This is a genomic window from Microbacterium sp. SMR1 (assembly GCF_003289625.1).
Taxonomy (GTDB): Bacteria; Actinomycetota; Actinomycetes; order Actinomycetales; family Microbacteriaceae; genus Microbacterium; species Microbacterium plantarum.
On sequence record NZ_QMBN01000001.1, the window covers coordinates 453534 to 510538 of the forward strand.

A 57005-nucleotide genomic window follows, 5' to 3' on the forward strand; every position below is an offset into this window, starting at 1 on the left:
ACGGCGAGCGCCACGACGAGGAGCCAGAGCACAATGGTCCGGCCCCGGGAGGCGCGGGCGAGCCGGCCGGCCGCGACGTCGAACACGCCGGCCTTCGCCGCCAGCTCCGCCACGATCGTGACGGCGACCACGAAGGCGAGGATCGGCGCGACCCGCTCGACGATCCCGACGAGCTCGCTCGGGGGCAGGATGCCGCTGACGACCGCGCCCGCCGCCACGAGCAGCAGTGCGGCTCCGGCGATGGCGAGCTTCACGGCATCCATCATGGGCCCTCGGGGCCCGCTCTGAAGTCGCCGACGCTCACGAGTAGGATCGACGCATGGAACGACGCCGGATCGGAGCCCGTGTGCTCACCCGCTTCGTCGCCGCCGGCCGAACGCTCTCGGCCTGAGCGGGCGGGACGCGGCGAGCGTCCGAAGCTGAGTAGCCTTGATCCGAGCCACCCATCTGGAGATGTTCCCTTGACTGACGTCGTTTCCCCGTCGGACGTGTCGTACCCCGCCGACGGCTTCGCCCTCTTCCCCGACCGCTCCGTCGTCGCTCTGCGCGTCAACGGCGATCTGAAGGACCTCGCGACGGTCGTCGCCGAGACGGATGCCGTCGAGCCGGTGACCGTATCGAGCCCCGACGGTCTCGCGATCCTCCGCCACTCGACGGCGCACGTGCTGGCCCAGGCCGTGCAGCGCATCCGGCCGCAGTCGAACCTCGGGATCGGACCGCCCATCGAGGACGGCTTTTACTACGACTTCGGCGTCGATGAGCCCTTCACTCCGGAGGACCTCAAGTCGATCAAGAAGGAGATGGAGCGCATCGCCCGCGAGAACCAGCGGTTCGTCCGCCGGGTCGTCACCGCTGACGAGGCGCGCGCCGAGCTCGCCGACGAGCCCTTCAAGCTCGAGCTCGTCGACCTCGCCGGCGGCCCCGGGTCGGGCGCTGATGCCGCCGAGGGCGCGTCGGCCGAGATCGGCGCCGGTGAGCTGACGATCTACGACAACGTCACCCGCGACGGGGAGACCGCCTGGAAGGACCTCTGCCGCGGACCGCACGTGCCCGGCACCCGTATGGTCGGCAACGGCTGGGATCTGACCCGGGTGGCGGCCGCCTACTGGCGCGGCAGCGAGAAGAACCCGCAGCTGCAGCGCATCTACGGCACCGCGTGGCCGTCGAAGGACGAACTGCGCGCGTACCAGGAGCGCCTGGCCGAGGCGGCCCGCCGCGATCACCGCAAGCTCGGCGTCGAGCTCGACCTGTTCTCGTTCCCCGACGAGATCGGCCCCGGCCTGTCCGTGTTCCACCCCAAGGGCGGCATCATCCGCTACGAGATCGAGCGCTACATGCGCGAGCAGCTGCTCGCGAACGACTACGAGGTCGTGAACACGCCGCACATCACCAAGGGCGATCTGTTCATGACGAGCGGCCACCTGCAGTGGTATGCCGACGGCATGTACCCGCCCATGAAGCTCGATGAGACCGTCGACGCCGAGGGCAACGTGACGCGGCAGGGGCAGGAGTACTACCTCAAGCCGATGAATTGCCCGTTCCACAACCTGATCTTCCGCTCGCGCGGACGCAGCTACCGCGAGCTGCCGCTGCGGCTCAGCGAGTTCGGTTCGGTCTACCGCTACGAGAAGAGCGGCACGCTGTCCGGGCTCACCCGCGTGCGCGGCATGACCCAGGACGACACTCACATCTACGTCACCCCCGACCAGGTCGAGGACGAGCTCGTGCGGAGCCTCGAGTTCGTGCTGCAGACTCTGCGCGACTACGGACTCAACGACTTCTACCTCGAGCTGTCGACGAAGGAGGAGGGCAACCCGAAGTTCATCGGCGACGACTCCCTCTGGCAGCATGCGACCGAGACGCTCCGGCGTGTCGCCGAGGGGTCGGGTCTCGAGCTCGTTCCGGATCCCGGCGGCGCGGCGTTCTACGGCCCGAAGATCTCGGTGCAGGCCCGCGATGCGATCGGCCGCACCTGGCAGATGTCGACCATCCAGCTCGATTTCAATCAGCCCGAGCGTTTCGAACTCGAGTACACCGGCCCTGACGGCGAGAAGCACCGCCCGGTGATGATCCACCGTGCTCTGTTCGGGTCGATCGAACGCTTCTTCGCGATCCTGCTCGAGCACTACGCGGGTGCCTTCCCGGTCTGGCTCGCGCCCGTGCAGGTCGTCGGCATCCCCGTCGCCGACGACTACGCGCCGTACCTGCAGGAGATCGTCTCGCGTCTGCGCAAGGCCGGCGTCCGTGCCGAGCTCGACCGCTCGGATGACCGGATGCAGAAGAAGATCCGCACCCACACCACGCAGAAGGTTCCGCTGCAGCTCATCGCGGGCGAACAGGACCGCGCCGGAGGCACGGTCTCGTTCCGCTTCCGCGACGGATCGCAGACCAACGGCGTCGCCGTGGACGAAGCCGTCGAGCGCATCCTGGCGGCCATCGCGAACCGCACGCTCGTCGACACGGCGGAGCACCTGGACGCTGCGGGACAGCTCGCGTGACGGGCTCGTCGGACACCCCGCGCCCTGTCGAGGACGCCGCGCGCCTGGCCGGGGTGCCCGACGAGTTCCAGCGGCTGTGGACACCGCACCGGATGGCGTACATCCAGGCCGGTCCCGAGCCGCTGCGCGACGAGTGCCCTTTCTGCGCGGCGCCCGGCAAGTCGGATGCCGACGGCCTCATCGTCGCGCGGGGGCGCACCGCCTACGTGCTGCTGAACCTCTTCCCGTACAACTCGGGTCACCTGCTGGTGTGCCCGTACCGGCACATCCCGACGTACGACCTCGCGACCGCTGAGGAGGTGGCCGAGATCGGTGCGCTGACGCAGACGGCCATGCGCGTGCTGCGGGAGGTGTCGCGGTGCGACGGTTTCAACCTCGGGATGAATCAGGGCGCGGTCGCGGGCGCCGGCGTCGACGGGCACCTGCACCAGCACGTCGTGCCCCGGTGGGCGACCGACGCGAACTTCTTCCCGATCATCGCGAAGACGAAGGCACTCCCGCAGCTGCTCGGCGAGGTCCGCGAAGCGGTCGCGGGCGCCTGGCCGACCGACTGACCACTCCTTCCTCGTGCTCGACCCCGAGCGCAAGCCCCGCCGCGGGGCGCTGCGGGGACGATAACCTGAGCGCTCACTGAGGAGGCGCCATGTCGATCACCGCCCGTCCCCGTACCGCGACCCTCGCCGCACTGGCCGTCCTGGGCGTGGTCGCCCTGGCGGGGTGCACGCCCGCGAGTGATGCGGGCTCTTCGGAGGGGACTCCGACTCCGGCTCCGACGGCGTCCGCGCAGGAGGAGAGCTCGGCTGCGACCCCCGACGCAGGCGACGCTCTCGCCGAGCGCGACGCCTTCATCGCGGAGCAGCAGCAGCCGGTGGGACAGCCCACGCTCACCGCGAAGACGCCCGCGCAGCAGGAGCTCGTCGCCCAACAGCGCGCGCACCTCGAGGCGAACGGCGGACAGTGGTCCGAGCAGGCCGAGACCGTGACGCTCGCCCTTGCCCTGGACGCGTGCGAGACCTCCATCCTCAACGGGCACGAGGTCGACCAGAACGTGTTCCAGATGCACGTCACGTCGTCGCCGCTCATCCAGAGCCTCGCCGTCGACGACGCGTCGCGCGAGGGCGCCGTGAGCATCATGGTCTTCGGCACGCGGTTCCTCTGCCCGGACGACGCTCCGCAGTGGGAGCAGGCGTGGACGGAGTCCGGCGGACAGCAGTGACGCCGGTCAGCGCACCCGCTCGACCGTGAACTGCATCCGCGGGTGCGCGTAGGCCTCCTGGCTCTCGACGAGCTGGAGTTCGCGCTCGCCCGACTCGTGCGTACGCGTGAGCAGGTCGAACACGCTCGAGGTCGTGCGCGCCAGCGCCTCGGCTGCGGAGCCGGTGCTGCGGTAGTGAGCGGTGAACAGGGCCGCCGTCACATCGCCGGATCCGTTCGCCTTCATGGGAATGTGGGGCGTGCGGACGATCCAAGCCCCGGCGTCGTCCGCGGCGAGCATCTCGATCGTGCCTTCGGGCCGGTCCGGTCGCTCGACGCTCGTCACGAGCACGGTGCGCGGACCCATCGCGCGGGCGGCGTCGACGGAGGCGAGAGTCGAGTCGAGATCGGTCGGCTCGGTCTCGGTCAGGAAGCCGAGCTCGAACTGGTTCGGGGTGATGATGTCTGCGGCCGGCACGACGCGCTCGCGGAGCAGGATCGGGATCGCGGGCGCCACGAAGCACCCGGACTTCGCGTTGCCCATGACGGGGTCGCACGCGTAGACGGCATCCGGGTTCGCGGCCTTGACACGCGCGACGGTGTCGAGGATGACGTCGGCGATGCCCTCGCCCCCCTGGTAGCCCGACAGGACGACGTCGATCTGCGGGAAGGCGCCGCGATCCTCGACACCCGCGATGACGGCGCGGACGTCGTCCGGGCTGATCATCGGGCCACCCCAGGCGCCGTACCCGGTGTGGTTGGAGAAGTTCACCGTGTAGACCGGCATGACCTCCACGCCGATGCGCTGCAGCGGGAACACCGCGGCGGAGTTGCCGACGTGTCCGTATGCGACGGCCGACTGGATCGAGAGCACCTTCATGGGGTCATGCCTTTCGAGAGGGGAGGGCGGATGCGACGAGGTCGCGCGTGAGCAGTGCGGCGTCGGCGTCGTTCAGGTCGTGCACGGTCAGCCGCAGGTGGCGCGAGGGTGCGTCGTCGGCCAGCCGGAATTCGTCGCCGGTGCGCGCGAGCCAGCCCCGGCGCATCAGGGCGTCGGCGACGGAGCGGGCGGTGCCGGGTACCTCGATCCAGAGACTGAGTCCGTCACCGGCTGCGCAGGGGAGGCCCGCGCGCGTCAGCTCGGCTGCGAAGGCGCTGTTGCGGTCGGCGTAGTGAGCCCGAGCGGCGGCGATCGTGCCGGCGGCGGTGTCGTCCGAGACGAGAGCGTGGGTCAGTCGCTGCAGCAGGTGGCTGACCCACGTGGTGCCCGAGCCGAGGCGCAGGGCCAGGCGTTCCGCGGTCGTGGGGTCGGATGCCGTGACCGCGAGGCACATGTCCGGTCCGAGGAACTTCGACACCGAGCGCACCCGTGCCCAGCGTTCGTGCTGGTCGCCGATGACTGAGCGGTACGGCTGGGTCGACAGGAGGGAGAAGTGGTCGTCCTCGATGACGAGGACGAACGGATGATCGGCCAGTACCGCGCGCAGGGCTGCCGCGCGCTCGGCCGACAGGCTCGCACCGGTGGGATTCTGCGCTCGCGGGGTGATGACGACGGCGCGGGCGCCCGCATCCAGGGCTGCTCGCAGCCCATCGACCGTCATGCCCTCGCTGTCGACGGGCACCGGGATCGCGCGGTAGCCGGCGAGGCGCACCGTGTGGATGCTCGCGAGGAAGCACGGGTCTTCGAGGGCAACTGCGTCGTCGCGGGTGAGAGCCTGCGCCAGGAGGCGCTCGACGGCGTCGACGGCGCCACCGGTGACGGTGAGGTGGATGTCGGCATCCGCTGCCGTGTCAGCGGCGAACCAGTTCCTGGCCCAGGCTGCGAGACCGGCGTCGATGACCGGTTCGCCGTACAGGACGGGGCGTCCGGCGACTCGGCCGAGCACGTCGCGCGGATCGGGGATGAGAGCAGGATCCGGATTCCCCGACCCGACGTCGCGCAGCACCGTGTCGGCGGCCACGCCCTCGGCGGCGACGGGGGAGACCTCGGCGATACGCGTTCCGCCGCGGCCGCGGGCCACGACGACGCCGGCCTGCGCGAGGAGCCGGTAGGCGGCGACCACGGTGTTCCGGTTGACGCCGAGCTGCTCCGCCAGGGCGCGCACCGGCGGCAGAGCGTCGTCCGCGCGCAGGGAGCCTCGCTCGAGCAGCATCCGGACGCTGTCGGCGATCTCACCCGCCGTGTGTCCGGTGATCGTGTCACGGGAAGTCATCGGGACGATCTTATGTCGGATGCCATGCTACTTTTTGGCCTAGGCCGAACTGCATCCCGAGAAACGGCCGGATCGGAGCCCATCGTGTCGAACGACCAGACCGTCACCGGATCATCACGCGTCAAGCGCGGCCTCGCAGAGATGCTGAAGGGCGGCGTCATCATGGACGTCGTCACCGCCGATCAAGCACGGATCGCGGAGGATGCCGGCGCCGTGGCCGTCATGGCACTCGAGCGCGTCCCCGCCGACATACGCGCCCAGGGCGGGGTGGCGCGCATGAGCGACCCCGACCTGATCGACGAGATCATCGCGTCGGTATCGATCCCCGTGATGGCGAAGGCCCGCATCGGGCACTTCGTGGAAGCGCGCGTGCTCCAGGAACTCGGTGTGGACTACATCGACGAGTCCGAAGTGCTGTCGCCGGCCGACTACACGCACCACATCGACAAGTGGGGCTTCACCGTCCCGTTCGTGTGCGGTGCCACCAACCTCGGCGAGGCTCTGCGCCGCATCACGGAGGGGGCCGCGATGATCCGGTCCAAGGGCGAGGCCGGCACGGGCGACGTCTCGGAGGCGACGCGCCACATCCGCACGATCACCGCCGAGATCCGTGCTCTGCAGGCGAAGAGCCCCGACGAGCTGTACGTCGCGGCGAAGGAGCTCCAGGCGCCGTACGACCTCGTCGCCGAGGTCGCGGCCACCGGCACCCTGCCCGTCGTGCTCTTCACCGCGGGCGGTGTCGCCACCCCTGCCGACGCTGCGATGATGATGCAGCTCGGCGCGGACGGCGTCTTCGTGGGTTCCGGCATCTTCAAGTCGGGCGACCCCGCGCGCCGTGCCGCGGCCATCGTGAAGGCGACGACCTTCCACGATGACGCCGCCGTCGTCGCCGAGGCCTCGCGCGGACTCGGCGAGGCGATGGTCGGCATCAACGTCTCCGATCTGCCTGCTCCGCACCGTCTCGCCGATCGCGGCTGGTGAGTCGGTGAACGAAGGGATGCCGCCGCGCGTCGGAGTCCTCGCCCTGCAGGGAGACGTCCGCGAACACCTGCGCGTGCTCATGGAGCTCGGCGCGACGGCATCCCTCGTCCGTCGTCCCGGCGACCTGGCGGCGGTGGACGGTCTCGTCCTCCCCGGCGGGGAGTCGAGCGTCATCGACAAGCTGGCACGCGCGTTCGGGATGCAGCAGCCCATCCGCGACGCGATCACGGCGGGCAAGCCGGTCTACGGCACCTGCGCCGGGCTCATCCTGCTCGCCGACCGCGTCGACGGGGCGATCGCGGGTCAGGAGACCTTCGGCGGGCTCGATGTGACCGTGCGGCGGAACGCCTTCGGCGGACAGACCGACTCGTTCGAGACGGCGCTCGCCGTCGCGGGCTGGGACGCGCCCGTCCACGCGGCGTTCATCCGAGCGCCCCTCGTCACCGAGCTCGGGCCGCAGGTGCGGTCGCTCGCGACCCTGCCGGATGGCGGGGTCGTCGCGGTCGAGCAGGGTCGTCTGCTCGCGACGGCCTTCCACCCGGAGGTCTCGGGCGAGCGCCGCTTCCATGAGAGGTTCCTCGCGCACGTCCGCGAGGCGCGCGCATCCGCCCGGTAAGATCGAGCGCATGTCCGGTCACTCCAAATGGGCCACGACCAAGCACAAGAAAGCCGTCGTCGACGCGCGCCGTGCCAAGTCGTGGGCCAAGCTCATCAAGAACATCGAGGTTGCTGCGAAGCTCGGCGGCCCCGATCTGCAGGGCAACCCCACGCTCTTCGACGCCGTCCTGAAGGCCAAGAAGACCTCGGTCCCGAAAGACAACATCGACCGCGCGATCAAGCGTGGCGCCGGTATCGGCGGCGAGGCCGTCGAGTACTCCTCGATCATGTACGAGGGCTACGGACCGAACGGCGTCGCGTTCCTCATCGAGTGTCTGACCGACAACAAGAACCGCGCCGCGGCCGAGGTCCGCACCGCTCTCAGTCGTAACGGCGGAACGCTGGCCGACCCGGGCAGCGTCGCTTACAACTTCAGCCGCAAGGGCGTCATCGTCGTCCCGTCCGAGGGCACGACCGAAGACGACGTCATGCTCGCCGTCCTCGAGGCGGGGGCGGAAGAGGTCGAGCCGCACGGCGACGGCTTCGGCGTCATCACCGAGGCCTCCGACCTCGTGTCGGTGCGCAGCGCCCTGCAGGACGCCGGCATCGAGTACGACTCCGCCGACGTCGAGTTCGTCCCCTCGCTCAAGGTGGAGGTCGACGCCGACACCGCCCGCAAGGTGTTCCGTCTCATCGACGCCCTCGAGGACAGCGACGACGTGCAGAACGTCTACACGAACTTCGACCTCACCCCCGAGGTGCAGGCCGAGCTCGAGAGCGACGACGAGTAACAGTCCGGGCATCACTCGCAGTTCCCGGCATCCAGCGCAGCTCATTCTGCGTCGGATGTCGGGAACTGCGCGTTTCGCGGGTTGTCGCCGCTCCGCTCGGCTGCGGCAGACGTACCGTGGGGGAGTGACCTCTCTGCGCGTGCTCGGTGTCGATCCCGGGCTCACCCGATGCGGAGTCGGCGTCGTCGACGTCGCCCGCGATCGATCCGCCGCCCTCGTGCATGTCGGGGTCGTCCGATCCGACGTCGAGCTGCCGATCGAGCGGCGGCTCGCGACGATCGCAGCGGGCCTGCGTGCGGTCATCGCAGAGCACCAGCCTCACGTCGTCGCCGTCGAGCGGGTCTTCGCTCAGCACAACCGGAGCACCGTCATGGGGACGGCGCAGGCGAGCGGCATCGCGCTGCTCGTCGCCGCGGAGAGCGGCCTCGATGCCGCGACCCACACGCCCTCCGAGGTCAAGGCGGCGATCACCGGCTACGGCTCGGCGGAGAAGCTGCAGGTGCAGACGATGGTCGCCCGCGTGCTGCGCCTGGACTCGCTGCCCCAGCCCGCGGATGCCGCTGATGCGCTGGCCCTCGCGATCTGCCATGCGTGGCGACGCGGCGTCGGCGGCCCGGCGTCGTCGTCCGGCACAGCGGCGCTCACTCCGGCGCAGCGGGCGTGGGCGGACGCCGAGCGTCTGGCCCGGCGCTGACGCTCCCACCCGGTGGTGAGCGACGCGTGTCGCTCGAACATAGCTGCGAAGCGGCGCCTAGGCTCGGATCATGATCTCCTCCCTGCGCGGCAGCGTGCTGCACCTCGAGTCCGACAGCGTCGTCATCGACGTCGGCGGGGTCGGGTTCTCGGTCGCCGTGACCCCCGACATCCCGCGCTCGTTCCACGTCGGCGATGAGATCGTGCTGCACACGAACCTCGTCGTCCGCGAGGACGCGCTCTCGCTGTTCGGTTTCGAGACGCGCGAGCAGCTCGGAGTCTTCCTGCTGCTCATCGGCGTGACCGGTGTCGGACCGAAGTCGGCTCTCGGCGTGCTGTCGGCACTGAGCGTCGCTCAGATCGCCGAGGCGGTCACCGCCGAAGACGACGCCCCGTTCCGACGGGTGTCGGGCATCGGGCCCAAGACCGCGAAGCTCATCGTGGTACAGCTGGCGGGCAAGCTGCAGGCGGTGCCGTCTGCTCAGCCGGCGTCCGCTCCCTCGGGGGGAGGGACGCTCGTGGGTCAGGTCGTCGCAGCGCTCGTGGCTCTGGGGTGGAGCGAACGCGTGGCCGCGGATGCCGTCGCGCAGGTCACGGCGGATGCTGCGGCCCCCGCGACCGTGCCTGCTCTGCTGAAGCTCGCGCTCGCGCAGCTCGGGCCGGCGCGACCGGAGCAGACCGGTGTCTGACGCGCACGAGCTCGCCGCCGACGAGACCGAACTGGCCGTCGAGGGGGCACTACGGCCGACCTCGCTCGCGGAGTTCGTCGGACAGCAGAAGGTGCGCGGGCAGCTCGAGCTGCTTCTGCAGGCGGCCGCGATGCAGGACCGTCCAGCCGACCACATCCTGCTGTCGGGACCTCCCGGTCTCGGGAAGACGACGCTCGCGATGATCGTCGCCCACGAGAGCGGCCGGCCGCTGCGGATGTCGAGCGGCCCGGCGATCCAGCACGCGGGCGATCTCGCGGCGCTGCTGTCGAGCCTCGTGCCCGGCGAGGTGCTCTTCATCGACGAGATCCACCGTATGGCGCGCTCGGCGGAGGAGATGCTGTACCTCGCGATGGAGGACTTCCGCATCGACATCATGGTCGGCAAGGGTGCCGGTGCCACCAGCATCCCTCTCGAGCTGGCCCCGTTCACCCTGGTCGGCGCAACGACCCGGTCGGGCCTCCTGCCCAACCCGCTTCGCGACCGGTTCGGGTTCACCGCGCACATGGAGTACTACGAGCCGGAGGAGCTCGAACGCGTGATCCAGCGGTCCGCGAGCGTCCTCGCCGTCGACGTCCCGGCCGTCGCACGGGCCGAGATCGCGCGCCGCTCCCGCGGCACACCGCGCATCGCGAACCGCCTGCTGCGCCGCGTCCGAGACTTCGTCGTGGTGCACGGTGACACGGCGGCGGGTGCGACGGAGGCGGATGTCGCGGCCGCGCTCGAGCTGTACGACGTCGACGCTATCGGCCTCGATCGGCTCGACCGTGCCGTGCTCGACGCACTCGTGCGCCGATTCGGCGGTGGGCCCGTCGGGCTCAACACCCTCGCGGTCACGGTCGGGGAGGAAGCGGAGACGATCGAGTCGGTCGTCGAGCCGTACCTCGTCCGCATCGGGTTCGTGGGCCGGTCGCCGCGCGGCCGCGTCGCGATGCCCTCGGCCTACCGCCACCTGGGCGTTCCCCGCGCCGACGGGGCGCTCGAGATCGATGACCTATAATCGCTGAAGGCTTCTCGCCGACGAATCCCGAGGGTGCGCATTCTTCGCGTGCCTACCCGTGAAAGGTGCTCCCACCTCCATGCTCTTCTTCGCCACCACCCCGGCCGACGCCCCTCCCGCGAATCCGGCGGTGCAGTTCTTCGCCGAGTACGGTCTGCTGATCATCCTCGCGCTGCTCATCGTCTTCATGTTCTGGAGCCAGCGCCGTCGCGCGCAGCGGATGAAGGCGGAGCAGGCGGAGAAGTCCCGTCAGCTGCTTCCCGGAGCGAAGGTGCTGCTGCAGGGCGGCTTCTACGGCACGATCGTCGAGTACGACGGCGAGGACCTCTCGAAGTCGGCTCGCGTCGAGCTCGCGCCCGGCGTCGAGGTCGAGGTGCACAGCCAGGCGATCCTGCGTGTGGTCGACCCCGCAGAGGGAACGCTCACCGAGGACGAGTACATCGAGGCTGAGGAGCACCACGACGAGTACGTCGCCGATGTCGAGCAGGGTCTGATCACCTCGGTCAGCGACGACGCCGCGCGTGATCGCGCCGACGCCGCTTCCGAGGGCGCGGCCGACCGCGACGACAAGCCCCGCGCCTGACCCGCCGCTGACCCGGCGCTCGCTCGACGAAAGCTGACCTCCCCGTGGCGACTTCCACACCTGTGCGCCGTGCCTGGCGCGCGCTGACCGGACTCGTGGTCCTGACGGCGCTCCTGTTCGGTATCAACGCGCTCGGCGTCTATGTGTTCAAGGCGAGTTCGTGGGCTCCGGAGCTCGCACTCGACCTCCAGGGCGGGACGCAGATCATCCTCGAGGCGCAGTCCGACGGGGCGGCGCCCTCGAGCGAGCAGATGCAGCAGGCGGCGTCCATCATCCGACAGCGCGTCGACGCATCCGGCCTGGTCGAGGCCGACATCGCCACGCAGGCCGGCAACCAGATCGTCGTTCAGCTTCCGGGCGAGGTCGATGACGAGACCCGTGAGCGTATCGACGCCTCGGCCCAGCTGCAGTTGCGCGCGGTGCTCTACACCGGCTCACCCGCCACCAGCTTCGTCGGCGACGACGGCAACGAGACGCCGTACCCGACTCCCGATCCCAACCTCCCGGCGACCCCGTCGACGACGCCGTCCAATGGCAGCGACCCGGCGTGGATCACCGAGGCGCTGCAGGCTCAGTTCCTCGCCTACGACTGCGCGAATCCGGCGAACGACCCCGCGGACGCACCGGCCGATCAGCCGCTCGTCACCTGCGACCGCACCGGGACCGCGAAGTACATCCTCGGCCCGGTCGAGCTCGACGGCTCGTCCATCGACAACGCCACGAACGGTCTCGAGCAGAGCACCGGTCGCTGGGCCGTGAACATCACGTTCGATCAGCAGGGCACCGAGACGTTCGGCAAGATCAGCCAGCGACTCTACGGGCAGCAGTCGCCGCTCAACCAGTTCGCCTTCGTGCTCGACGGCGCTGTGCTGTCGGCGCCCTCCATGGATGCCGTCATCCTCACCGGCAAGCCGTCCATCACGGGCACGTTCGACCAGGACAGCTCGAAGGTGCTCGCCGACCAGCTGAAGTTCGGTGCTCTGCCGCTGAGCTTCGAGGTGCAGAGCACCAACACGATCTCCGCGACGCTCGGCTCCCAGCAGCTGCAGATCGGTCTCATCGCCGGCCTCATCGGCCTCGCGCTCGTCGCGGTGTACTCGCTCGTCGTATACCGGGCGCTCGGAACCGTCATCATCGCGTCACTGGTGGTCATGGCCGTGCTCACCTACGCGGCGCTCACGATCCTCGCCTGGCGCATGGGCTTCCGGCTCTCGCTGGCCGGTGTCGCGGGCCTCATCGTGACCATCGGTTTCACCGCAGACTCCTTCATCGTCTACTTCGAACGCATCAGAGACGAGCTGCGCGACGGCAAGTCGATCACGAGCGCGGTCGAGGACGGCTGGTCCCGTGCCAAGCGGACCATCTTCATCTCGAAGTCGATCAACATCCTCGCCGCGGTCGTGCTGTACATCCTGGCCGACTCGACGGTGAAGGGCTTCGCGTTCACCCTCGGGCTCACGACCGCGATCGACATCCTGATCTTCATCCTCTTCACGCATCCCGTGCTGCAGCTGCTCGTGCGCACGCGGTTCTTCGGGTCGGGGCACAAGCTGTCGGGTCTCGACCCGGACGCGCTGGGCGCCGTGTACCGCGGACGGGCGCAGTTCCGCGAGCCGGTCGCCGCGGCGGCGAAGACCTCTGCAGGACGCCGCGCAGCGAAGTCGCGTGGTGAGGCCGAACGGCGACAGACGATCGCGGAGCGCAAGCGTGCTGAACAGGCCGCAGGCGACCAGCGCGATGCGACGGGGGACAAGCACTGATGCGTTTCTTCAATCGGTTCGGCAACGACCTCTACACGGGGAAGCTCTCGTTCCCCTTCGTCGCCCGTCGCACGCTGTGGTTCATCATCGCCGCCGCCCTCGTGCTGGGCTCGGTGCTCGTCCTCGTGGTCAAGCCGCCGCAGTTCTCGATCGAGTTCACGGGCGGATCGCAGTTCACCGTCACGAACGTGTCGAACACCGATCAGCTGCTCGCGACCGACGCGGTGCAGGAGGTCGTGCCCGGCGCGACGACGAAGGTGACGACGATCGGCGAGGACGCTGTGCGCGTGCAGACCGACCAGATGTCCGACGCCGAGACCCGCGACGTCACGGCGCGACTGGCCGAGGCGTACGACGTCCCGGCCGCCGAGGTGAGCTCATCGTTCATCGGGCCGAGCTGGGGCCAGGACGTCACCCGACAGTCGCTGTGGGGCCTGGCGATCTTCCTCGCGCTGACGTTCCTGATCCTGGCGCTGTACTTCCGCACCTGGAAGATGTCCGTCGCCGCCATCATCGGCCTGGTCGACGTGCTCGTCGTGACCGTGGGCGTCTACTCGCTCTTCGGGTTCGAGATCTCTCCCGCGGCGGTCATCGGCTTCCTCACGATCCTGTCCTACTCGCTGTACGACACCACGGTCGTGTTCGACAAGGTCCGCGAGAACACGTTCGAAGACGGCGAGAAGTCGGGGCGGACGTTCGGCGAGTCGGTCAACCTGGCGGCCAACCAGACGCTCGTGCGCTCGATCAACACGACGATCGTTGCGGCCCTTCCGACCGGTGCGATCCTCTTCATCGGTGCGCTCTGGCTGGGTGCTCAGACCCTCACCGACATCTCGCTGTCGATCTTCGTCGGAACGCTCGTCGCCGCCTACTCGACGCTGTTCGTCGCGGTGCCGCTGTTCGCCCTGCTGCGCGAGAACGAGCCCGCCATCAAGGCGAACGACACCCGGGTTCTCGAGTCGCGCGAGCGTGCTTCGGTCGAGGCCTGAGCGCCGCGAGGGCGCGTAGAATCGATGTCTGCATGGCGGAGGTGAGGGTATGACCGAGATCACCCCGCCCCCTGCCCAGAGCTCGCTCCGGCGTCTCGTTCCTCGGATCTTCTCCCGCGCTGCGCCGCGGGAGGGGCTGGAGCAACTCGTCCGGACGGTGCGCGCACATCACCCCAAGGGCGACATCGCGATCATCGATCGCGCTTATCAGACGGCGTCACGGGCGCACGCGCAGCAGAAGCGTCAGAGCGGCGAGCCGTACATCACGCATCCGCTCGCCGTAGCCCAGATCCTCGCCGAGCTCGGCCTCGGCCCGAGGGCCATTGCAGCCGCGCTGCTCCACGACACCGTAGAGGACACCTCATACGGTCTGGACCAGCTGACGGCGGAGTTCGGCGACGAAGTCGCCATGCTCGTCGACGGCGTCACGAAGCTCGACAAGGTCAAGTACGGCGACGCCGCGCAGGCCGAGACCGTGCGCAAGATGATCGTCGCGATGTCGCGCGACATCCGGGTCCTGCTGATCAAACTGGCCGACCGGCTGCACAACGCGCGTACCTGGGGCTTCGTGCCGCCGGAGAAAGCGGCGAAGAAGGCGACCGAGACCCTCGAGATCTACGCGCCGCTCGCGCACCGGCTGGGTATCCAGGCCATCAAGAGCGAGCTCGAAGATCTCTCCTTCGCGGTCCTGCATCCGAAGCTGTACGCCGAGATCGACAGCCTCGTCACCCAGCGCACCCCGCAGCGCGAGCAGTACCTGCAGACCGTGATCGACGCCGTCGAGACGGATCTCCGTGAGCTCCGCATCCGCGGTCGCGTCATGGGGCGACCGAAGCAGCTCTACTCCGTCTACCAGAAGATGGTGGTGCGCGGGCGCGAGTTCGACGACATCTACGACCTCATCGGCATCCGTGTGCTGGTGACGACGGTCCGCGACTGCTACGCCGTGCTCGGCTCGATCCACGCGCGGTGGACGCCCTTGCCCGGGCGGTTCAAGGACTACATCGCGACCCCGAAGTTCAACCTGTATCAGTCTCTCCACACCACCGTGATCGGACCGGGTGGTCGCACGGTCGAGATCCAGATCCGCACCCACGAGATGCACCAGCAGGCCGAGTTCGGTGTCGCGGCGCACTGGAAGTACAAGGAGCGGATGGCGGGCGGCAAGGCCGACGCCAAGGCGATCGACAACGACATGGCGTGGCTCGCCCACATCTCCGACTGGCAGGCCGAGACGGCCGACCCGGGGGAGTTCCTCGACTCGCTCCGATTCGAGATCGGCGCGAAGGAGGTCTATGTCTTCACCCCGAAGGGGCGGGTCATCGGCCTGCCGGCGGGGGCCACCCCGGTCGACTTCGCCTACGCCGTGCACACCGAGATCGGCCACCGCACGATGGGTGCGAAGGTGAACGGGCGTCTCGTGCCGCTCGAGTCGACCCTTTCCAGCGGCGATGTCGTCGAGGTGTTCACCTCGAAGAACCCCGACGCCGGCCCGAGCCAGGACTGGCTGACATTCGTCAAGAGCACGCGGGCCCGCAACAAGATCCGCGGCTGGTTCACGAAGGAGCGGCGCGAAGAGGCCGTCGAGCAGGGCAAGGACGCGATCGCTCGGGCGATGCGACGTCAGAACCTGCCGCTCCAGCGCCTCATGGGGCAGGACGCGTTCACGGAAGTGGCGCACCAGCTGCGCTACGAGGACGTCACTGCGCTCTACGCGGCTGTGGGCGAGGGACACGTCTCGACGCAGTCGGTGATCGAGAAGGTCACCGCGCTCGTCCGGGCAGAGGAGGACACCTCCACCGGCCCGATCCAGCTGCCGGCTGTGGGACGGTCGCGCCAGAAGCGCGACAGCGACTCGGGTGTTCTCGTCCGCGGCGCGCCCGACATCCTCGTGAAGCTCGCGAAGTGCTGCACGCCGGTTCCGGGTGATGAGATCGTCGGCTTCGTCACCCGCGGGAGCGGCGTGTCGGTGCACCGCTCCGACTGCACGAACGTCGAGTCGCTCATGCGCGATCCGGAACGACTCATCGAGGTGTCGTGGGCGCCGACGACGAAGAGTCTCTTCCTGGTCCAGATCCAGGTGGAAGCGCTCGACCGTGCCGGGCTCCTCAGCGACGTCACGCGCGTGCTCAGCGAGCACCACGTCAACATCCTCTCCGCGTCGGTGCAGACCAACAACGATCGGCTCGCACTCAGCAGGTTCGTGTTCGAGATGGGCGACACCGTCCACCTCGACCGCGTGCTGAACGCGGTGCGGCGCATCGACGCGGTCTACGACGTGTACCGCGTCACGTCGTCCTGACCGGCGGGCGCTCCAGCCAGGCCAGGGCCTGCCGTTTGAACGGCAGGGGGCCGCTCGACGCCAACGACCGATGCGCCTCGTCGAGGATGCCGGGGAACGCGGCGATCATCGCGACGGCGCCCGCGCGTGGCGCGTCGCTGGCGGCGGCATCGGCGCGCAACAGGTCGCACAGGGTCCGGACGCGGCTCGACACGGGCATCCCGCCCAGATGCACGGTCTCTCGCGCCGGAAGCTGAAGGTCGCGGTAGTGCAGCCGATGATCGAGCACGTGGTTCCGGCGTCGCTCGGTGCAGCGCTGCACGCTGTGCCGCACCGGGGGGTCCGCGAGCGCGCCGTGGACCCAGGCAGCCGATTCGTGCGTCAGGGCCAGGCCCGGCGCGACGAGGGGGCGCAGCGATGCGGCCCGGATCTCGGGTCCTTCGACGACGTCCGCAGGCATGAATGCTTCGCCGACCTCGACGACGTCACCGTCGAGACGTGCAGCAGCCAGCTCGGCCAGGGAGAGCCGGGTACCCGGGGTGTAGACGAACGGCCAGATCATTCCGTCAGTCTGGCGGGTGCACCCGAACCGCGCGGAGAGAGCCGAACGGTCTGTGGACAGCATGGCCTCCACAGACCGTTCGCGTTCGCGGGGAGAGAGTCAGCCGCCGAGAGCGCTGAGCCAGGCCTTCCGGGCGCTGAGCGCCTCTTTGGCTTGTGCGATGGCGCGTTTGTCGCCCGACGCCTCCGCGTCGGCGACTTCGGCTTCGAGCTTCGCGATCGCGTCGTGCAGCTGCGACAGCATGTCGCCCTGGCGCGCCTTCGTCTCGGGGTTGTTGTTCTTCCAGTCGGCGTCCTCGCGCGCACGCACGGACTGCTCGATCTTGCGGAGCTCGTCGTCGAGGGCGCGCTCCTTGTCGCGGGGGAAGATGCGACCGATCTCGTCCCAACGGCGCTGGATGCCCGTGAGCAGCGCCCGGGCGGCAGCGGTGTCCTTCTCTGCGGTCACGGCGGCGGCCTCGTCGAGCAGAGCGCGCTTCGCGACGATCTTCTCCTGCGAGGCCTCGGCGTCGGCCTGCTCGCGCTCCGCGCGGGCACCGTAGAGCGCGTCGCCTGCGGCCTTGAACCGTGCCCAGAGCGCGTCGTCGGCCTTCTTGCCCGCGCGGCCCGACTGCTTCCACTGCTCGAGCAGATCGCGATAGGCGCCGATGCCGTCCTCGCCGCGGGGAGCGAGGGCCTCGGCCCGCTCGATGAGGCGCTGCTTCGCGTCGCGCGCGCTCTTGTGCGTCTCGTCGAGGCTGGCGTAGAACTCACGACGGTGCTTGTCGATGGCCGATCGGGCGTCGCGGAATCGCTTCCAGAGCTGCTGGCCGGTGCCGCGGGGGAGACGCGGGCCGTCGGCCTGATGGCGCTGCCAGCGGTCGAAGAGGTCGGTGACCTCTGCGGAGGTCTGCTTCCACTGGATCGACTTCGGATCGCGCGCGGCGATCGCCTCGATCGCCTCGACGAGCGCCGTACGCTCGCCGATCGCGGCGTCGAGCGCCTGCTTGGCCTCCGCCGCCTCGGACTCGGAGGCGGCGTCGAGCTCGCCCTCCAGCGCGACCAGACGCGCCTCCAGCGCGGCCAGGTTGCCGACGGCCGCAGCCCCCGCGATGCGGGAACGGAGCGTGCTCACGGTCGAGCGCAGGTCGGAGGCTGACGCTCCGCCGCGGCGGTGACGGACCTCGATGAGCGTCACTTCGCCGGCGAGGTCGGAGAACTTGCGCTGGAAGTAGGCGAGCGCCTCTTCGGGCGTGCCGTCGGGGTACTGGCCGACGACGCGCCATTCGGCCCCCTCGCGCACCGAGACGGTGCCGTCGTCATCGACGCGACCCCACGGGGCGTCGTCGGCGGGGGTGGTCGTGGAGTCAGGGGTGGAAGTCACGGAAGGCACCTCGTCGCGGCACGCGCCGCATGGGGGTCAGGTCGGGGGACAGCCTAGTACGCAGGGCGTCAGGGCGATGGGATCGTTGTCGGAGTGGAATCCGCCGGTGTCGGGGTCTGTGTCGGCGTCGGCGTGGGCGACAGGGTCTCCGTGGGAGAGGGCGCCGGGCTCTCGGCGGGCGCGGGCGCGCCGGGACCGGCGGTGAAGTATGCGACCTGAGCGCCGATTGCGGCGAGGATCAGCACACCGCCGGCGATGGCGGCGATGACGTTGTCGCGTGACCGGCGCCGCGCGAGGCCGTCGTGGTACTCGCGTCGGGCCGCGTAGAGACGGGCGCGTTCGTGCGCCGCGCGATCGTCCCGGTTCTTGCGGCGACCTGCCACGTTGCCTCCTTCGTGCCCGTTGCGGGCCGCTCAAGCCTATGGCGCGGGTCAGCACCGCGACAAAATCCCGGTGTCGGTGCGCGCGAGTAGCCTGAGAGGATGACCGATTCGAGCGCGCTCTTCTCCGGGCAGACGCCGCTCGCGGTGCGGATGCGCCCCACCTCGCTCGACGAGGTCGCGGGCCAGGGGCATCTGCTGCGGCCCGGCTCGCCCCTGGTCGCCCTCGCGTCGCGCGACGGCAACCGGGCGGGAGCGGTCTCCGTCATTTTGTGGGGGCCGCCCGGCACCGGCAAGACCACGCTCGCGCAGGCGATCGCCCGCTCGTCGGGCCGCCGCTTCGTCGAGCTGTCGGCGGTCACGGCCGGTGTGAAGGACGTGCGCGAGGTCATGCAAGAGGCGATGACGCAGCGCGACCTCTACGGCATCTCGACGATCCTGTTCCTCGACGAGATCCACCGCTTCACGAAGGCGCAGCAGGATGCTCTGCTGCCGGGCGTCGAGAACGGCTGGGTCCTGCTCATCGCCGCGACGACCGAGAACCCGTCGTTCTCCGTCGTCGCGCCCCTGCTGTCCCGCTCGCTGCTGCTCACCCTCCAGCCGCTCAGCGACGATGACCTCGGCGGGCTCATCGACCGCGCCGTCGCGGACGCCCGCGGACTCGCCGGCTTGGTCGTCCTGGCCGATGATGCGCGGACGGCGCTGATCCGGCTGGCCTCCGGCGATGCCCGACGCGCGCTGACGTCGCTCGAGGCCGCCGCGACGATGGCCGAGCCCGGCGATGACGACGAGGCGCCGGTCATCACCGCTGACCACGTGGCTCAGGCGGTCGACCGTGCATTGCTCCGGTACGACAGGCAGGGCGACGAGCACTACGACGTCATCAGCGCGTTCATCAAGTCGATCCGCGGATCGGATGTCGATGCCGCCATGCACTACCTGGCTCGGATGATCGAGGCGGGCGAAGATCCTCGGTTCATCGCGCGGCGCCTGGTCATCTCAGCCTCTGAAGACATCGGCCTGGCCGATCCGCAGGCTCTCACGATCGCCGTTGCCGCCGCCGACGCGGTCGCTTTCATCGGGATGCCGGAAGGCCGCATCCCGCTCGCCGAAGCCACGGCGTATCTCGCGACCACCGCCAAGTCGAACGCCGCCTACAACGCGATCAACGCGGCCATCTCCGATGTCCGCGCCGGCGGGTTCGGTCGCGTGCCCAAACATCTGCGCGATGCTCACTATGCCGGCGCGAAGCGGCTGGGGCACGGCAAGGGGTACGTCTATCCGCACGACCTCGAGGTCGGCGTCGCGACCCAGCAGTACCTCCCCGACGAATTGCGGGGCAAGCGGTACTACGAGCCGACGAATCGCGGTGTCGAGCGCGAGATCGGCGCGCGGGTCGAGAAGCTGCGGAAGATCCTGGGGGACTGAGCCGTGGACGATCCCGCACCCGCGTGGACGCTGCTGGGCTCGTCGCCCGCCTTCGACGGCTACGTGCGCGTGCGCCGCGACCGCTACCTGCTGCCCGACGGCAGTGAGAGCGACTGGGATGTCGTCGAGGTCGGCGACACCGTCACGGTGGTCGCGGTCACGCCCGACGACACCGTCGTGCTGTTCGATCAGTACCGCGTCGGCCCCCAGCGCGTGCTGGGCGAGCTGCCCGGCGGGCTGATCGATCCCGGTGAGGACGCTGTCGCGGCGGGCGTGCGAGAGCTGCTGGAGGAGACCGGGTATCGTGCCGGCGCCGTCTTCGACGCCGGCGGTGAGTGGGCCGCCGCGAACGCGCGGCGACGACGGCACGTGGTCATCGCCGCCGACTGTCTGCGCGTCGCCGCGCCGGAATGGGGCGAGCACGAGACGGGTCGGGTGCGGACGATCGCGGCATCCGACCTCATCGATCACCTGACTGCCGGCGAGACCAGCGACGGCGGGCCCGCCCTGCGGGGGCTCATCCGCTTCGCGGCGAGTCGGGGCGTCGACCCCGCACTCCGCGCTCTGCAGTCTCGCGTGCGGGAGCTTCTCGCGACGTTCCCCGCCGACGACGACACGACGGCCGGTGCCGATCCGTTCGACGCGTTCTGGGATGCCGCCGACGGGAAGAACGCCGCCGCCCTGTGGGCCGAGCTCGACCAGCTCGCCGGGCACTCGGCCGAGGCGGTGCGCAGCTACGAGCGCGCCTCGCTGCACGACTTCCTCGGTGAGGAAGCCGAGGCGATCCCGCTGTACCGGTCGGCGCTCGAGGCGGGCCTGGCCGGAAAGCGGCGCTCCGCGTGCGTCATCCAATTGGCGAGCTCGCTGCGCAACGTCGGCGATCCCTCGGGCGCTCTCGCACTGCTGCACCGCTTTCCCGACACCGATCCGCTCGTCGACGCCGCCCGGGCGTTCGAGGCGCTGGCGCTGTTCACCGATCAGAAGCCCGCGCCCGCACTCCGGACGGCGCTGCAGGCGCTCGCGCCACACCTCCCGGCCTACCGCCGTTCGGTGGAGGCGTACGCAGCCGACCTCACCTCGCCTCGCCGTATCCGGGTCATCTCGGTCGCCGTCATCGTCGCTGACGGGTACGTCCTCGCGGAGGAGTACGCCGGCGGGCCGGGCGCTGGGCCGTTCCTCCGAGCACCCGGCGGCGGCGTGGAGTTCGGTGAGACCGCGGCGGCCGCCATGCGCCGCGAGCTGCGCGAGGAGCTCGCCGCCGGCGTCGACGAACTCACGCTGCTCACCGTGAACGAGAACATCTTCGACGACGGTCGCAAGAGCGGGCACGAGATCGCGCATGTCTTCGCCGTCCGCAGCGCCACGCTCGAGGCGCTGCCCCTCGGGGAACGGCTCACGGTGCTCGACGGAGACACCTCCGTCGGCTGGTATCGCATCGACGACCTGCGACGCGATGCGACCCCGTTCTACCCGGTCGGCGTCCTCGACCTCGCCGCCGCGGTCGACGCGGACGCCGTCTGATAGACTCGACCGGCTCGAAGCCCAGTTTTCGGGCATCCCTCTCTTCTGATCAAGACCTCTCGGCGTGCCCCGGCGTGCAGTCCGAGACGGGCGAGGAGACGGAGATACGTCCGTGAGTCGTGAACGTCGCGACCACGTCATCGGAAGGAGAGCTTCGTGACCACGAAGTCTCAGGACCGCCGCAAGGTCCGTCTGTCGCGCGCCCTCGGCGTCGCGCTGACCCCGAAGGCCGCCCGCTACCTCGAGAAGCGTCCCTACGCTCCGGGTGAGCACGGCCGCACCAAGCGCAAGGCCGACAGCGACTACGCCGTCCGTCTGCGCGAGAAGCAGCGTCTGCGCGAGCAGTACGGCATCCGCGAGAAGCAGCTGCGCATCCAGTTCAACGAGGCCCGCCGCAAGGACGGTCTGACCGGTGAGAACCTGGTCGAGCAGCTCGAGATGCGTCTGGACGCGCTCGTCGTTCGTGCCGGTTTCGCCCGCACGACCGCACAGGCCCGCCAGCTGGTCGTGCACCGTCACATCCTCGTCGACGGCCAGCTCGTCGACCGCCCGTCGTTCCGCGTGAAGCCGGGTCAGCTCATCCACGTCAAGGAGAAGAGCGAGTCGCTCGAGCCCTTCCAGGTCGCAGCCGCCGGCGGTCACGCCGACGTCCTGCCCCCGGTCCCGGGCTACCTCGAGGTCGAGCTCGACAAGCTGCAGGCGCGCCTCGTGCGCCGCCCGAAGCGCGCCGAGGTGCCCGTCACGTGTGACGTGCAGCTCGTCGTCGAGTACTACGCCGCGCGCTGAGTCGTACGGCTCGCTGAGTCTCAGCACTGCCATGAAGGGCGTCGGGTTCTCCCGGCGCCCTTCATGCTTTGCACCTAACATGGATGCCATGAAGAACGCGCTGTGGTTCGTTTTGGGCGTCGCCGGCGGTTTCGTCGCCGCGCACGTGGTCAACAAGGATCCGCGCGGTCACGAGATGCTCGCCGAGGTCGACGCGCGGATCTCCGAATTCGCCGATCGGATCGGCGATGCCTACCGCGAGCAGGAAGCCCGCATCGAGGGTCTCGCAGCCGACGTGAAGGGCGTGGCCTCCGACGTCCTCGACTCGGCCGCGGACGCCGCCTCCGACGCCGCGGACGCAGCGCGCGACGCGGTCGCGAAGGCCAAGAACGCCGCCGACTCCTCACACTGACACCCGACCTGATCTTGACGTCGCGCCTCCGGGCGCGACGCCGATGCCTGCCTGCCGAAGGAACCCGATGAAGACCGCCGAGATCGCCCAGCGCTACCTGGACTACTTCGAGAAGAAGGGGCACACGATCGTGCCCTCCGCATCGCTCGTCACCGACGACCCCGCGCTGCTGTTCACCGTCGCAGGCATGGTCCCCTTCATCCCGTACCTCTCGGGCGACGTCCCTGCGCCGTACGCGCGAGCGGCCGATGTCCAGAAGTGCATCCGCACCAACGACATCGAAGAGGTGGGCAAGACGCCGCGCCACGGCACCTTCTTCCAGATGCTCGGCAACTGGTCCTTCGGCGACTACTTCAAAGAGGGCGCCATCTCGTTCGCATGGGAACTGCTGACCAGCCCCGAATCGGAGGGCGGCCTCGGGTTCGACCCGAAGGATCTCTGGGTCACGGTCTACGAAGAGGACGACGAGGCGCGCCAGCTGTGGCTGAAGCACTCGACGCTGCCCGACGAGCGCATCCAGCGTCTCGGCAAGGACACCAACTACTGGAGCACCGGCCTCCCGGGTCCTGCCGGCCCGTGCTCGGAGATCTTCTTCGACCGCGGTCCCGCGTACGGCATCGACGGCGGACCGGCGACCGACGACGACCGGTATGTCGAGATCTGGAACCTCGTGTTCATGCAGTACGAGATCGCAGACGTGCGCTCGAAGTACGACTTCACGATCGTCGGCGAGCTGCCGAATAAGAACATCGACACGGGCATGGGGCTCGAGCGCGTCGCCTTCATCAAGCAGGGCGTCGACAACATGTACGAGACCGACCAGGTGCGTCCCGTGCTCGACAAGGCCGTCGAGCTCTCGGGCAAGACCTACGGCGCGAACCACGAAGACGACGTGCGGTTCCGTGTCATCGCGGACCACGTCCGGTCGTCGCTCATGCTGCTCTCCGACGGCGTGACGCCCTCGAACGACGGGCGCGGCTACATCCTGCGTCGCCTGATGCGTCGCGCCATCCGCTCGATGCGCCTGCTGGGCGTCGAGGGACCGAGCTTCGCGGAGCTGTTCGCAGCGTCGCGCGACGCGATGAAGGAGGCGTACCCGATCGTCGAGACCGACTACGCGCGGCTCTCGCAGTACGCCCTCGCCGAGGAGGCGACATTCCTGCGCACCCTGGCCGCGGGATCCGAGCTGCTCGACGAGTCGGTCGAGCAGGCCAAGAAGGCGGGGGAGGGCAAGCTGAGCGGCGCGCAGGCGTTCCTCCTGCACGACACGTACGGGTTCCCCATCGACCTGACTCTCGAGATCGTCGAGGAGGCGGGGCTCAGCGTCGACCGCGGCGCCTTCGATTCGCTCATGCAGGAGCAGCGCGAGCGCGCCAAGGCCGACGCGCGGTCCCGCAAGGGGCAGCTCGCCGACACGAGCGTCTACCGTGACTTCCGCGCTCAGGGCGAGACGGTGTTCACGGGCTACACCGAGCTCGAGACGGGCTCGCGGGTACTCGGCCTTCTGGTCGGCGGCGTCTCCGTCGACCGCGCCAGCCAAGGTCAGATCGCCGAGGTGATCCTCGCCGAGACGGCGCTGTACGCCGAGTCGGGCGGCCAGGTCGCCGACAAGGGCGTCATCGTGGGCCCGGGCTACGAGCTCGAGGTCCTCGACGTGCAGAAGCCGGTGCCCGGTCTCGTCAGCCACACCGTCGAGGTGACGACGGGTGAAGTGGCCGTGGGCGAGGCCGCCACGACGGTGGTGGATGCCGCGAACCGCCGCGCTGCGCAGCAGGCCCACTCCGCGACGCACCTCGTGCACGCGGCACTGCGCGACACGCTGGGCAAGAGCGCGACCCAGGCCGGCTCGCTCAACCGCGCCGGCTACCTGCGCTTCGATTTCTCCTGGGGCCAGGCGCTCTCGCCCGAGACTCGTACCGAGATCGAGGAGATCGCCAACAACGCCGTCCGCGACAACCTCGAGGTCATGACCCGGATCATGTCGCTCGACGAGGCGAAAGCCGCCGGCGCGATGGCCCTGTTCGGCGAGAAGTACGGCGAGACCGTCCGCATGGTCGACATCGGCGGCCCCTGGTCGCGCGAGCTCTGCGCGGGGACCCACGTCTCGTCGAGCGCCGAGGTCGGTCTCATCAACCTCATCGGCGAATCGTCGGTGGGCGCGTCGAACCGGCGCGTGGAGGCGCTCGTCGGGCAGGACGCCTTCCGTGAGCTCGCCGCCGAGCGTGCCATCGTGTCGCAGCTGACGACCTCGCTGAAGACGCCGCGCGACCAGCTCGCCGCTCGCGTGGCCGAGCTCGCCGCGAGCCTGAAGGCCGCCGAGAAGCGGATCGCCCAGTTCGAGGCTCGCGCCCTCGCCGACCGGCTGCCGCAGCTGGTGGGCGCTGCGGCGGCCGCCGGCCCGTTCCAGATCGTCGCCGAATCGCTGGGCTCGGCGGGATCGGCGGACGATGTCCGCACCCTGGCACTGCAGGTGCGCGACCGTCTCGGAGTCGACGCCGCAGCGATCGTCGCCCTCGGGGCCGTCGTGGGGGACCGCCCCGTCGTGGTCGTCGCCACCAACGATGCCGCCCGCGCGGCAGGAGCCAAGGCCGGTGTGCTCGCGAAGGCCGCGGCATCCGCTCTCGGCGGCGGTGGCGGCGGGCGCGATGACGTGGCGCAGGGCGGCGGTACGGACGCCGCAGCGCTTCCCGTGGCCCTCCGCGCGGTGCGCGACGCGGCGAGCGGCCTGTGAGCGGATTCCGGCCGGGCGTGCGGCTCGGCGTCGATGTGGGTACGGCCCGCATTGGCGTCGCCCGATGCGACCGCGACGGCCTGCTCGCGGTTCCGGTCGAGACCGTGCCGCGCGCAGAGGGAGATCTCGCACGCATCGGCGCTCTGGCCGAGGAGTACGACGCCGTCGAGCTCGTGGTGGGCCTGCCGGTCGCGCTCAGCGGGCGGGAGACCGCGTCGACGGCAGACGCGCGCGGTTTCGCCGAGGCTCTCGCGGCCGCCGGACACCGTGTCCGTCTCGTCGACGAGCGGCTGAGCACCGTGAGCGCCCACAGTGCGTTGCGCGGTTCGGGCCGATCACAGCGATCGTCTCGTAGCATTGTTGACCAGGTCGCCGCCGTAGTGCTCCTCCAGCAGGCACTCGACGTCGAGAAGAGCACCGGTAACCCGCCCGGTGTTCCCGTCGCACCCTCGCAGGAGCACCCCTGACATGACTGACCGCCCGCCGCACGACAATGGCGTCCCGACGAGCCGACGCGCCGCGCGTGCGGCATCCCAGAGTCCGGCGTCCCAGGGTCCGGCATCCACGCCGGGAGGTGCAGCGCGTCCCGAGGACTCCTCGCGTGCGGAGCACACCCCGACCCCGGCCGCGGAGCACCGCGGATCGGTGCGCGCACCGGCGTCCCGCGAGCAGGCTCCGGGCGCACAGGCGTCGTACGAGCAGACGCCGCGGGCCGCTGCGCCTGCGGTCGGCACGCTCGACGCCCTGTTCACGGGTGAAGTGAGCACGCACGAGGTGGGTGCCGTTCCCAGCCGGCATGATCGCGACCGCAAGAAGAGCCGGATCGCGAAATGGGTCGTCCTCATCGTGATCCTGGCGATCCTCGGCAGCATCGTGGCCGCGGGCGCATGGGTGTGGAACACGTACGAGCCTCAGATCCGCTCCGTGATGGGGTGGGAGGAGCCGAAGGACTTCGAGCCCGGCGAGGCGACCGGCGAGGTGCTGGTGACCGTCGTGAGCGGCGACACCGGGTCGACGATCTCTCAGACGCTCTTCGATCAGGGCGTCACGAAGACACCGACGGCGTTCTACGATCACCTCATCGCGACGGCACAGGACCCGACGTTCCAGCCGGGGGTGTACGCGTTGCAGCAGCGCATGACATCCGAGGCGGCCCTGAGGCTCATCCTCGATCCCGCGAGCAAGCGACAGAACGCCGCGCAGCTGCGAGAGGGCCTGACCGTCGACCAGACCGTCGAGGTGCTCGCACAGGGTACGGGCATGCCGGTCGAGGACTTCACCGCCGCTGTCGCCGACCCATCCGCGTACGGCGTCGCGGCCGACACGCTGGAGGGCTGGCTGTTCCCGGCGACCTATCAGTTCGACCCCGGGCTCTCGGCCACGGACATCGTGCGCACGATGGTCGACCGCACGCTCGAGTCGCTCGACGCCGCGGGCGTTCCTCAGGAGCGCCGCGAGGAGATCCTCACGACGGCATCGATCATTCAGCGCGAGGCGCGTCTGTCCGACGACTTCTACAAGGTCTCTCGCGTCATCGCCAACCGCCTCGCAGACGGCATGCCCCTGCAGATGGACTCGACGGCCCAGTACGGGTACAACGAGATGCACGACGGTACGGTCAGCTCGTCGGCGGAGGCGCTCGAGGACGACAATCCCTGGAACACGTACGTCCGAGCGGGGCTGCCGGCGGGTCCGATCGCGAATCCCGGCGATGAGGCGATCGACGCGGCGATGAATCCCGCAGACGGGCCGTGGCTGTACTTCGTCACCTGGAACATGGACACCGGCGAGACGATCTTCTCCGCGACCTACGAGGAGCACCAGGCCGGCATCGAGCAGTGGCACGCGTGGTGCGACGCGAATGACAACCGCGGCTGCTGACCTGTCTGCGGGAGACCCGCGCCGCTTCGAAGTGTGGGGCTCGCCGATCGGCCACAGCCTGTCGCCGGTCCTCCACACCGCGGCGTACGACCGGCTCGGTCTGCCGTGGCGGTACGGGCGGCGGCACGTCGACGAGGCGTCGTTCGCGAGCGAGCTGACAGCCCTCGGGACGGAGTTCCACGGGCTGTCGCTCACCATGCCGCTCAAGACACTCGCGCACGACGCGGCTCGGATGCGGGATGCCGCGGCGACCGCAACCGGCGCAGCGAACACGCTCCTCCGGACGGGCGATGGGTGGGCGGCGTTCAACACCGACGTCGGCGGACTCGCGGCTGCGCTCGCGGAGATCGGGTCCGCGGCTGCGCCTCGTGCCCGCATCGTCGGCGCAGGCGCGACGGCGACGTCGGCGCTCCTCGCGCTCGAGCGCGTCGGCGTCGGCCGGATCGATATCGCGGCACGACGGCCCGCCGCAGCCGAGCCGTTGCGGACGCTCGCGGCGAGCCGAGGCATCGCGGCGACGGTGTCGCCCCTCGACGCGCCGGCGGGGGAGGTCGAGCTGACCGTGTCGACCCTGCCGGGCGACGCGCCGGTCGCTGACGCCGTCTCCGCGGGTCTCGCCGCGAGCGGGGGTACCCTCTACGACGTCGTCTACGGCACGTGGCCGACAGCGCTCGGACACGCCTGGCTCGCCGCGGGACAGCCGGCCCACCCGGGCGCGACCATGCTGCTGCATCAGGCGGTGCTCCAGATCCGCATCTTCGCGACCGGTTCGCCCGACGACCCGCTGCCCGGCGAGGAGGACGTCGTCGCCGTCATGCGCCGGGCGCTCATGGGAGGATAGACGAATGCTCCGCGTGCTCACGGCCGGCGAATCGCACGGCCCCGAACTCGTCGCCCTCATGGAGGGCCTCCCCGCCGGCGTGCCGGTCTCACGTGCCGCGATCCAGGCCGACCTCGCTCGGCGCAAGCTGGGCTACGGCCGCGGCTCGCGCATGAAGTTCGAGGAGGACGAACTCACCATCTCGACGGGCGTCCGACACGGCTTCAGCCTCGGCAGCCCCATCGCTCTGCGCATCGGCAACACCGAGTGGCCGAAGTGGGTCGAGGTGATGAGCCCGGAGCCGATCGAGCTCACCGAGCGCTCCCGCGGGCGCGGTGCCGCCCTGACTCGGCCTCGCCCCGGCCACGCCGACCTCGTCGGCATGCAGAAGTACGGATTCGACGAGGCCCGGCCGATCCTCGAGCGCGCGAGCGCCCGTGAGACGGCCGCGCGCGTGGCTCTCGGCGCGGTGGCCCGGTCGTTCCTGAACGAGCTCGGCATCCGGCTGGTCAGCCACACCCTCTCGATCGGCCCCGTGCGGGTGCCCGACGGCTCGGCGCTGCCGACGCCCGACGATGTCGACGTGCTGGATGCCGATCCGCTGCGGTGCTTCCACGCCGAGACCTCTGCCGCGATGGTCGCCGAGGTGGACGCTGCGAAGAAGGACGGCGACACGCTGGGCGGCATCGTCGAGGTCCTCGCGTACGGGCTCCCGCCCGGGCTCGGATCCCACGTGCAGTGGGACCGCCGTCTCGACGCGAAGCTCGCGCAGGCGCTCATGGGTATCCAGGCGATCAAGGGCGTCGAGGTCGGCGACGGCTTCGAGACCACGCGTCGTCGCGGCTCCGCAGCACACGACGAGCTCTTCGCGACCGACGCCGGCATCGCGCGCTCGAGCGACAAGGCGGGTGGCACGGAGGGCGGGATGTCGACGGGCACCGTCCTCCGGGTCCGAGCGGGCATGAAGCCGATCGCGACGGTGCCGAAGGCGCTGCGCACGGTGGACGTCGCGTCGGGCGACGCGGCGACGGCTCACCACCAGCGGTCCGACGTCTGCGCCGTGCCGGCAGCCGGTGTCGTCGCCGAAGCGATGGTCGCGATCGTGCTCGCGGAGTCCGTGCTCGAGAAGTTCGGGGGCGACAACGTCGCCGAGACCCGCCGCAACCTCGAGGGATACCTCGCGGCGATCCCCGAGACGCTGCGCTCGGCGGCGCTGAGCGACGACGCGATCGGATGACCGCCCCGGCGATCGTCCTGATCGGACCGATGGGCGCGGGCAAGTCGAGCATCGGCAAGAAGCTCGCGCGCGTTCTCGGCGCGACGTTCACCGACAGCGACGGCCTCGTCGTCCGCGACCACGGCCCCATCGAACGGCTCTTCGCGGAGCGTGGCGAGGAGCGCTTCCGCGAGATCGAGAGGCTCGCGGTCGCCGAGGCCCTCGGGCGCGGCGGCGTCGTCGCCCTCGGTGGCGGCGCGGTGCTGCATCCCGATACCCGGAGCGACCTCGCCGCGCACCGTGTGGTGCTGCTCACCGTTTCGGAGCAGACGATCGCCTCCCGCCTCGCCGGCACCACGCGCCCGCTGCTCCAGGGCGACGACCCGGTGGGGCGCTGGCGCGAGGTCGCCGAGAGCCGACGCGAGCTCTACGATCAGCTCGCCGACGCACGCTTTGACACATCCACCGGCCGGATCCAGGACATCGTCGACGCCATCGCGGCGTGGGCTCAGGAGGAGACGTCATGACAGACACCACCGTCATCACCGTCGGGGGCACCGCGCCTTACGACGTGACCATCGGGCGCGGCATTCTTCCGCTCGTCGGCTCGGCGCTGCCCGAGGCCGCCCGCAAGGTGCTCATCGTGCACCCCCCGACGCTGTCCGCACAGGCCGAGCGTCTCCGCGAGATCCTGGGGTCGGACCGCCAGGTGCTGCTGGCGGAGATCCCCGACGCCGAGCAGGGCAAGCGCGTCGAGGTCGCGGCGTTCTGCTGGCAGGTCATGGGCCAGGCGGACTTCACGCGCACGGATGCCGTCGTCGGGTTCGGTGGCGGCGCCGTGACCGACCTCGCCGGCTTCGTCGCCGCGACGTGGCTGCGCGGCATCGCGGTCGTGCAGGTCCCCACGACGGTGCTCGGCATGGTGGATGCCGCGGTCGGCGGGAAGACGGGCATCAACACCGCCGAGGGGAAGAACCTCGTGGGGGCGTTCTGGCCGCCGGTCGCCGTCGTCTGCGACCTCGACCTGCTCGACGGGCTCTCGCGCAACGAGCGCGTCGCCGGCTTCGCGGAGGTGGTGAAGGCCGGATTCATCTGGCACCCCGAGATCCTCGACCTCATCGAGGCCGATCCCGAGGCGGCCGTCGACCCGCACAGCGACGCGTTCCGGCGGAGCATCGAGCTCGCGATCGACATGAAGGCGAAGGTCGTGGGGGAGGACCTGCGCGAGGCCGGACTGCGCGAGGTGCTCAACTACGGCCACACCCTCGGCCACGCCATCGAGCATGCCGAGCGGTACCAGTGGCGCCACGGCGCCGCGATCTCGGTGGGGATGATGTTCGCGGCCGAGCTGTCGCGTCTGGCGGGACGACTCCCGGATGCCGCAGCCCAGCGTCACCGCGACATCCTCGAGACCCTCGGGCTGCCCACCTCGTACCGTGCGGGTGCGTGGCGCCAGCTGCTGGCGACGATGCAGCGCGACAAGAAGACCCGCGGCTCGATGCTGCGGTTCATCGTGCTCGACGACATCGCCAAGCCGACCGTTCTGCAGGCCCCCGATGAGTCGCTGCTCTTCGCCGCCTACCAGGAGGTGGGGGCCTGAGCCGGCGCGTCATCGGTAGGGTGGGCGCGTGAGCACCCCTCGACGCCTGCTGCTGGTCAACGGGCCGAACCTCAATCTGCTCGGCACCCGCGAGCCCGAGATCTACGGACGCGAGACCCTCGCCGACGTCGAGGCCCTCGTCATCGCGGCGGCCGGGGAACGCGGCGTCGAGGTGCGCTGCGTGCAGAGCAACCATGAGGGCGTCCTCATCGACGCCATCCACGAGGCCCGTGCGGACTGCGTCGGCATCGTCATCAACCCCGGCGGGCTCACGCACACCTCCGTCGTCCTCCGTGATGCGCTCGCGGGAGTGTCCCTGCCGGTGGCCGAAGTCCACATCTCCGACGTCTACGAGCGCGAGAGCTTCCGCCACCACTCCTACGTCGCCGACGTCGCCTCGGTCCATGTCATCGGCGAAGGTGTCGCCGGATACGCGCGCGCGACGCGACAGCTGCTCGACATCCTCGCGTAGAATCGATCCTCGGCCCGTCGGCCGCCCGACCACACGAACGGAACTCCACACTCATGGCATCGACCGCAGACATCAAGAACGGCGTCGTCCTCAGCATCGACGGTCAGCTTTGGAACGTCATCGAGTTCCAGCACGTCAAGCCCGGCAAGGGTGGCGCGTTCGTGCGCACGAAGCTGAAGAACGTCGTGTCGGGCAAGACCGTCGACCGCACCTACAACGCCGGCGCGAAGATCGAGATCGAGAACGTCGACCGCCGCGACTTCACCTACCTGTACAACGACGGCGACAACTTCGTCTTCATGGACGTCGACGACTACGACCAGATCACGGTCCCCGCCGCCACCGTCGGCGACGCGAAGAACTACCTGCTCGAGAACCAGCAGGTGCAGATCGCGCTGAACAACGGCAACCCGCTCTACATCGAGCTGCCCGCTTCGGTCGTCCTCGAGATCACGTACACCGAGCCGGGCCTGCAGGGCGACCGCTCGTCGGCGGGCACGAAGTCCGCGACGGTCGAGACCGGCTACGAGATCCAGGTTCCGCTGTTCGTCGAGCAGGGCACGAAGGTCAAGGTCGACACCCGCACGGGTGACTACCTCGGCCGCGTGAACTGACGCCGGCCCTCGTCCGATGAGCGCTCGCTCCAAGGCGCGCAAGCGCGCCCTCGACATCCTCTACCAGTCCGACATCCGCGGCGACGACCTCGGGGTGACCCTCGCCGCCGAGGCGAAGCGCGCGGCGCTCGAGCCCGCCCGCGAGGCGTCGTGGCTGTACGCGCGCGAGATCATCGACGGCATCATCGACAACCGCGACGACATCGACGAGCAGATCACGACGTTCGCGAAGGACTGGTCGCTCGCGCGGATGCCCGCCGTCGACCGGGCGATCCTCCGACTCGGCGTCTGGGAGATCGTGTACAACGACGCGGTTCCCGCCGCAGTCGCCATCGACGAGGCCGTCGAGCTCGCGAAGGAGTTTTCGACCGACGGGTCGAGCGCTTTCGTCCACGGCGTCCTCGGTCGGGTCGCCCGACTGGGCTGACCGACGTCGGAGGCACCCTCGAGAATCCTCGTATGAGGTCGAACCCGTGATCGAGAGGGCAGCGCCGTCGTGGCGCGCCGTCCTGGCGCCGGCGGCGTCGGGTGAGAACGCGGTCGCCCTGGGCGTGCAGCTGCGCCAGCGAGAAAGCGCCGCCGCCGCTCATTGGGGGCCGCGTCGGGTGCTTCCGGCGACCCCGCGGAGCGTCGCCACCTCCGACGGCGAGCTCCGGCTCGCGGTGCGTCCGCTCTCTCGCAGCGGAACCAGTGGCCGATGGGTGCAGGGCGACGAGAGCTGGGAATCGCTGCGACGTGGTGCGTGGCGGGTCGATCCGGTGCGCGCGCGCTGGTTCTCGACGCTGTACGGCATCGCGCATGACGCTCGGCTGCTCGGCGGCTACGGCGACTCGGAGTGGTTGACGCTCGACGGCGCCGACTCCGAGCTCCTCTGGCCCCACCTTCGCGCCGCGGCCGGTCTCGGCATCCCGATCGTACCGACCCGACCCGATCAGCAGGTGCTCCTGGCCGACGGCGCGTCGATCGAGGTGCGGGTGGACAGCGTCGACGGTGACCTGCAGCTCACGCCCGTCGTTCGGTTCGCCGGCGGTGAGGAAACCGCTGCGCATGCGCGTCCGCTCGGACATGTCGGCGTCTACGGCGCCAGCCAGGTCGCGGATGGCCTGCGGGTGGTGTTCGCGCCGGTGGGCTTCGGCTCGGGTGTCCGATCTCTCCTGGCGGCCGGCGACTCGATCCGCGTTCCCGCGGCGGATCGCGAAGAGTTCCTCCGCGAGGCATACCCCAGATTGGCCCGCGAGACGGTCGTCGTGCCCGCACCGGGAGTCCGACTGCCCCCGCCCGAACGCACGACGGTCGTCGTCACCGTCGATCACGGCCCGCGCGATGAGCTCGCGTACGCGTTCGCCTGGCAGGTGCCCGGCGCGGGCCGCGTCGCGTGGGACGCCGCCGCGGGATCGGCGTCCGCCGACCACGAGCTCCGAGTGGCCCTCGAGGCGGCGTGGGCGAGCGCTACGGACGACCCGTTCGTGCCCGAAGGAACCCGCAGCGGCGTCGAGGCGGCGGAGTTCACGACCGAGGTGCTGCCGGTGCTGCAGGCGCTCGACGGGGTCCGCGTCGAGGTGTCGGGCGTGACGCGGTCGTATCGGGAGCTTTCGGGCGACCCGCGCATCACCGTGAAGACGGTCGAGACCACCGACGCGGACTGGTTCGACCTCGGCGTGCACGTCGAGGTCGAGGGACGCCGCGTTCCGTTCCGTCCCCTGTTCACCGCCCTCGCGCAGCGTCGGAAGAAGATGCTGCTGTCCGATGGTGCGTACTTCTCCCTCTCGCATCCGGCACTCGACCGTCTGCGCGAGCTCATCGAGGATTCGCGCGACCTGGTCGAATGGGAGACCGGCAGCGCCCGCGTCAGCCGCTATCAGGTGGAGCTCTGGACGGCGTTCGAGGACGTCGCCGACGAGGCGGAGCCGGCCGTGCGGTGGCGTGCGGCCGTCGACGACTTCCGCGATGCGGCAGCCGAGAGGGTGCCGGTCGCCGCCGAGGAGGCGCCGGTCGGCGTCGTCACCGCCCTGCGGCCCTACCAGCACGAGGGTTTCGTATGGCTCGCGACACTGCGCGATGCGCGCCTGGGGGGCATCCTGGCCGATGACATGGGGCTCGGCAAGACTCTGCAGCTCCTCGCGCTGCTCGAGCGCGAGCGCGAGCGCGGTTCGAGTCGGCCCGCGCTCGTCGTCGCGCCGGCCTCGGTGGTGTCGGCATGGCGCGACGAAGCTGCACGTCATGCCCCGGGCCTGCGCGCTGTCGTGGTCGACGGTGTGGGGGCCGCGCTCGAGCGGATCGAGGCGGATCTCGTCCTGACCTCCTATGCGCTGCTCCGCCTCGATGCCGCCGCGTACGCCGAGCGCGAGTGGTCGACGGTCGTGCTCGATGAGGCGCAGTACGTCAAGAACCCGCGGACGCGCGTGCACCGCGCCGTTCTCGGCCTGCGTGCCGATGTCGTCTTCGCTGCCACCGGCACACCGCTCGAGAACAGTCTGACCGACCTCTGGGCGATCCTGTCGCTGACGAGCCCCGGCCTCTTCCCCTCGGCCCGACGCTTCCGGGAGGAGTATGTACAGCCGATCGAGCGTGGCCGTGTCGACGAGAACCTCGAAGGGGGCCCCGCGCGCGAACGCCGGCTTGCGCGGCTGCGGCGGCGCATCCGGCCGTTCCTGCTCCGACGCACGAAGGATGTCGTGGCTCCCGAGTTGCCGCCTCGGCAGGAGCAGGACGTGCGCGTCGAGCTCTCGAGCGGTCACCGTGCCGTCTACGAGCGCGTGCTGCAGCGGGAGCGCCGGAAGGTGCTCGGGCTGCTGGACGATCTCGACAGCCAGCGGTTCATCGTCTTCCGATCCCTGACTCTTCTGCGCATGCTCGCGCTCGCGCCCGCTCTCGTGGACGCCGGTGGGCCGGGTCTCGTCCCGAGCAAGCTCGAGGCGCTCCGCGGGCGCTTGGACGAGGTGATCGCCGAGGGGCACCGAGCGCTCGTGTTCAGTCAGTTCACCTCGTTCCTCGACATCGTCGAAGCCGACCTCCGGGCGCGCGGCACCGGAGTGGTCCGCCTCGACGGTTCGACGAGCAACCGGGCGGCGGTGGTGGAAGCGTTTCGGAAGTGCGATGACCCGGTGTTCCTCATCAGCCTCAAAGCGGGCGGCGTGGGGCTGACCCTCACGGAGGCCGACTACGTCTTCCTGCTCGATCCCTGGTGGAATCCGGCGGCCGAGCAGCAGGCGATCGATCGCACGCACCGCATCGGCCAAGACCGGCCAGTGAGCGTGTACCGCCTGATCGCGGCGGGCACGATCGAGGAGAAGGTGGTGGAGCTGCAGCGGCGCAAGGCACGACTCGTCGGTGCGGTCCTCGACGCCGACGGCGCGTTCTCGAACGCCCTGACCGCCGACGACATCCGCCTCCTGCTGGCGTGAGCTTCCCCTCGCATCGACGTCGGGTGAACTGACACGGCCCACGGCGGGCGGGGGTCGCCGACGCCTCACGTAGACTCGACCAGTCGCAACAGGAGGTCATCGTCATGCGCATCACAGGCCTGGGACACGCCGGAATGTTCATCGAGACGGCAGGGGGCAGCATCCTCTGCGACCCGGTCGTCGGACCGAGCTTCTTCGGCTCGTGGTTCCCGTTCCCCGACAACCGGGGCCTCGACTGGGAGCGCTTCGGGCGCGCCGACTTCCTGTACATCTCGCACCGGCACCGCGATCACTTCGACCCCGCGCTGCTGCGCGCGCACGTCCCCACCGACATCCGCGTGCTTCTGCCGGACTACCCGACCGACGATCTCGAACGCGATCTCCGCGATCTCGGGTACGACAACATCATCTACACGCAGGCGGGTGTGCCCCTGGAGTTCGGCGACCTCAAGGTCATGGTCACGCCCCTGCGCGCCCCGAGCGACGGCCCGATCGGCGACTCGTCCCTGTCGGTCGACGACGGCACCGCCTCGGTGCTGAACCAGAACGACTCCCACCCGCTGGATCTCGAGAAGCTGATGTCGTTCGGCAAGCCCGAGGCCTACTTCACCCAGGTCTCCGGCGCGATCTGGTGGCCGATGGTCTACGACCTGCCGCAGGACGCGAAGCAGAACTTCGCTCAGCTCAAGCGCGATGCGCAGAACAAGCGCGCGATGTACTACATCGACAAGGTCGACGCGCCTCACGTCTTCCCGATGGCCGGACCGCCGATGTTCCTGCGCGAAGAGCTCTTCCGTTACAACGGCTGGGGCGAGCAGAACGACTCGATCTTCACCGATCAGGCGCAGTTCCTCGCGCATATGGCCGAAGAGCGTCCCGACCAGAAGGGCTACCTGTTCGTTCCGGGAACGCAGGTCGATCTCAACGACGGCGTGCTGGAGGTCACCCAGACGCTGTACACGGATGCCGAGATCGAGCGCATCTTCTCGGACAAGTGGGCCTACCTCGCCGAGCAGCGCGACAGTCGTCAGGCCGAGGTCCGCGCCGAGATCGAGCGTCGCGCCCCGATCCTGCCGCCGGATGAGATGCTGGCTGCGATCAAGCAGTGGTGGGAGCCGCTTCTGCGCCGCGCGCGGACGATCCGCAACGGTGTGGGCGGGATGGTGCGCTTCCGCATCGGCGAGCTCGACATGGTGGTCGACTTCCCGAAGGCGAAGGTCCGCGAGTACGCCGGTGAGGAGTGCGTCTACTGGTACACGATCCCCGCCGACCTGGTGTCGACGAACATCCGCGACCACGAGATCGACTGGTCGAACTCGATCTTCCTGTCGATGCAGTTCGAGGTCGGCCGCAGCGGCAAGTTCAACGAGTTCCTCACGACGTTCTTGAAGTGCCTGTCCCGTGATCGCATCGAGTACGTCGAGAACTGGTACGCCGAGCAGTCGGATCAGACCGAGGATGCCGAACTGGGCGACTGGACCGTGCAGCGCCGGTGCCCGCACCTGCGAGCAGACCTCACGAAGACGGGCAAGATCGAGGACGGTGTGCTCACCTGCTCGCTGCACGACTGGAAGTGGGACCTCGCGACCGGGCGATGCCTGACCACCCAGGGACACCCGATTCGCGCGAGCCGCATCATCGAGACCGCGAACGCGACCAACCCCGCCGCCTGATCTCGTCAGCGCCGAACGGGTGGTGGCCGATCACGACGTGATCAGCCACCACCAGACGAGCAGCAGGGTGACGAGGAAGCCGCCGAGCTGGTTGAGCCAGAGAAAGCGGTCCCAGCCCGCGGTGGCTCGTTCGCACGTCTCGTCGGTGATGTTCCGGAACGGCCACAGCGTGATGAGGTACGGGACCGCCACGAGAGCCGCAAGCGGGCCCGGCCAGCTGGTCGCGAGCATGAGAACGCCGGCGAGGGCGTAGCAGCCCAGCGCGAACCTCACGGTCCAGCGCGCGCCGCGCACGGTCGCGATGGACGCGATCCCCGCCTCGCGGTCGGCCTGGACGTCCTGTACGGCCCCGAACGCGTGCGAGGCGACGCCCCACGCGGCGAAGCCCAGCAGGATGAGGACGAGCTGCCACGTCCAGGTCGCGCCGGTGAGGACCAGCCCGTACACGGCGGGGGAGAAGAAGTGGATGCTGCTCGTGATCGAGTCGGCGAACGGTCGCTCTTTCAGCCGGAGCGGGGGAGCGCTGTAGAACACGACGAAGAACAGGCTCGCGGCGAGGACGAGCCAGGACAGCGGGGAGCCGACCGCGACGAGATAGGCCACGAACGGCAAGCACGACAGGGCGGCGGCCCAGAGCGTCGCAAGGTGCACCCGCCGGTCGAGGATGGCGCCGTGCGCGCCGCCCTTCCGCGGGTTCCGCAGGTCGGACTCGTAGTCGAAGACGTCGTTGATGCCGTACATCGCGAGGTTGTACGGGACGAGGAAGAACAGGGTGCCGATGAGCAGCGTCGCGTCGATCTGGCGAGTGGTGAGGAGGTACGCCGCGGCGAACGGGTAGGCGGTGTTGATCCAGCTCACCGGGCGGGAGGCGACGAGGAGCTGGCGCGCGAGCGCGGGGGCGGTCATCGTTTCGGCTTCTCCAAGAGGGTCGCGACGGCAGGCACCAGGAAGGCCGCGCACAGCGGGTAGGCGAAGTCTTCGAGCGGCGCGAGTCCGATTCGGATGCCGCTCAGGTGCTCTTCCGGATAGGTGAAGAGCCCGGCGGCGATCATCACGTTATCGAATACCGCCGTCAGCAGGAGGAGCACGACCGCGGCGACCGAGGACCAGGCCATGCGGGCGGCGAAGCGCGGGCGCCGAGCGGACATCGCTGTCACGACGACGGTCACGAGGACGAAGGGGATGACGATGAGGGGATAGGTCATGGCGCGACATCCCTCCAGCGGGGCTCGTGCGGCCGTCCCTCGTGCCGGCGCCGCGCGCCGCCGTAGGCGACCAGCGCGAGGTAGCTGAGGAAGAGGAGGAAGACCGGCTCTTCGAGCGGCAGGTGCGGGGCGAGATCGACACCGAGCAGCGCGGGGCTGTCGCCCTTGACGAACACGCCCGTTGCGATGCCGACAGCGTCCCACAGCAGGAAGAATGCCGTGCCGAGCACAGAGGCGATCACCGTGCGTCGACGGTCGCGCCAGAACGCCAGGCGGAACCGACGATCGAGCAGCCCGACACCGCAGAGCGATACGAGCAGGGCGAGCAGGTACAGGCCCGGCACCGCTCAGCCGGTGGGGGCAGCGGGCTCGGGCAGCGGGCCGGCGGTCGTGTCTCCGCGCAGGCGCTTGACGACGAGCTCTGCCGAGATCAGGCACATCGGCAGCCCGATGCCCGGGAGCACGGAGGCGCCGGCGTAGTAGAGACCGGCAACCTTCTTGGAGGCGTTCCCCGGGCGGAACAACGCGCTCTGTCCCAGCGTGTGCGCGAGTCCCAGGGAGTTTCCGCGCCACGCCCCGAGGTCGCGCGCGAAGTCCGCGGGTGCGATCGTGCGGCGGACGCGTACGCGAGAAGCGAGATCGTCCACCCCGGTCCACTGCGCGATCTGCTCGATCGCCCGGTCGGCGGCGGCTTCGATCGCGGCGTCGCCGGCCCCGTCGACACCTCCGCGGCCGAGTTCGGGGTCGGCCGGGATGGGAACCAGGACGAACAGGTTCTCCGATCCGGCGGGAGCGACGGTGTCGTCGGTCGCGCTGGGACGGCACACGTACAGGGACGCGGGATCGGGGATGTGGGTGTCCCGTCCCGAGATCGCATCGAAGTTCTCGCGCCAACCGCGGGTGAAGAGCAGGGTGTGGTGCGACAGCTCGGGCAGTTCGCCCTCGACGCCGAGGAGGATCAGCAGCGCGCCGAAGCTCGGCGTGCGCTTGCGCCACCAGCGCTCGGGGTACGTCTGCCGCTCGGGAGGGAGCAGGACCGTCTCGGTGTGGTGCAGATCGGCTGCGGACACCACGATGTCGGCGGCGACCTCGCTCGTGTCGGCCAGACGGACCCCGCGGGCGCTGCCGTCCGCGGCGGTGAGGATCTGCGCGACGGCGGTGCCGGTGCGCACCTCGACGCCGCGTTCGCGCGCCAAGCGCTCGATCGCCGCGATGATCTCGGTGAAGCCGCCGCGCGGGTACAGCACGGCGTCGTCGAGGTCGAGGTGGCTCATGAGGTGGTAGAGGCTCGGCACGTCATACGGCGACGAGCCGAGGAAGACCGCGGGGTAGCCGAGGACCTGGCGCAGCATCGGGTCCTCGAACCGGCTGTCGACGAACCGGTTCAGCGAGCGGGTGAGCAGCGGAGCGAGCGTCGGGATGCGCCGCAGGATGTCGGGGTCGCGGAGCCCCTCGGACGAGGCGTACGTGTCGTACAGGAACTTCGATACCGCGAGGTCGTAGGCGTCGGCAGCGGAATCGAGGTATTCGTCCAGTCGTGCGCCGGCACCGGGCTCACGGCTCTCGAACAGCGCTGTCGCCTCGGCTCGCCCCGACACGACGTCGATGTGATCTCCGATGCCGTCGCCCTCGGGCTCCGCGTAGACGCGATAGGCCGGGACCAGGGGGACCAGGTCGAGTTCAGCCGCCGCCGTCGTCCCGAGCAGGGCGAAGAAGTGCTCGAAGACCTCGGGCATGAGGTACCAGCTCGGCCCGGTGTCGAACCGGAAGCCGTCGCGCTCCCATGTGCCGGCCCGTCCGCCCGTCTCCTCCCGCGCCTCGATAACCGTCACGGCGTAACCCTCATCGGCCAGCAGCGCAGCCGTGGCGAGACCGGCGATGCCGCCGCCGATCACGACGACGCGCGAGCCGGGCGCGGGGCGCTGCGATCGTGCCCGGGTCATGCGCCGGCTCGCAGGGGAGCGGCGCCGACCGTCGCGCGAGCGGCCAGGCCGAGCTTCACGGTGTTCGGTACGCGGACTCGCTGGTCGGTGTCACCGGCCCGTCGCAGGCGGCGGGAGAGCGCCGTGAACAGATCGTGCGCTGCAGTGACGGCGCGTCGGCAGTCCGCCGGCAGGCGCGGGATGATGGCGCCGGCCGCGTCGAGGTCTGCGTCGATACGGTCGAGCACTTCCACGCGCGAGGCGGTGCCGTCGGCGCCGTCGACACCGAGGTAGTCGCGGCCGAGGGATCCGACGTCGTGGGGGAGATCACGCAAGAAGTTCACGTCCTGGAATGCGGCGCCGAGGCGACGTGCGCCGTCGACGAGATCGGGGTCGGCGGGGCGCGGGTGCGAGCCGCCGGCGTTGACGAAGGTCTGGAGGCACATCAGTCCGACGACTTCGGCCGAACCATAGACGTAGGAGGCGTGCGAGCCCGCGTCGTGGGACGACACCTCGAGATCGGTCCGCATCGAGGAGAAGAAGGGTCGCACGAGGTCTGCGCCGATACCGCACTCCCGCGCCGTCGACGCGAACGCGTGGACGATGAGGTTCGCGCTGAAGCCCTCCTCGACCGCCAGGAGCGTCTCCTCCTCGAGCGCGTCCAGGACGCGTCGTTGTGCCGTCAGGGGCATCCCGGCCTGCTCGGCGGATCCGTCGACGATCTCGTCGGCCACGCGAACCAGGGCGTAGATGTTCCGCACGTGCGGACGCACGCGCGGCCCCAGGAGCCGCGCAGCGAGCCCGAACGAGGTCGAGTAGGCCGAGATCACGACGGCTGCGGCGTCACGCGCGGTTCGGTCGTACAGGGCGATCGCGGAGTGGTCGGGAGTCACGGGATCCGTCCTTCGATGCCGTCGGCGAGCTGCTCGATGAGCGCACGCGCGGCGGGTGGCAGTTCGGCCGCCCGACGCCGCACCGAGGAGAGCGTCTGGCCGATGAGGGTCACCAGCTGCTCGCGGGCGCCGCTCGCGTCGAGCTCGCGCTGTGCCGCCTGGACGGCGATCGGACCCGTCGGCGCCATCGCCAGCGCGGACGACACCTGTGGCCAGGATGCCGAGTCGCGGGCGAAGGAGATGAGAGGCGTGCGCTTGGCCTCGCGGAGGTCCGCGCCGGCGCCCCGGCCGGCCTGCGCCTCGTCGCCGAAGGTGCCGATCAGATCGTCCACCAGCTGGAAGGCTAGGCCGAGGTCCGCTCCGACCGACATCAGCACGCCGCGATCACCGTCGTCCGCCCCGGCGAGCACGGCACCCGCCGCGAGCGGTGCGCAGAAGGAGTAGACCGCCGTCTTGTCGTGAGCCGTGCTGAGCAGTTGCGCGGTCTCCGGCTCGGCAGGGACGACGGCCTGCTCGACGTCGGCGAGCTCTCCGATGGCCGACACCAGCACCGCATCGTCGAGCAGATCGAACAGGGGTACCCGCTGATCCGACGCGACGTCGGCCGTGGCCACGAGACGCGCCGCCTCGTAGAGAAGGATGTCGCCGGCAAGGACGGCGGCGGCATCGCCCACCCGCTCGGCGTCGTCTGCGCTGACGCCCAGGGACCGGGCGTGCGATCGGAAGGTCCCGCCGACGTTGGGAACACCGCGCCGCTCGATGTCGCGGTCGATCAGATCGTCGTGGATCACGAACGCGCTGTGGAGCAGTTCGAACGCGGCTGCCACGTCCCACAGGCCGGGCGTGGCCAGGCGGTCGCCGCCGAACGCGTCGAACGACGCCACCACCAGAGCCGGGCGGAAGCGCTTGCCGCCGGATGTCGCCGCCGAGGCGGCGCGGATGAGGGCAAGAGCCGATGAGCCCCGAGGGATGGCCCGCTGTGTGAGCCTGGTGAGGACTTCCTCGAGCGCGCGATCGACAGCGGCTCTGCTGTCATCGGGCAAGGAGATCACGTTCACCGTCCTGGATATGCCATTCGCGAGGCGTTTTTGCTAGCTTAACTAGCGTTTGAGCCGATGATAACCAGGCTCGAGAGGTGGTGTCCACATGGCTGACCCGAATGCCGAGGTGGCGAGAAGTCGTGTAGAGCGCTCGGCTCTCGAAGCCGTGCGAGCGTTCAGCGACGCGATGGATCGCATGCATACCGGGCTCCGCTCGGACATGGACATGAACGCCACCGACCTCTCGGCGCTGCGCATGCTCAGCATTCGCGAGCAGCGCGGTGAGCTGGTGAAGCCGCACGACCTCGCGCGCCATCTGGGTATATCGAGCGCTTCCACGACGAAGATGCTCGATCGACTGGCGAAGGAGGGGTTCATCGAGCGCGCGCCGCACCCGAACGACCGACGTGCACTGGTCATCACGCTCACCGAATCGTCCCGGCAGGACTTCGGCCGGCATTTCGCCGCACGCCTGCGCCGCATGCGAGAGGCGATGGACCCGTTCAGTCCCGAGGAGCTCGCGACGGTCACACGCTTCCTCGACGGCATGAGCGAAGCGGTGCTGGCCGACTGACGAAGAGCCGCTGAGACTGGCTCCGCTGGCTTTCGGCGGGCGCGGCTACATGCAACGAAGGCCCCGTCTTTCGACGGGGCCTTCGTGTTTTTGTTGCGGGGACAGGATTTGAACCTGCGACCTCTGGGTTATGAGCCCAGCGAGCTACCGAGCTGCTCCACCCCGCGGCACAAGAGATAACACTAGCACGGGGTCCGAGGGACGTCCAATCGGGGTGGCATCCGGAGCGTCCCGGGCGTGTCGTGACGCTCCGGCATCCGGGTGTTGGCGTCCTCGGTCCGGGGCGAGGAAGATAGCGACATGAGTCCCGCCACCCCGGTCGCCGACCGAGGCGATGACGTCGCAGACGACGGTCGTGCCGAGTCGGCGGACGAGCGTGCCGACCGCAACTGGAACGAGCTGCTCCAGGAGTTGCGCGTCCTGCAGACGGGCACCCAGATCCTGACCGGTTTTCTGCTGGCTCTCGCCTTCCAACCGGCGTTCCGCGACCTGAGCGGGCCGCAGCGGGTGTTCTATCTGACCCTCGTCGTGCTGGCAGCACTCAGCGCGATCGTCGCCCTGTCGCCGGTGGCCCTCCATCGCGGCTTGTTCCGCCGCCGGGCCAAGCCCGCCGTCGTCGCGTTCGGTCACACGGCTCTGCTGTTCGCGCTGGTGACGGTATCGGTCCTGCTGGTGGGCGTGGTCGTCTTCGTCTTCGACGTCGTGGTCAGCACTGCGGCATCCTGGGTAGCGGGGGGCGCGCTGGCGTTCCTCATAGCTCTGCTCTGGGTGGTCTCACCGCTCATCTACCGCCACCGCCGTTCGGAGGACCGATGACAGCTCTCGCCGTGGCCCAGTTCGCGCCCGCGGCCGACGTCGACGACAACCTCCGCGCGATCGCCGGGTTCGTCGAACGCGCTCGGTCGCGCGGAGCCCAGATCGTCCTTTTCCCGGAGTACTCGAGCTACTTCGTCGACCCGTTCGACGAGACGCTCCGCGAGAACGCCCAGGACCTCCAGGGTCCGTTCGTCGAGGGGCTCGGCGACCTCGCACGTCATCACGGGGTGCACATTGTCGCCGGCCTTCTGGAGCGGGCTTCGGACGCCGAGCGCGTGCGCAACACGGTCGTGGCCGTGGGACCCGACGGGCTCGTCGCGTCGTACCGCAAACTGCACCTCTACGATGCCTTCGGGCAGCGCGAGTCCGACTGGGTCGAGCCCGGTGAGATCGCACCGCCGGAGACGTTCGAGATCGACGGCGTGCGCTTCGCGCTGATGACCTGTTACGACCTGCGGTTCCCGGAGATCGGCCGCGTACTCGCCGACACCGGCGCGCACGTCGTCCTCGTTCCCGCACAGTGGGTGCGCGGTCCGCTCAAGGAATTGCAGTGGAACACCCTGTTGCGGGCTCGCGCTATCGAGAACACCTTCTTCGTCGCGGCCGCGGACCATCCGCCGCCGCTGGGGGTCGGCAACTCCGGGGTGTTCGATCCGCAGGGTGTGGAGATCGCCGCGGTGGGAACGTCGAGCGACGTCGCCGTCGCCCACATCGACGTCCATGCGGTCGAGCGCGTCCGACGGGTCAACCCCGCGCTTCGGCTGCGCCGCTTCGAGGTCGTGCCCCGGTCAGAAGGCCCGCGCGAGTCGAGCTGACGCCTCGGCCAGGACGTCCGGGCGCTTGCAGGCGGCGAACCTCACCAGCGTGGCGTACTCGGTCCGGTGCGCGGGCGACGCGAAGGCCGTCAGCGGGATCGCCACGACACCCGCACGGTCCGGCAGCTCCCGGCAGAACGCGTCGCCGTCGGAAGCCCCGAGGGGCGCGGCATCCGCGACGGTGAAGTACGAACCGGCTGGGGTCGACACGGCGAAGCCGGCCTCGCGCAGCCCGGCGCCGAGGAGATCCCGACCCGCGCGCAGACGATCGGCGATACCCGAGAAGACGCCGTCGGGAAGCCGCAGTCCGGCGGCGACGGCAAGCTGGAACGGGCCGGCGTTGACGTACGTGAGCCATTGCTTGACCGCGAGGACTGCGCGGACGAGCTCGGCGGGGCCCGTGACCCACCCGACCTTCCAGCCCGTCACCGAGAACGTCTTGCCTGCGGACGAGATCGACAGCGTCCGACCAGCGGCGCCGGGCAGGGTCGCGATCGGGACGTGGGGCGCGTCGAAGGTCAGGTGTTCGTACACCTCGTCCGTGACGATCACGGCGTCGTGCCGATGCGCCAAGCGGACGATCTCGTCGATCGTCTCGCGTGAGAAGACCGTCCCGGTCGGATTGTGCGGGTCGTTGACCAGGATGATGCGGGTGCGATCGGTGATGGCTGCGGCGAGCTCGTCGAGGTCGGGCTGGAAGTCGGGCCACCGGAGCGGAACGCCCACGAGGCGGGCACCGGACAGCGCGACCAGGGCCGCATACGCGTCGTAGTAGGGCTCGAAGACGACGACTTCGTCATCCGGGCCGTCGACCAGCGCGAGCACCGTCGCGGCGAGAGCCTCGGTAGCGCCGGCGGTCACCAGCACCTGTGTGTCGGCGTCGAGCTCGATGCCGTACCAACGCGACTGGTGCTCGGCGATCGCGGCCAGCAGTTCCGGCTCTCCGCGACCGGGCGGGTACTGGTTACGGCCGCCGGCGATGGCCGCGCGTGCGGCCTCGAGGACCTCTTGCGGCCCGTCCTCGTCGGGGAAGCCCTGACCCAGGTTGATCGCGCCCGTGCGAGCGGCGAGCGCGGTCATCTCGGCGAAGATGGTGGGGACGGGCAGACCGTCATCGGTCAGGAGACCGGCGCCTCGTGCGGCGCGGCGCCACGCGCCGGGAACCTCGTGCATCCGGCTCAGGCTACACGCATAGGCGTGTCCCATCCTCGGCATAGGCAAACCACAGCATGGGGCGGCAACCTGTTCTTGCTTGGACAAAGGAGCAACCTCGATGAGCGATCAGAACTTCCCCGACGACCGGACTCCCGACGCGCGCAGCGACGCCGAGCAGCCTGCCGACCACGCCCGTACCTCGCCCGTGTCGGCACCTGACGCGGCAGCGACGCCGCGCGCCGACGCGACCATCCCGCCCCGCCCGCCGCTGCCCGGCGCGCCGGCGGACCCCGGCCCGGCCTTCCACACCCAGCCGACTCAGCCCTACGGCCAGCCCGCACCGCACAGTGGCGCTCCGGCCTTCGGTCAGCCCTTCGCGACGACCGCGGCCCCCGAGTCTCACGACCGAAGCAAGGTCGGAGGCGGGAAGATCGCGGCGATCCTCGTTGCGGCGGCCCTCGTCGGTGGTGCGGCCGGCGTCGGCGGCGCGGCGGCGGTGGGATCGTCCTTCGTCGCGGCTCCCGCTTCCCAGAGCTCGGGCCCGTCGTCGATCACCGTCAACAACCCCGACTCGGTCAACGCGACCACGGCCATCGCGACGAAGGTGCTGCCGAGTGTCGTGACCATCTCCGCCTCGTCCGGCACCTCCGGCGGGACGGGCTCCGGCGTGATCCTCAGCGAAGACGGCTACGTACTGACGAACACGCACGTGGTCACGCTCGACGGAGCCACCGGCGACCCGAAGCTCTCGGTCACCACCTCGGACGGCCGGGTGTACGCGGCCACGATCGTGGGCACCGACCCGACGTACGACCTCGCGGTCATCAAGCTGACCGACGCCTCGGGCCTCACCCCCATCGAGTTCGCCGACTCGAGCAAGCTCAACGTCGGCGACCAGACGGTCGCCGTGGGCGCGCCTCTGGGGCTGTCCAACACCGTGACGACGGGCATCGTGAGCGCGCTGAACCGCTCGATCCAGATCGCGTCGTCGGCGGCGCCCGAATCGGAAGGCGGATCGCAGCAGGAGACCCCGGGCGGGCGCACGCCGTTCGAGTTCGATTTCGGCCAGGGTCAGCAGACGCCGTCCCAGCCGAAGTCGTCGATCGCGATCTCGGTCATCCAGACCGACGCCGCCATCAACCCGGGCAACTCCGGCGGCGCCCTCGTCGATGGCAAGGGCCGACTGATCGGCATCAACGTCGCGATCGCGAGCGCGGGCGGGGCGTCCACCGAGGCCGGCTCCATCGGTGTCGGGTTCGCCATCCCCTCGACGGTCGCCGAACGCGTCGCGAACGAGATCATCGACAACGGCTCGGCTACCCACGGCCTCCTCGGCGCGACGGTCGGAGATGCCGCTGCGGCACCCGGCGCGACGCGTGCCGGCGCTCTCATCAATGAGGTGAGCTCGGGTGGGGCCGCCGCGTCGGCGGGCCTGCGCAACGGCGACATCGTGACGGAGTTCAACGGGATCGCCATCACCGATCAGGTCGACTTGACCGCACAGGTGCGCGCACTGGCCGCAGGCAGCGAAGCCGAGCTCACGTATGTGCGCGACGGCCGTGAGCAGACCGCGACCGTGACCCTCGGCCAGTTGCAGCAGTAAGCGCGGTACCGGCCCGGACGCCACCCCGCGATAGGCTCGCGGGGTGGCGTCCTTCTCGTTCGGCGCGGGCAATGTGCGCAAGGTCCTGCGCATCCCCGCCTATCTCGCGGGACGGCTCGCCACCCTCGTGATCCCGCGTGATCGATCCGCTTGGGTGTTCGGGTGCGCCGTCGGCACCGCCGATGGGGCGCTCGCCCTCTGGCAGGCGGCGCCCCGTCGCCGGGCCGTGTGGCTGGTGTCGTCGCAGCGGCAGGCCGACGATGCGAAGCGCCTCGGCATCCCGACCGTGCAGCGGGACTCGCTTGCGGGCTTCTGGCACACGGCCCGGGCGGGGGTCGTCGTGGTCACGCACGGTCTGGGCGACGTCAATCGCTACGGCGTCGGCGGTGCGTTCCTCGTGCAGCTGTGGCACGGCATCCCCCTGAAGCGGATCGGCCTCGACGCGCCGGTCACGACGGACCCCGGTCGGCTGGGCGGTGTTCCCGGCATCCGGCGACTCTTGGCTCTGGCGTATCGGCGCACGCAGGCTCAGATCGACCTCCTGCCGGCAGCGTCCCACCGCGTGCGCGGCCGCCTGGAGAGCGCCTTCGGGCTCGACGACAGCCGTGTGCCCGTGCTCGGTGAGCCGCGGGTCGACGTGCTCTCGCCCGCCGACCGCCGACAGGGGCGACAGGACGCGCGTCGGCGCCTCGAGACCGCGGTCCCCGGCCTCGCGGATGCTCATGCCGTGCTGTACGCGCCGACCTGGCGCGACGGGGACCCCGATCCGGCGACGCCCGACGCAGCCGACTGGCAACGCATCCTCACCGTTCTCGAGGCGCACGACGCCGTTCTCCTGGTCCGCTCTCACCCCCTGGGCGGCGGTGACTACACCCCGCCGTCGCCGACGCCGCGCGTCCGCATGCTCGGGAGCGACCTCGTCCCGGACGTGACGCCCCTGCTCCCGGCCATGGACGCGCTCGTCACGGATTACTCCTCTCTCGCCTACGACGCCGGGCTCGTGCCGCTGCCGACGCTCTTCCTGGCCCCCGATGTCGAGCGCTATGCCCGCACTCGCGGCTTCTACGGCACCTACGAGGAGGTCGCGGGCGACGACGCCGCCCGATCGTGGCCCGAGCTGTGCTCGCAGCTCGACGAGCTCCTCGCGGGAGGACCGGAAACGGACCGTCGTCGCCGCCGATCGGCTGAGCTGAGCCTGCGCATGCACGCGTGGCGAGACGGCGGGAACGCGCGTCGAGTACACGAGGCGATCGTCGCTGCGGTGCCGGAAGCTGCAGGGGAGCGGTCATGATGATCATCGGGTTCGATGTCGAGGGCTCACCCGTCCTCACCGTGAGTGGTGCCGGCCCCACGCCCAGCGAGGTTCAGGTCGTCGGCCCGCGGGCGCGATCTCGCGCCGAGGTGACGACTGGGGACGGCGGCTGGACGGCGCGTGTCCCTCTGCACGCGTCCCGCTGGGGCGGCGCCTCCCTCCCGCTGCCCGGGGGAAGCTACGACCTCGTCATCGACGGCGTCCGAATGCAGGGCGACGGCGGCCAGGCCACCGAGATGCCGGCGCCCTTCCACGGGAGCACGCTTCGCGCGAGCTGGGACGGAGCGCTGCTGCGCATCGGGCCGCCCGTCGATCCGGCGCTCGCGTCGGGGGAGGGGAGCCGGGCGCTCGAGCAGCGCTATGCCGCTCACCGCGGACCCCTCGAGAACGCCGTCTTCTTCGAGAGTTTCTACGGCCGGAGCGCGAGCGACAATCCGCTCGCGATCGACCGCGAGCTGGCGCGCGTGGCTCCCGCAGTCACCCGCTATTGGAGCGTTGTCGATCTTTCGGTCGCGGTGCCCGAGGGAGCGATCGCCGTGGTCGACGGAAGCCCCGAATGGTGGCGAGCCCGGGGCGCCGCCCGACTGCTCGTGGTCAACGACTGGCTGCGCCGGCGGTTCGTCCGGAAACCGGGTCAGGTCGTCCTCCAGACCTGGCACGGTACGCCTCTCAAACGACTGGCTCTCCACCGGCCGGGCTTCGACCCGCGACGGGCCCTCGCCGTGTTCCGAGAGAGCAGGCGCTGGGACATCCTCCTCGCCCAGAACCCCTACAGCGCACGCGTGCTCCGCGCGGCGTACGCGTTCCGGCGCAAACCGGTGTGGGTCGAAGGGTATCCGCGGACGGATGAACTGCACACCGGCGACCGGGAAGGCGTGCGCGCGTCCCTCGGGATCGACGCCGGAGAGCAGGTGCTGCTGTACGCGCCCACGTGGCGCGACGACCGTCAGACGATCGTCGACTTCCTCGATCTGCCAGCGCTCGCCGAGGCGACGGGCGCCGTGGTGCTGGTCCGCGGGCACTCGCGCACGCTGGCGCCCGGCACCGACGAGCGCGCCGCCCGAGTGATCGATGTGACGTCGTACCCCGATCCGGCCGCGCTTCAGCTCGCCTCGGACGCACTCATCACCGACTACTCATCGGTCATGTTCGACTACTCCGTCACGGGTCGGCCGATGTACTTCTTCGTTCCCGATCTCGAGCACTACCGGGGCGAGCTGCGGGGCTTCTACTTCGATCTCGCGGATTCGGCCCCCGGTCCGGTTGTGCGGACGCAGGAGGAACTGGTCCGCGCCATCACGTCCGGCGATCCGGGGGACCCCGAGCGGTACGCCCGCTGGCGCGCCCGCTTCAACAGTCGTGATGATGGTCGGGCCGCAGAGCGCGTGGTCGCGCGGATCCTCGACCAGGGGTTGGTCTCGCGCGACTGACCTAGGGAAGCGGCGTATTCCGCTCGAGGCGCGACGTGTCGACCGTGCCCCGCGCCCCGCGCGCGGCGCCCTGCAGAAAGCCCACGCCCCATGACAGGTGCATGGAGGGCAGGACCGCGAGGGTCCAGAGGCGGTCTCGCAGTCCGCGACCGCCGCCGCGCCCAGCTGCGACGACGGCGATGAGGGCCGCGTAGGCCGCGACAGGCGCATGGACGATCGACAGCAGGATGCCGGCGCGCCCCGGCGCCGCTCCGAGGAGCTGGGCCGCGCCGACGACGAGCGATGCGGCGGTCGCCACGACGAGTGCCGGGGGAGCGAAGAAGCGCAGACCGTTCCGTCTGCCGAAACGTCGTACGAGCTCCCCCCGCCATGAGCCGGTCGCCCGGAACTGCCGTACGAGGCGGGACCAGCTGTCGCGAGGCCAATAGGTGACGTGCAGGTCGGGGTCGAACCACACCCGGTACCCGGCTCGCCGGATGCGGAGGTTGAGCTCCCAATCCTCGCCGCGGCGGATTCCTTCGTCAAACAATCCGACCTCGTCGAGGACGCTGCGCCGCATCACGCCGAGGTAGGCGGATTCGGCGGGGCCTTCGGTGGTACCGCCGTGGTATGCGCCGCCGCCGAGCCCGATGCGCGAGTTGTAGGCGCGGGCCACCGCTCGCTGGAAAGCGCTTCGGCCCTCGGCGCGCATCACACCGCCGACGTTCGCCGCCTGCACCCGAGCGAGCGTGTCGAGCGCGGCGCGAGTGTACCCGGGCTCGAGCTCCGAATGCGCGTCCACCCGCACGATCGTCGGGTAGCGAGCCGCCCGGATCGCGATGTTCAAGCCGACGGGGATGTGAGCCGCGGGGTTTCGGACGAGGCGGATCCTCGGCTCCTCGTCGGCGAGGCGGCGGGCGACCGCGTCCGTTCCATCGGAGGACGGGCCGAGCGCGAGGATCACCTCGATCGGCGCGTCGAGGTCCTGGGCGAGCACGCTGCGCACGGCGTGTTCGAGGTAGTCGCGCTCATTGAGCACGGGGATGACGAAGGACACGCCCGCGCCTCGGTCCGGTACGGGCGCCGGACGCCATCCGTGCGCGTCGTCATGCATCCGTCGATCATGTCACGCGTCCCAGCTCCGGCTGACCCGCTCGGTACCCTGGAAGGGTGGGAATCATCTCGGACGTCCGAAAAGCCGTCGCACTGGTTCGGCGTGCCGTCTCGAACCGGGCCGCGTACGTCGACGTGCGACGCTCCCTCTCCAGGGCGCCGCAGCCACCCGCCGGTCACTTCCGCATCGCCGTGTACTTCGCCGACGGTGACGTGAACATGTACCAGATACGGCAGTGGTACAAGCCGCTCCAACTCCTCGCGAAGACCTGGCCGGTCGTCGTCATCAGCCGCAGCGCCACCGGCGCCCAGGCGATCCTCGCCGATGGCGCGCTGCCCGTCCTGTTCGCCCCGACCGTCCGGGCCCTCGAATCGGTGGTCGCCGCGCAGGACATCCGGGTCGTCCTGTACGTCAATCAGAACACCCGCAACTTCCAGATGTTCCGCTACGGGCACCGGTGGCACGTGTTCATCAACCACGGCGAGTCCGACAAGATGTACATGACCACGAACCAGTTCAAGGCATACGACTATGCCCTGATCGCCGGTGACGCCGCTCGAGAGCGTCTCGGGCGCGTTCTCTGGGACTACGACCTCGACGCGCGCACGATCGCGATCGGTCGGCCGCAGGCGGACCACTTCTCGGGATCGCTCCCGTACCCCGAGGACGGCCGCCGCGTCATCCTCTATGCGCCCACCTGGGAAGGCGACCGCCCCGCCGCGCACTACGGCTCGATCGCCTCGCACGGCGAGGCTCTGGCGGCCGCGGTCCTCGCGTCGCCGCAGCACCGGCTGATCTATCGCCCGCATCCGAGGTCCGGGGTCGTCGACGCGGCGTACGGTGACGCGCATCGCCGCATCGTCGCGGCTATCGCCGCCGCCAACAGCGCTGACCCGCTCGCTCATCACGTGTACGACGATGGTCCCGAGCTGGGGTGGCAGCTCGCCGCCGCCGATCTCGCCGTCGTCGACATCTCCGCGATGATCTACGACCGGCTGGCGGTCGCGAAGCCGCTGCTCGTCACCCGGCCGGCGGATCCGGCAGCGCTCGTCGATACGGGCGGCTACCTCGCGGATGCCGCCTGGCTCGACGCGGCGTCGGCAGCATCGATCGTCGAGATGGCAGACCGCATCGCCGACGACCCCGACGCGTCCGGGCACCTGCGCGGGTGGTCGCGTCACTACTTCGGCGACACATCGCCGGGGGCCGCGACAGCGCGCTTCCACGCCGCGATCGAACTGCTCATGCAGCGATGGACGGAGTGGGACGCACGCACGGTCACGGTCGCCGACGAACGCGACGAGGCGGAGTTCGACGACGCCTGACCGGGGCCAGTGCCGGCTCAGACCCCGGCGAACCCGATCATCGCCGCGCCGGCGAGGAAGAGTACCGCGAGCGCGATGGCGATCACGACGAGCACCAGATGCACGGTGAAGAACCGGGTACGCCGCCCGTCGGCACCCCGCGCGCGCGGGTCACGTGCGACACGTCGCAGGAAGGTCGGCCACGTGACGATGTTGAAGACGGCGCCCACGAGGAGGACCGTCACGACGAAAGCGATCATGATTCTCTCCGATCGACGGAAGCGTCGTTCGCATCGTTTTCTCGAGCGCTGCGACGCTCGACACGCCGGAACGGTCGAGAGGCGAGCGAGCCGATCTGACGGCCGCCCTCGGCGAACGCGCCGCTGATCCGACGCGCTACGAGCGCCGGACCTCGTCCGTTCGGTTGATTTTCGTCTCCGGGATCCAGCGTCGCCGGGAACACGCTCGGGACAACGCCGAAGGCCCGGTGTGCGCCCGAGATGACGCGGCGCCCGAGGATGTGGTTGCCCGTGCCGCCGATCGCTGCTCCGATGCCGAACGGAAGCGCCTTGCCGACGACCGACGCGCCTCCCGCCGCGGCGAAGCGGCGCAGAAATGCGTGCTTCAACCGGTCGAGGACAGGACCGACGGCCGTACGGGGGAGGGATGACGTCACGAGCTCGCCCCAGTAGGAGCTGCGCGGTGCGCCCTTGCCGCTGGCCTGCCGTGCGAACTGACCGACCAGATCCGCGCCCTCGCGGCCCAGCATGAGCGCGAGGACCAGGGCTCGAGCGCGATCGGGGTTGTCGACCGGGATGCCGTGCAGTTCTGCGAGAGATTGCGCGAACAGAGCCGTCGCTTCGAGGAATCCCGCCGTTTCGACGCCGCTGAGGGCGAGCGTCGTGGCCGTGCCGATCCCGGGGATCACCGCCGTGGCACCGACCGCCGCGCCGCCCGTGGTGACCGCCGTGAGGTATCGACGTTCGAGCATCTGCACGACCTGGGCGGTCGTGGCACCGGGGTGCCGCTGCCGGATGCCGCGCAGATGTGCCAGGACGACCGGGCGCTGCACCGCGAGGAGCCGATCGAGGGTGCGGACGGTCAGCGGATGCTGCGCTCCCTCAGGGTCGCCCGCGTCGCGGCGCGGGGCGTCGTCAGGGAGAGAGTCGATGCGATGCACCTTTCGGGCCATGACACCCATCCTCTCGCGCCGCGGGCGCGGCGGGGTCAGACGTAGAGGTTCGCGCGTTCGAGATCTTCGGCGAAGTCGACCTCGACGGCATAGAGGTCGGAGATGTCCATCGGCTCGAGCAGCAGGCCGTTCTCGGCGATCGCGAGCTCGAGTCCGCGCTCGAAGTAGTCCTGGTCGTCGACACGACCGAGCTGGGCGATGAGAGCCTTCTTGTCGCGCCCGGAGATGTAGTTGATGCCGACCGCTTCGCCGATGCCGCCCCGGACGGTCTTGGAGAGCTCCTTGATGAAGCCCTCGCCGCTGACGGTGTACTTGACCTCTTCGTCGCTCACCTTCGCGGTGTTGACCGTGACGAACGACTGATCCCGCTCGATGAGCGAGACGGCGCGTCCGAGCACGCGGGGGTCGAACACGACGTCGCCGTTCATCCAGAGCACGCCACCGCGGCCCGAGGCCTTGAGTGCGCGCAGCAGGCTCTGCGAGGTGTTCGTCTCGTCGTAGCGGGCGTTGTACACGTAGTCGACATCCGGGAATGCGTCGACGATCGTCTCGGCGCGGTAGCCGACGACGGTCGTGATGCGCGCGTCGTCGCCGAAAGCGGCGCGAATGTTGTCATGCTGCTGCTGCATGATGCTCCGGCCGTCGTTCAGCTCGGTCAGCGGCTTGGGGAGGGAACGGCCCAGACGGGAACCCATCCCTGCGGCGAGGATCACGATCTGAAGGCCCACGAGCATCTCCTGAAGTTACGAGTTAGATCAGTATTCACCGAGGTGAAACCCCGGCAGAGCTTTTTTCATGGTAGCGACCGCTTCTGGGAGCTCGCCGGAACACTCGGAGCCGTTGCGCTTTCGTGACCTTCCTGGTAGCGCGATTCTCGGTGTTTGCTGATGACGACGAGCCGTGGCGCGGACCACCCGCTTGATAGGTTTGGGGGGTGACAGACGACACCTCCGCCCCCCAGATCGAGAAGCGTGTCGAGTCGCCTGTCGATGCCTCTGTGCCGCCTCTGCCGGACATCCCCGCAGAGGTCGCTGCGGCCGGACTCGCCGTCACCGCGACGTCGGCCGCCGCCTCGTCCGCAGAAGCGTCGACGGACCGCAAGAAGTCCCCTGCCAAGACGGCGAAGCCGCGCAAGCCGCGCGCGTCGGGGGCTTCCGCGGCGAAGAAATCCCCGCGGAAGCCGCGCTCCGCGAGCGCTCCGACCGCGGCGGGTACGACGCCGCCCAAGCCTGAGATTCCCGCAGCCGTCGCTGCGGCCGCGTTCGTGGCGCCGGCGGAGGACGCCGCGCGTGAGAACGCGGAGTCGGATGGCATGGCATCGAGCGATGCGATCCTGGACGACGCAGCATCCGCGCCCGCTGAGCCGCGCGACGAGGCGGCGACGGACGCGGCTGAACCGGGGAGCGGCCCGGCGACCGAGCCTGAGCCGGAGCCGGAGCCGGAGCCGGAGCCTCTGCCGGAACCTGAGCCCGAGCCCCTGCCGGAGCCGGAGCCGGAGCCGGAACCGGAGCCCCTGCCGGAGCCCCTGCCGGAGGCGCAGCCCGAGCCTGAGCCGGAGCCAGAACCGCAGCCGGAACCGGAACCGGAACCTGAGCCCGAGCCGGTGCCGGAACCTGAGCCGGAGCCGGAGGCGGAGCTCGAGCCCGTCGTCACCGCGCCGGCGGCCGATGCTGTGGCTGATGTGGAGATGGAAGCCGCGCCCCCGGCGCTGCGTCTGAGCGGCGTCACCAAGGCCTACGGCGAGGCGCGTGCAGTCGACCGCATCGACCTCGAGATCCCCGCGGGGTCGTTCTACGGGCTGGTGGGTCCGAACGGTGCCGGCAAGACGACCACGCTGTCAATGATCGCCGGGCTCCTCCGTCCCGACGAAGGGGCTGTCGAGATCGCGGGCATCGACATCCGTCGAGACCCGGCCAGGGCGAAGCGGCAGATGGGCGTCCTGCCCGACCGCCTGCGGACCTTCGACCGGCTGTCCGGCCGCCAGCTCCTGTACTACTACGGCGTCCTGCGGGGACTGAAGCCCGCGGTCGTCGAGAATCGCATCAACGACCTCGCTGCGGCCTTCGATCTGACCGACGCGCTCGGACGCAGCGTCTCGGATTACTCGGCCGGCATGACGAAGAAGGTCATGCTCGCGGGTGCCATGATCCACGCGCCGCGCCTTCTCGTGCTCGACGAGCCCTTCGAGTCGGTGGACCCCGTATCGAGCGCCGCCATCCTCGACATCCTGCAGAAGTACGTCGCCCACGGCGGCACCGTCATCCTGTCGAGTCACGGCATGGAACTCGTCCAGCGCGCCTGCTCCGGCGTCGCCGTTCTCGTCGGCGGCCGCATCCTGGCAGCCGGGACGGTCGACGAGGTGCGGGACGGGCGCACGCTGGAACAGCGGTTCCTCGAACTTGCCGGCGGGACCAGCGCGGTGGAGGGCCTCGAATGGTTGCACACGTTCTCCGACTGAGGTTCGACGTCCTGGTCGGGGCGCTGCGATTCCACCGTGCCCGCGCTCTGACAGCGCTGGCCGCGGCCGTCGTGCTGGTCGGTGCGATCGTCCTCGCGCTCCTGCGCCTGCAAGACGCGCCCCTCGCGAGCGCACTGGTGGTGCTCGCGGTCGGTGGGGCGGCCGTGTCGGCCTGCTTCGCGGTGGTGCCGTTGGTCACTCCCGTTCGCGACCCTCTCGATCCGCGCGCCTTCATCGTGACCGGCCGTGACTGGCGGCTCGTCGCGGCCGCGACCGCCGCGGCCAGTCCGCTGAGTCTGCCTTCGGCGGCGGTGATCGTGGTCGCGGTGGTCGTCGCCCTGACCTGGGTCGCCCATCGCGTCGACCCGGTGGCCGCGGGTTTCGGCGCCGCGCTGATCGTCGTCACCCAGCTCCTGCTCGCGCGAGTAGCCCTCGGGGTCGCCGCTCTCGTGCTCGCCGACCGCCGGTCGCGCGAGCTGACGACGCTGCTGCTGCTCGGCATCGCGGTGGTCGCGATCCCGGTCGCGGTCTTCCTCGCATCGCTGAACTGGGACGACGGCGTTCCGGGCCCCCTACTCGCTGCGGTGAGGACCCTCGCGGTCACCCCTGTCGGGGCGGCGTGGGTCCTGCCCCTCGATCCGCGTCCGGCCGTCGTCATCGTCGCGGTCCTGTCTGTCGCGGCGCTGACCGCAGCGTGGATCCTGATCGTGCGACGGATGCTCACCCACACCGAGCGACCCGTATCCGTCCGTGAGCGCCGCGGACTCGGCTGGTTCACCGTCACCCCGGGCACGCCCGGAGGCGCGGTGGCGGCGCGCTCTCTCGTGTATTGGCTGCGTGATCCGCGGTACCTCGTCGACATCGCGATCATCCCGGTCGCGGCCGTCGTCGCGGTCGTGCCTCTCATCATCGTCGGCGTGCCGCACGAGATCGCGGCGCTGATCCCCGCTCCGCTCATCGCGCTCCTGCTCGGTTGGGTCGTCCACAATGACCTCGCGTACGACGGTTCGGCGGTGTGGCTGCACATCTCGAGCGCTGTGCGCGGTGCGTCTGACCGCGTCGGGC

The 57005-nt window shown here is 70.0% G+C and carries 55 protein-coding genes and 1 tRNA gene (2 of these 56 cut by a window edge); 38 read left to right on the forward strand and 18 right to left on the reverse strand.

Annotated features, from left to right (window positions below):
• On the reverse strand, positions 1-263 hold the start of the coding sequence (locus DO944_RS02180) for an SLC13 family permease (RefSeq protein WP_258524563.1). 898 nt of this gene lie to the left of the window's left edge; 263 of the gene's 1161 nt are visible here — the first part of the coding sequence; its start codon is at positions 261-263; the stop codon falls past the left edge of the window.
• Between the two features lie 198 nt (positions 264-461).
• Between DO944_RS02180 and thrS the strand changes: the two genes are divergently transcribed.
• The 3 genes from thrS (at position 462) to DO944_RS02195 (ending at position 3714) form a co-directional block, all read left to right on the forward strand.
• Complete coding sequence (gene thrS / locus DO944_RS02185) at positions 462-2498, forward strand: threonine--tRNA ligase (protein WP_112614208.1); 2037 nt, start codon at positions 462-464, stop codon at positions 2496-2498.
• Entirely contained in the window at positions 2495-3052 is a 558-nt protein-coding gene (locus tag DO944_RS02190; RefSeq protein ID WP_181574121.1) for an HIT domain-containing protein, read from the forward strand. The genes thrS and DO944_RS02190 overlap by 4 nt, the downstream gene beginning before the upstream one ends.
• Positions 3053-3141: 89 nt before the next feature.
• Positions 3142-3714, forward strand: a complete 573-nt coding sequence (locus DO944_RS02195; protein WP_112614210.1) for a hypothetical protein — start codon at positions 3142-3144, stop codon at positions 3712-3714.
• 6 nt (positions 3715-3720) lie between these two features.
• Here DO944_RS02195 and pdxY read toward each other — a convergent pair whose 3' ends face one another.
• Positions 3721-4572, reverse strand: a complete 852-nt coding sequence (gene pdxY, locus DO944_RS02200) for a pyridoxal kinase PdxY (RefSeq protein WP_112614212.1) — start codon at positions 4570-4572, stop codon at positions 3721-3723.
• A 4-nt stretch (positions 4573-4576) separates the two neighbouring features.
• Complete coding sequence (locus DO944_RS02205; RefSeq protein WP_112614214.1) at positions 4577-5905, reverse strand: aminotransferase class I/II-fold pyridoxal phosphate-dependent enzyme; 1329 nt, start codon at positions 5903-5905, stop codon at positions 4577-4579.
• A 12-nt stretch (positions 5906-5917) separates the two neighbouring features.
• On the opposite strand from DO944_RS02205, the gene pdxS reads away from it, so the two are divergent.
• The 10 genes from pdxS to DO944_RS02255 all read left to right on the forward strand — a co-directional run bounded on the left by pdxS (position 5918) and on the right by DO944_RS02255 (position 16308).
• Positions 5918-6886, forward strand: coding sequence for a pyridoxal 5'-phosphate synthase lyase subunit PdxS (pdxS, locus tag DO944_RS02210; protein WP_396652008.1), 969 nt, complete (start codon positions 5918-5920; stop codon positions 6884-6886).
• A 16-nt stretch (positions 6887-6902) separates the two neighbouring features.
• Positions 6903-7502 carry a pyridoxal 5'-phosphate synthase glutaminase subunit PdxT gene (pdxT, locus tag DO944_RS02215; RefSeq protein ID WP_112614216.1) on the forward strand — a complete coding sequence of 200 codons (600 nt, stop codon included), beginning with the start codon at positions 6903-6905 and terminating at the stop codon, positions 7500-7502.
• A gap of 10 nt (positions 7503-7512) precedes the next feature.
• Positions 7513-8274, forward strand: a complete 762-nt coding sequence (locus tag DO944_RS02220; protein WP_112614218.1) for a YebC/PmpR family DNA-binding transcriptional regulator — start codon at positions 7513-7515, stop codon at positions 8272-8274.
• A 124-nt stretch (positions 8275-8398) separates the two neighbouring features.
• Entirely contained in the window at positions 8399-8968 is a 570-nt protein-coding gene (ruvC, locus tag DO944_RS02225) for a crossover junction endodeoxyribonuclease RuvC (protein WP_258524533.1), read from the forward strand.
• Between the two features lie 70 nt (positions 8969-9038).
• Positions 9039-9656 (forward strand): Holliday junction branch migration protein RuvA, encoded by a 618-nt coding sequence (ruvA, locus tag DO944_RS02230; protein WP_112614222.1) that lies wholly within the window; start codon positions 9039-9041, stop codon positions 9654-9656.
• Positions 9649-10674, forward strand: coding sequence for a Holliday junction branch migration DNA helicase RuvB (gene ruvB / locus DO944_RS02235; protein WP_112614224.1), 1026 nt, complete (start codon positions 9649-9651; stop codon positions 10672-10674). The genes ruvA and ruvB overlap by 8 nt, the downstream gene beginning before the upstream one ends.
• Positions 10675-10753: 79 nt before the next feature.
• Positions 10754-11257, forward strand: a complete 504-nt coding sequence (gene yajC, locus DO944_RS02240) for a preprotein translocase subunit YajC (protein ID WP_112614227.1) — start codon at positions 10754-10756, stop codon at positions 11255-11257.
• Positions 11258-11301: 44 nt separating this feature from the next.
• A complete protein-coding gene (gene secD / locus DO944_RS02245; protein WP_112614229.1) occupies positions 11302-13017 on the forward strand; it encodes a protein translocase subunit SecD in 1716 nt (571 codons plus the stop codon).
• Positions 13017-14006, forward strand: coding sequence for a protein translocase subunit SecF (gene secF / locus DO944_RS02250; RefSeq protein WP_112614262.1), 990 nt, complete (start codon positions 13017-13019; stop codon positions 14004-14006). Before secD ends, secF begins: the two co-directional genes overlap by 1 nt.
• Before the next feature lie 49 nt (positions 14007-14055).
• Complete coding sequence (locus tag DO944_RS02255; RefSeq protein ID WP_112614264.1) at positions 14056-16308, forward strand: bifunctional (p)ppGpp synthetase/guanosine-3',5'-bis(diphosphate) 3'-pyrophosphohydrolase; 2253 nt, start codon at positions 14056-14058, stop codon at positions 16306-16308.
• On the opposite strand, the gene DO944_RS02260 is transcribed toward DO944_RS02255, so the two are convergent.
• The 3 genes from DO944_RS02260 to DO944_RS02270 all read right to left on the reverse strand — a co-directional run bounded on the left by DO944_RS02260 (position 16295) and on the right by DO944_RS02270 (position 18594).
• Entirely contained in the window at positions 16295-16849 is a 555-nt protein-coding gene (locus DO944_RS02260) for an SAM-dependent methyltransferase (RefSeq protein WP_258524534.1), read from the reverse strand. The two genes, DO944_RS02255 and DO944_RS02260, sit on opposite strands and share 14 nt — an antisense overlap.
• A 99-nt stretch (positions 16850-16948) precedes the next feature.
• Positions 16949-18211, reverse strand: coding sequence for a DUF349 domain-containing protein (locus tag DO944_RS02265; protein ID WP_112614266.1), 1263 nt, complete (start codon positions 18209-18211; stop codon positions 16949-16951).
• A gap of 68 nt (positions 18212-18279) precedes the next feature.
• A complete protein-coding gene (locus DO944_RS02270; RefSeq protein ID WP_112614268.1) occupies positions 18280-18594 on the reverse strand; it encodes a dioxygenase in 315 nt (104 codons plus the stop codon).
• Positions 18595-18693: 99 nt separating this feature from the next.
• On the opposite strand from DO944_RS02270, the gene DO944_RS02275 reads away from it, so the two are divergent.
• The 16 genes from DO944_RS02275 to DO944_RS02350 all read left to right on the forward strand — a co-directional run bounded on the left by DO944_RS02275 (position 18694) and on the right by DO944_RS02350 (position 37128).
• Positions 18694-20019: a replication-associated recombination protein A gene (locus tag DO944_RS02275; RefSeq protein ID WP_112614270.1), complete on the forward strand. Its 1326-nt coding sequence runs from the start codon at positions 18694-18696 to the stop codon at positions 20017-20019.
• A 3-nt stretch (positions 20020-20022) separates the two neighbouring features.
• Positions 20023-21540 (forward strand): tetratricopeptide repeat protein, encoded by a 1518-nt coding sequence (locus DO944_RS16005; protein ID WP_112614272.1) that lies wholly within the window; start codon positions 20023-20025, stop codon positions 21538-21540.
• Between the two features lie 156 nt (positions 21541-21696).
• On the forward strand, positions 21697-22326 hold the full coding sequence (gene rpsD, locus DO944_RS02285; protein WP_023951228.1) for a 30S ribosomal protein S4: 630 nt from the start codon (positions 21697-21699) through the stop codon (positions 22324-22326).
• Positions 22327-22414: 88 nt separating this feature from the next.
• Positions 22415-22717 (forward strand): ATPase, encoded by a 303-nt coding sequence (locus tag DO944_RS02290; RefSeq protein WP_112614274.1) that lies wholly within the window; start codon positions 22415-22417, stop codon positions 22715-22717.
• Positions 22718-22784: 67 nt separating this feature from the next.
• Entirely contained in the window at positions 22785-25448 is a 2664-nt protein-coding gene (gene alaS, locus DO944_RS02295; protein ID WP_112614276.1) for an alanine--tRNA ligase, read from the forward strand.
• Positions 25445-25915, forward strand: coding sequence for a Holliday junction resolvase RuvX (gene ruvX / locus DO944_RS02300; RefSeq protein WP_112614278.1), 471 nt, complete (start codon positions 25445-25447; stop codon positions 25913-25915). Before alaS ends, ruvX begins: the two co-directional genes overlap by 4 nt.
• A 1-nt stretch (position 25916) precedes the next feature.
• Complete coding sequence (gene mltG, locus DO944_RS02305; RefSeq protein ID WP_112614280.1) at positions 25917-27329, forward strand: endolytic transglycosylase MltG; 1413 nt, start codon at positions 25917-25919, stop codon at positions 27327-27329.
• Positions 27310-28170: a shikimate dehydrogenase gene (locus tag DO944_RS02310; RefSeq protein WP_112614282.1), complete on the forward strand. Its 861-nt coding sequence runs from the start codon at positions 27310-27312 to the stop codon at positions 28168-28170. The genes mltG and DO944_RS02310 overlap by 20 nt, the downstream gene beginning before the upstream one ends.
• A 4-nt stretch (positions 28171-28174) precedes the next feature.
• Positions 28175-29386: a chorismate synthase gene (gene aroC, locus DO944_RS02315; protein ID WP_112614284.1), complete on the forward strand. Its 1212-nt coding sequence runs from the start codon at positions 28175-28177 to the stop codon at positions 29384-29386.
• Positions 29383-29892, forward strand: a complete 510-nt coding sequence (locus tag DO944_RS02320) for a shikimate kinase (RefSeq protein ID WP_112614286.1) — start codon at positions 29383-29385, stop codon at positions 29890-29892. The genes aroC and DO944_RS02320 overlap by 4 nt, the downstream gene beginning before the upstream one ends.
• Positions 29889-30965, forward strand: coding sequence for a 3-dehydroquinate synthase (gene aroB, locus DO944_RS02325; protein ID WP_112614288.1), 1077 nt, complete (start codon positions 29889-29891; stop codon positions 30963-30965). The genes DO944_RS02320 and aroB overlap by 4 nt, the downstream gene beginning before the upstream one ends.
• A 28-nt stretch (positions 30966-30993) precedes the next feature.
• Positions 30994-31437: a type II 3-dehydroquinate dehydratase gene (gene aroQ, locus DO944_RS02330; RefSeq protein WP_112614290.1), complete on the forward strand. Its 444-nt coding sequence runs from the start codon at positions 30994-30996 to the stop codon at positions 31435-31437.
• A gap of 53 nt (positions 31438-31490) precedes the next feature.
• A complete protein-coding gene (efp, locus tag DO944_RS02335; protein WP_112614292.1) occupies positions 31491-32051 on the forward strand; it encodes an elongation factor P in 561 nt (186 codons plus the stop codon).
• A gap of 16 nt (positions 32052-32067) precedes the next feature.
• Positions 32068-32478 (forward strand): transcription antitermination factor NusB, encoded by a 411-nt coding sequence (gene nusB / locus DO944_RS02340; RefSeq protein WP_023951206.1) that lies wholly within the window; start codon positions 32068-32070, stop codon positions 32476-32478.
• Between the two features lie 46 nt (positions 32479-32524).
• Positions 32525-35455: a DEAD/DEAH box helicase gene (locus DO944_RS02345; RefSeq protein WP_112614294.1), complete on the forward strand. Its 2931-nt coding sequence runs from the start codon at positions 32525-32527 to the stop codon at positions 35453-35455.
• 104 nt (positions 35456-35559) lie between these two features.
• The gene (locus tag DO944_RS02350; protein ID WP_112614296.1) at positions 35560-37128 is read left to right on the forward strand and encodes a Rieske 2Fe-2S domain-containing protein; all 1569 of its coding nucleotides are present in this window, start codon (positions 35560-35562) and stop codon (positions 37126-37128) included.
• 30 nt (positions 37129-37158) lie between these two features.
• On the opposite strand, the gene DO944_RS02355 is transcribed toward DO944_RS02350, so the two are convergent.
• The 6 genes from DO944_RS02355 to DO944_RS02380 are packed head-to-tail and all read right to left on the reverse strand — an operon-like array spanning position 37159 to position 42200.
• Positions 37159-38034: a prenyltransferase gene (locus DO944_RS02355; protein WP_112614298.1), complete on the reverse strand. Its 876-nt coding sequence runs from the start codon at positions 38032-38034 to the stop codon at positions 37159-37161.
• Positions 38031-38333, reverse strand: a complete 303-nt coding sequence (locus DO944_RS02360; RefSeq protein ID WP_112614300.1) for a lycopene cyclase domain-containing protein — start codon at positions 38331-38333, stop codon at positions 38031-38033. The genes DO944_RS02355 and DO944_RS02360 overlap by 4 nt, the downstream gene beginning before the upstream one ends.
• Positions 38330-38677, reverse strand: coding sequence for a lycopene cyclase domain-containing protein (locus DO944_RS02365; RefSeq protein WP_112614302.1), 348 nt, complete (start codon positions 38675-38677; stop codon positions 38330-38332). The genes DO944_RS02360 and DO944_RS02365 overlap by 4 nt, the downstream gene beginning before the upstream one ends.
• Before the next feature lie 3 nt (positions 38678-38680).
• Positions 38681-40276 (reverse strand): phytoene desaturase family protein, encoded by a 1596-nt coding sequence (crtI, locus tag DO944_RS02370; protein ID WP_112614304.1) that lies wholly within the window; start codon positions 40274-40276, stop codon positions 38681-38683.
• The gene (locus DO944_RS02375) at positions 40273-41148 is read right to left on the reverse strand and encodes a squalene/phytoene synthase family protein (protein ID WP_112614306.1); all 876 of its coding nucleotides are present in this window, start codon (positions 41146-41148) and stop codon (positions 40273-40275) included. Before DO944_RS02375 ends, crtI begins: the two co-directional genes overlap by 4 nt.
• On the reverse strand, positions 41145-42200 hold the full coding sequence (locus tag DO944_RS02380) for a polyprenyl synthetase family protein (RefSeq protein WP_112615099.1): 1056 nt from the start codon (positions 42198-42200) through the stop codon (positions 41145-41147). The genes DO944_RS02375 and DO944_RS02380 overlap by 4 nt, the downstream gene beginning before the upstream one ends.
• Before the next feature lie 94 nt (positions 42201-42294).
• Here DO944_RS02380 and DO944_RS02385 point away from each other — a divergent pair, with 94 nt between their 5' ends.
• On the forward strand, positions 42295-42762 hold the full coding sequence (locus DO944_RS02385) for a MarR family transcriptional regulator (RefSeq protein WP_112614308.1): 468 nt from the start codon (positions 42295-42297) through the stop codon (positions 42760-42762).
• Positions 42763-42855: 93 nt separating this feature from the next.
• Here the strand turns inward: DO944_RS02385 and DO944_RS02390 are convergent.
• A tRNA-Met gene (locus tag DO944_RS02390) sits at positions 42856-42929 on the reverse strand.
• A gap of 133 nt (positions 42930-43062) precedes the next feature.
• On the opposite strand from DO944_RS02390, the gene DO944_RS02395 reads away from it, so the two are divergent.
• Both DO944_RS02395 and DO944_RS02400 read left to right on the forward strand, forming a co-directional pair.
• Positions 43063-43578 carry a DUF6328 family protein gene (locus tag DO944_RS02395; RefSeq protein ID WP_112614310.1) on the forward strand — a complete coding sequence of 172 codons (516 nt, stop codon included), beginning with the start codon at positions 43063-43065 and terminating at the stop codon, positions 43576-43578.
• Positions 43575-44393: a carbon-nitrogen hydrolase family protein gene (locus DO944_RS02400; RefSeq protein WP_112614312.1), complete on the forward strand. Its 819-nt coding sequence runs from the start codon at positions 43575-43577 to the stop codon at positions 44391-44393. The genes DO944_RS02395 and DO944_RS02400 overlap by 4 nt, the downstream gene beginning before the upstream one ends.
• Here the strand turns inward: DO944_RS02400 and DO944_RS02405 are convergent.
• Positions 44367-45566, reverse strand: coding sequence for an aminotransferase class I/II-fold pyridoxal phosphate-dependent enzyme (locus DO944_RS02405; RefSeq protein ID WP_112614314.1), 1200 nt, complete (start codon positions 45564-45566; stop codon positions 44367-44369). The genes DO944_RS02400 and DO944_RS02405 overlap by 27 nt on opposite strands.
• 100 nt (positions 45567-45666) lie before the next feature.
• Here DO944_RS02405 and DO944_RS02410 point away from each other — a divergent pair, with 100 nt between their 5' ends.
• From DO944_RS02410 to DO944_RS02420, 3 genes are read left to right on the forward strand one after another with little or no spacing between them, the layout of a single operon-like run.
• Positions 45667-47151, forward strand: a complete 1485-nt coding sequence (locus DO944_RS02410; protein WP_112614316.1) for a S1C family serine protease — start codon at positions 45667-45669, stop codon at positions 47149-47151.
• Between the two features lie 43 nt (positions 47152-47194).
• The gene (locus tag DO944_RS02415) at positions 47195-48442 is read left to right on the forward strand and encodes a CDP-glycerol glycerophosphotransferase family protein (RefSeq protein WP_112614318.1); all 1248 of its coding nucleotides are present in this window, start codon (positions 47195-47197) and stop codon (positions 48440-48442) included.
• Complete coding sequence (locus DO944_RS02420; RefSeq protein WP_258524535.1) at positions 48439-49893, forward strand: CDP-glycerol glycerophosphotransferase family protein; 1455 nt, start codon at positions 48439-48441, stop codon at positions 49891-49893. The genes DO944_RS02415 and DO944_RS02420 overlap by 4 nt, the downstream gene beginning before the upstream one ends.
• A 1-nt stretch (position 49894) precedes the next feature.
• Here DO944_RS02420 and DO944_RS02425 read toward each other — a convergent pair whose 3' ends face one another.
• Positions 49895-50986: a glycosyltransferase family 2 protein gene (locus DO944_RS02425; RefSeq protein ID WP_112614322.1), complete on the reverse strand. Its 1092-nt coding sequence runs from the start codon at positions 50984-50986 to the stop codon at positions 49895-49897.
• 56 nt (positions 50987-51042) lie between these two features.
• Between DO944_RS02425 and DO944_RS02430 the strand changes: the two genes are divergently transcribed.
• Positions 51043-52311, forward strand: coding sequence for a CDP-glycerol glycerophosphotransferase family protein (locus DO944_RS02430; RefSeq protein ID WP_112614324.1), 1269 nt, complete (start codon positions 51043-51045; stop codon positions 52309-52311).
• A 17-nt stretch (positions 52312-52328) separates the two neighbouring features.
• On the opposite strand, the gene DO944_RS02435 is transcribed toward DO944_RS02430, so the two are convergent.
• The 3 genes from DO944_RS02435 to DO944_RS02445 are packed head-to-tail and all read right to left on the reverse strand — an operon-like array spanning position 52329 to position 54210.
• Complete coding sequence (locus tag DO944_RS02435) at positions 52329-52550, reverse strand: SCO4848 family membrane protein (RefSeq protein ID WP_112614326.1); 222 nt, start codon at positions 52548-52550, stop codon at positions 52329-52331.
• Complete coding sequence (locus DO944_RS02440) at positions 52547-53482, reverse strand: hypothetical protein (RefSeq protein ID WP_258524536.1); 936 nt, start codon at positions 53480-53482, stop codon at positions 52547-52549. Before DO944_RS02440 ends, DO944_RS02435 begins: the two co-directional genes overlap by 4 nt.
• Positions 53483-53517: 35 nt before the next feature.
• The gene (locus tag DO944_RS02445) at positions 53518-54210 is read right to left on the reverse strand and encodes an NTP transferase domain-containing protein (RefSeq protein ID WP_112614328.1); all 693 of its coding nucleotides are present in this window, start codon (positions 54208-54210) and stop codon (positions 53518-53520) included.
• Between the two features lie 206 nt (positions 54211-54416).
• On the opposite strand from DO944_RS02445, the gene DO944_RS02450 reads away from it, so the two are divergent.
• Positions 54417-55940 carry an ABC transporter ATP-binding protein gene (locus DO944_RS02450; RefSeq protein WP_309300089.1) on the forward strand — a complete coding sequence of 508 codons (1524 nt, stop codon included), beginning with the start codon at positions 54417-54419 and terminating at the stop codon, positions 55938-55940.
• On the forward strand, positions 55916-57005 hold the 5' portion of the coding sequence (locus tag DO944_RS02455) for a hypothetical protein (protein ID WP_112614330.1). Its footprint extends 446 nt past the window's final position; the window shows 1090 of its 1536 coding nt (coding positions 1-1090); it begins with the start codon at positions 55916-55918; its stop codon lies off the right edge, out of view. The genes DO944_RS02450 and DO944_RS02455 overlap by 25 nt, the downstream gene beginning before the upstream one ends.

Bases quoted from the DNA above. Each gene is read 5' to 3' on its own strand.
- DO944_RS02195 (WP_112614210.1), top strand. From the start codon at position 3,142: ATGTCGATCACCGCCCGTCCCCGTACCGCGACCCTCGCCGCACTGGCC.
- pdxY (WP_112614212.1), bottom strand. From the start codon at position 4,572: ATGAAGGTGCTCTCGATCCAGTCGGCCGTCGCATACGGACACGTCGGC.
- DO944_RS02205 (WP_112614214.1), bottom strand. From the start codon at position 5,905: ATGACTTCCCGTGACACGATCACCGGACACACGGCGGGTGAGATCGCC.
- pdxS (WP_396652008.1), top strand. From the start codon at position 5,918: ATGTCGGATGCCATGCTACTTTTTGGCCTAGGCCGAACTGCATCCCGA.
- pdxT (WP_112614216.1), top strand. From the start codon at position 6,903: ATGCCGCCGCGCGTCGGAGTCCTCGCCCTGCAGGGAGACGTCCGCGAA.
- DO944_RS02220 (WP_112614218.1), top strand. From the start codon at position 7,513: ATGTCCGGTCACTCCAAATGGGCCACGACCAAGCACAAGAAAGCCGTC.
- ruvA (WP_112614222.1), top strand. From the start codon at position 9,039: ATGATCTCCTCCCTGCGCGGCAGCGTGCTGCACCTCGAGTCCGACAGC.
- yajC (WP_112614227.1), top strand. From the start codon at position 10,754: ATGCTCTTCTTCGCCACCACCCCGGCCGACGCCCCTCCCGCGAATCCG.
- secF (WP_112614262.1), top strand. From the start codon at position 13,017: ATGCGTTTCTTCAATCGGTTCGGCAACGACCTCTACACGGGGAAGCTC.
- DO944_RS02255 (WP_112614264.1), top strand. From the start codon at position 14,056: ATGACCGAGATCACCCCGCCCCCTGCCCAGAGCTCGCTCCGGCGTCTC.
- DO944_RS02260 (WP_258524534.1), bottom strand. From the start codon at position 16,849: ATGATCTGGCCGTTCGTCTACACCCCGGGTACCCGGCTCTCCCTGGCC.
- DO944_RS02275 (WP_112614270.1), top strand. From the start codon at position 18,694: ATGACCGATTCGAGCGCGCTCTTCTCCGGGCAGACGCCGCTCGCGGTG.
- DO944_RS02290 (WP_112614274.1), top strand. From the start codon at position 22,415: ATGAAGAACGCGCTGTGGTTCGTTTTGGGCGTCGCCGGCGGTTTCGTC.
- alaS (WP_112614276.1), top strand. From the start codon at position 22,785: ATGAAGACCGCCGAGATCGCCCAGCGCTACCTGGACTACTTCGAGAAG.
- mltG (WP_112614280.1), top strand. From the start codon at position 25,917: ATGACTGACCGCCCGCCGCACGACAATGGCGTCCCGACGAGCCGACGC.
- DO944_RS02310 (WP_112614282.1), top strand. From the start codon at position 27,310: ATGACAACCGCGGCTGCTGACCTGTCTGCGGGAGACCCGCGCCGCTTC.
- aroC (WP_112614284.1), top strand. From the start codon at position 28,175: ATGCTCCGCGTGCTCACGGCCGGCGAATCGCACGGCCCCGAACTCGTC.
- DO944_RS02320 (WP_112614286.1), top strand. From the start codon at position 29,383: ATGACCGCCCCGGCGATCGTCCTGATCGGACCGATGGGCGCGGGCAAG.
- aroB (WP_112614288.1), top strand. From the start codon at position 29,889: ATGACAGACACCACCGTCATCACCGTCGGGGGCACCGCGCCTTACGAC.
- efp (WP_112614292.1), top strand. From the start codon at position 31,491: ATGGCATCGACCGCAGACATCAAGAACGGCGTCGTCCTCAGCATCGAC.
- nusB (WP_023951206.1), top strand. From the start codon at position 32,068: ATGAGCGCTCGCTCCAAGGCGCGCAAGCGCGCCCTCGACATCCTCTAC.
- DO944_RS02350 (WP_112614296.1), top strand. From the start codon at position 35,560: ATGCGCATCACAGGCCTGGGACACGCCGGAATGTTCATCGAGACGGCA.
- DO944_RS02355 (WP_112614298.1), bottom strand. From the start codon at position 38,034: ATGACCGCCCCCGCGCTCGCGCGCCAGCTCCTCGTCGCCTCCCGCCCG.
- DO944_RS02360 (WP_112614300.1), bottom strand. From the start codon at position 38,333: ATGACCTATCCCCTCATCGTCATCCCCTTCGTCCTCGTGACCGTCGTC.
- crtI (WP_112614304.1), bottom strand. From the start codon at position 40,276: ATGACCCGGGCACGATCGCAGCGCCCCGCGCCCGGCTCGCGCGTCGTC.
- DO944_RS02385 (WP_112614308.1), top strand. From the start codon at position 42,295: ATGGCTGACCCGAATGCCGAGGTGGCGAGAAGTCGTGTAGAGCGCTCG.
- DO944_RS02395 (WP_112614310.1), top strand. From the start codon at position 43,063: ATGAGTCCCGCCACCCCGGTCGCCGACCGAGGCGATGACGTCGCAGAC.
- DO944_RS02400 (WP_112614312.1), top strand. From the start codon at position 43,575: ATGACAGCTCTCGCCGTGGCCCAGTTCGCGCCCGCGGCCGACGTCGAC.
- DO944_RS02405 (WP_112614314.1), bottom strand. From the start codon at position 45,566: ATGCACGAGGTTCCCGGCGCGTGGCGCCGCGCCGCACGAGGCGCCGGT.
- DO944_RS02410 (WP_112614316.1), top strand. From the start codon at position 45,667: ATGAGCGATCAGAACTTCCCCGACGACCGGACTCCCGACGCGCGCAGC.
- DO944_RS02420 (WP_258524535.1), top strand. From the start codon at position 48,439: ATGATGATCATCGGGTTCGATGTCGAGGGCTCACCCGTCCTCACCGTG.
- DO944_RS02425 (WP_112614322.1), bottom strand. From the start codon at position 50,986: ATGCATGACGACGCGCACGGATGGCGTCCGGCGCCCGTACCGGACCGA.
- DO944_RS02435 (WP_112614326.1), bottom strand. From the start codon at position 52,550: ATGATCGCTTTCGTCGTGACGGTCCTCCTCGTGGGCGCCGTCTTCAAC.
- DO944_RS02440 (WP_258524536.1), bottom strand. From the start codon at position 53,482: ATGGCCCGAAAGGTGCATCGCATCGACTCTCTCCCTGACGACGCCCCG.